The following is a 56,035-nucleotide window of genomic DNA, read 5'->3' on the forward strand; positions in this document are numbered from 1 at the left end:
GCTGCGGCTCGCGGGTGCGGGCGGGTCCGCCCGGGGGGGGGTCTTAGTGTCTGTGGGGGGGGCGGCGGCGGCCCCGCCCCCCCCCCCCACGCCACGGTGGACGATCACTCCGCCGGCTGTGCCTAGCCGAGACGCTCCCGCCCCTTGTCCGTCAACGACGCCAGGTGCACCCCCACGCCGAAGGTGGTGAAGCCCGACCTGGCCGCCTTCGTGAACTCCGCGACCACCACTTCCGACGGGAAGTCCTTGACCAGGACGTCATAGGCGGCGAATCCGTGATCCCGGACGGCGGCGAGAACCATGTCCGTGGTCAGCTCGGGGTGTTCCACGATCTCCTCCAGCAGGTCGCCCTGCCTTCACAGTCGCACCGTTGCCGCCACCTGTCATCAGCAACGGCTCTTTCGGCGCCCGCTCCCGGCGCCGGCCGGTCGTCCGCGCCTCTCGGAGATCATTGCGATGATGTCCGGCAACTGATCACGGGAGCGCTGACGTGAGAGACGCGTACAAGGAGTTCGACTGGCTGGCCACGTACGGCCCGTTCTATGACGTCTCGTGTGTGTCCTTCGCCCGTTCCCTCACCCCTCACGAAGCGCTGACCCGCCTCGGCGCAGGACCCGGCGACATCGAGGAGGTGACCTTCGACGGTCTCCAGGAACGAACGATGGAGTGCATCGACGCCGACAACCTGCGCAGTGACTACGTGGGCGCACTTGAGACGGCGGGCTGGACGGTGCTCGTCCAACTCTGGACAGGATCAGGCGCCTTCGACTGCCTGCTGCCGAGTCTGTCCCAAGGGACCGAGGTCGTGTCGATCAGCCGAAACCTCCACGCGGACGACTGCTTCACGTATGCGATCGACGGCGAACGGATCACCTGGTTCAACCAGCTCTCTCCTCAGACACGCACGGGCAGTGAGCCCGACCGATTGTTTCTGGAGATGTGGGACGTAGGGCTGGATCCCAACCACGAGTGGGAAGACCCGGGCCTCCATGCCCCCTTCCCGCGATCGTTCGCGCTGGCGAAGAAGCTCACCGGTGTCGCCTTCTCCCAGAGCCTGCTGGAAAGGCGATTCCTCGCCGCCAGGATCAGGCACGACTGATCACCACCCCGTCGGTACGGATGCCGACGCGTTCGCCCGGCGACCGCCTCTACGGGTTCGACCCGCGTAGGCGGGCGTGCAGGTTGTCGATGCGCCGGTACAGCACTCGGTGGTCGGGCGGCTGAGTGCTCTCCCACAACCGCACCTTCCTGTCGGCGCCCGCGGTGGCGAGCAGATGCCCGTGCGGGTGGAAGGCGACGGCCCGGACGGGACCGGTGTGGCCGTCGAGAGGCCGCCCCACCTGTTCTCCGGAATCGAGCTGCCACAACCGGACCAGCCCGTCGTCGCCGGCGCTGGCCACCAAGTCCGCTCCCGGGTGGAAGGCCACCGACCGGACCGGGCCGATGTGGCCGACGAAGGGGTCGGCCATGGCGCGTCCCGAAGCGGGATCCCACAACCGCACCGTTTCGTCGTCGCCGCCGCTGGCCAGGACGTGCCCGTCCGGGTGGAAGGCCACCGTCACGACCGCGCCGCTGTGACCTGCCAACGGCTCACTGACCGGCTGCCCGGACGTCGTGTTCCACAACCGGACCATGCCGTCGTCCCCGCCGTTGGCCAGCAGGGCGCCGTCGAGGTCGAAGGCGAGGGCCCAGCCGGCGCCGTCATGGTCGATCAGCGGTCCCTGCAACGGCCTTCCTGTAGCGGTGTCCCACAACCTCACGGTGCCGTCGATGCCGCCGCTGGCCAGGACGTGCCCGTTCGGGTGGAAGGCGACCGACCAGACAGTGCCGGCATGGCCGTGCAACGGTTCACGCACCGGTCGCAGCCCGTCGATCGTCCACAGGCGTACCGTCTTGTCGCTGCCACCGCTGGCCACCAGCTCCCCGTCGGGGTGGAAGGCGACCGCCACGACGGCGCCCGTGTGGCCCAGCAGAGGCTCCCGCCACGGCTTCCCCGTCACCGTGTCCCACAGCCGCACGGTCCCGTCGCCGCCGGCGCTGGCCAGGATGCGCCCGTCCGGATGGAAGGCCACCGACCAGACGGCGCCGGAGTGACCTTCCGCGTTCGCCCCGTCCACCGGCCGGTACAGCTCATGCAGGGGATCGGAGGCCGGCCCTGGGGTGTCCTCCGTCCGGACCGTGGACCCCGTCTCGGGATCCAGTGGGCGACCGCGCTGCGAACGCAGGTCGCGGGCGGCGATCCACAGGGCCTTGAACTCCGTGACGTCGCCCTGCAACGCCTCCACCACGAGCTCCAGGTTGCCCCATCGAGGCAGGTTGACGCAGCGGATCACCCCGTGCGCGGTGGAGTGGCTCATCGCGCCCGTCTGCCTGGCCAGAGCCCGGCTGCTGGGCTCGCCCGCGTGGAGATGCAGGTCCCGCAGGCGTTCCCGCAGAACGGCCAGGGGATCCTCCGGCAGGGGGGCTTGCGGAGACATGGTGATGTCAGGATTCCAGAATCCCGGAGCACCAAACCCACCTGTGACGGATCTGTGCACATCGCCGTCCGGGCCGGGGGCTGTCAGTTTCTGTCAGCCGATGTACGGGTTCATCGGATCGCGTAAGACCTTGGCACAGATCGTCAACGGCACTTCGGCGCGCCCCATCCTGATATCGCGCCCCTCGGCACCGGCCGAGGCGATGCCGAACCCTCGAAGGGAAGCCCCATGATGCTGCCCCACCTCGCCGCACTGGTCGTGACGAGCGCCGCGCTGGTGACGCTCCCCGCCATGATCTACATGTTCTCGGCCGACTCGGCCCGCCGCTCCCGGGCACTACGCCTGCTGCGCCTGCTGCTGCGCCGTTGACGCCGGTGGCGCGAGGCGAAGGAGGCAGCCGGCCCGAACCGGGCTCCTCCCCCGACGGGCCTGGGCTACCTGCCGCACAGGGCGGTGCCGAAGGCTTCGAAGATGTGCGCGTCGCTCTTCGGGGTGCCGGTCACGTAGAGGGTGACCGCGCGGCCCGAACGGTCGCGGCCGCTGAGGACGCGGGTGCCGGGCAGGCCGCCGTCGTGCATCCAGGCCGGGCCGCAGGCGAACGGGTAGGAGTAGGCGCCCAGGCCGTAGTCGGCCTTCGGCGGGTCGTCGGCGGGGACGGTCCGGGTGAGCATGGTCTTGAGCGTGGAGGCGGGCAGGGACTGCCAGAAGCGGTTCAGGTCGTCGGGGGTGGAGATCAGGCCGCCCGAGGCGCCGAAGAGGTAGCCGGGCTCCAGGGTCGTGTCGACCACCTTGCCCTGGCTCTTCGGGTCGAACGGGTTCACGCCGTAGGTGTGGGCGTGCCTGCCGCGGATGTCCAGCTCGTTCTGACGCGGCCAGTAGGTGTGCCGCAGGTTCTTCAGGACGCCCTGGCGGGTGACCGTCCGGAAGTCCTTGCCGGTGACCTTCTGGATGAGCATGCCGGCCACCAGGTAGTTCGTGTTGGCGTAGGCCCACTTCTCGCCGGGTTCGCCGGTGGGCTCGGCGTCCAGGGCCAGGCGCAGGAAGGAGGCGTCGGGGTCGGTGCCGAGGCGCGCCGGGTCGATCAGCGTCAGGTACTCGGGCAGGCCGCTGGTGTGCGTCAGCAGTTGCCGCACGGTGATCGGCCTGCCGTCGAGCAGGCCGGGCGCGTACCGCTCCGCCTGGGCGTCCAGATCGATCCTGCCCTGGTCCGCCAGGCGCACCACGGTGGCCGCGACAACCGACTTGGTCACGCTGGCGATGCGGAAATGCGCGTCCGCGCCGACCATCGGCCGGTCGGAGCCGCGCTCGGCGACGCCGGACGTCAACGTCCTGACCCGGCCGTCGGGCTCACGCACCGACACCAGGGCGCCCGCCAGGCCGTCCTGCTGGGTCAACCGGTCAAGCTGCTGCTGCAGGGTGGGCGACGACGGCTTGGCGGCGGCCAACGCCGGGGACGCGGCGCCCAGCAGGACGACGGCGGCTGCAGCTGCGGCAAGATACCTGCGCATGTTCTCGGCAACTCCCTTGGATGAGGTGATGTGCCCATCCTGCGGCTGCCGAGCGCCGGAATCGATCATGCCGCCCGGTGTCCGGATGGTGGGGCCTGCCCTACGGCGGCTCGGGCGGTCTGCGCCACCAGCGGCGAAGTTTCAGGTAGTTTGCCCGGTGGTGTGTTGTTCGATCAAGGAGGAAGACAGATGCCTGACAGGCTGACCCGACGCGATTTCGGCCGGACGATGGGCCTGGCCGGGCTCGGATTGGCCGGCGCCGGGCTCGTCGCCGGTCAGCCGGGCAGAGCGGACGCCGCCGCCGGGACGTGGAAGACGACCGGAACCCTGGGCGCCGGGCTGGGCGGCTTCGACAGCACGATGAAGGCTTTCATGCAGGCCCGCAACCTCTCCTGCGGATCGCTCGCCGTCGCCCGCAAGGGCAAGCTCGTCCTGGCCCGCGGCTACACCTGGACGACCAGCACCACCCTGAAGACCCAGCCGACCTCGCTGTTCCGGATCGCCAGCCTGAGCAAGCCCATCACCGGCGCGGCCGTACTCAAGCTGGTGCAGGACGGCAAGCTCAAGCTCACCGACCGGCTGCCCGACCTGCTCCCCCTGACGGCGCCGTCCGGCAAGACGGTGGATCCGCGGCTGAAGGACGTGACCGTCCTCAGGTTGCTGCAGCACCTGGGCGGCTGGGACTCGTCCGTCACCGCCGACCCCATGTTCAGCGACCTGGCGATCTCCAGGGCGCTCGGCACGGCGCTGCCCGTCCGCCAGGCCGACATCATGCGGTACGCCGGCGGCCTCACCCTGGACCACGACCCCGGCAGCACGTACGCCTACGCCAACTACGACTACCTGCTGCTCGGCCGGATCATCGAGAAGGTCAGCGGCATGCCGTACGGCACGTACGTGCAGCAGAAGATCCTCGGGCCGCGCGGAATCACCCGGATGAGGCTCGGGCGCACGCTCAAGGCCGGCGCCGTCACCGGCGAGGTGCCGTACGTCTCCAAGTACACGGGAAAGACGGTGTTCGACGCCTCCGGCACCTCCGTCCCGGCTCCGTACGGTTCGTTCAACCTGGAGAACATGGACGCGCACGGCGGCTGGCTCGGAACGGCGGTCGACCTGGTGCGCTTCGCCGGGATCTTCGACGCGGCCGGCTCCGTGCTCACCTCGACGTCGATCTCCCGCGCCTTCGCCCAGCCCGAGACCGGCGTCAACGGCGACGGCTGGTGGTACGGCTGCGGCTGGTCGGTCCGCAACGTCACCGGCGGCCGCAACACCTGGCACACCGGCAGCCTCCCCGGCACCTACACCCTCCTGGTGCGGCGGTACGACGGGCTGACCTGGGCCGCGCTCTTCAACCAGCGCGACGACGCCTCCGGCCTGAGCTACGCCGACATCGACCCGGCCCTCCACAAGGCCGCCAACGCGGTGACCACCTGGCCCACCACAGACCTGTACACCACCTACCTCTGACAAGCCCTCGCCGTTCACCGGCCTCCGGTGGCCACGGACGCGGGAACAGGAGCAGCCGCGCCTACGGCATGCCCAAGTGCCGGGTGTCCGAGCCCGTGGCGCGCGGCCCACGAACGGACCTCGCCTCACGGCCCCGGGCCCTCACCCCCGTGTCGCACAATCTGCGGGCATGGATTCCGCAAGACGCCCTGTCGCCACGGACGTCCTGACCAGGCCGACCTACGCTGCCCGCATGGCTTTTGTTATCCCAGAGATCAAGGTCGGCCTGGCCGAACTCGGCGGCGGGCCGGACGCCTGGTGCTCGAAGTGCGGCAAGCGTGCGACCCTGTACGCCGTGGACCCGGCGACCGGAAGGCCCACGTACGTCTGCACGGCCGACGCCGGTTCCGAGGTGGAGGCCATGCTGCTGCGCTCCCCCGACTAGGCAGATCACCACTCCCGTTCCTCGACGCCACAGCACCACGCTCGCGCCCGTCCCTGTGAGTGTTCGCCCCCGAGGAACGGACGCCGGACGCCGTCCCAGCGTCAATCTCGCCGGGTGACGGCGTTCGTCGCGGACAGGACTTCAGCCACTCCCCCCCGGCCGACGAGTTCTTGAGCCCCACAGGCCGGACGTTTACGCTCGCGACATGCCCATGATCGCGGTGTTCTCCGCGCTGCTGGTCGTTGTCGCGTTCGTCGCCAGGCGCCGGTTGGCGGTGGTGACCGTACGGGGGGAGAGCATGGTGCCGGCGTTGCGGCCCGGCGACCGGTTGCTGGTGCTGCGCGGGAAGGCGGTCCGGCGCGGGCAGATCGTGGTGCTCGAACCGATCGGGCCGGGAATGCGGTGGCGGGACGGGCCGCTGCCCGAGGTCACGGCCGCCGACTGGGTGGTCAAGCGGGTCGCGGCGCTGCCGGGCGAACCGGCGCCGCCGCAGTGCCCCGGGCTGCCCGCCACGGTGCCGCCCGGAAAGCTGGTGGTGCTGGGTGACGGGGAGGTCAGCGCGGACTCGCGGTTGTGGGGGCTCGTCCCGGCCGATCGGGTTCTGGGGGTCGTCCTCCGCACCCTTGTTAGTACGTCTTAACAGCCCCATACTCCAATATGTCCGGACATTTCCTGACAACGGGGCTGGGATATGCGTCTGGTCTTTTCCGCCGCAGGACTGGCCGCGACCACCTTCACCATCTCCCCGCTGCACCACACCCTGTTCGCCGCCCTGTGCCTGCATCATCCCGGCTTCGCCGTACCCGGATCGCCGTGGCGGGACCTGGCGCGCAGGACGCCCGCCAGAGCCATGCCGTTCGTCCGGCGTGTCCACCACGCGCCGCACAGCGTGTCCGGCTTCCTCTGGGCCGACCTGCCGCTGCCGCCCGGGGCGGGCACGCTCAACGACGAGCTCGACGTCCAGCCCGGTCTCGGTGACGTCGCCGACGCGCTGCGCGCCTTCTACGTCAGCTGCGTGGCCCCCGAGTGGGACGCAATACGCCGCCGCCTGAACGCCCACGTGAACCGCTACTCCGAGCTGATCTGCGTACGGGGATTCGACCGCACGCTGCCCAGGCTCACCCCCAGGCTGAACTGGTACGGCTGCGCCCTGCAGATCGACACCTCGGACCTGTGCCCGTCACCGGTGGAGCTCGGCGACGGGGGCGTGGCGTTCTCGCCGCTGATGTGCGCCAGCCGCTGCTTCCTCGCGCTGTCGCCGCCGCGCGGCGACAGCAGGGCGGTCATCGCCTATCCGGCCGGCGACGAGGGCGCCCGGCGTCCCGCGTCGGTGGACGCCCTGGCCCAGGTCGTCGGGCAGGCCCGTGCCAGGGTGCTGCGCTCGATCGGCGGCGGCTCGGCGACCGGCGAGCTGGCCAGGTCGCTGGCGGTGAGCGCCTCCACGGTGTCCGAGCACGTGACGGCGTTGCGGCTGGCGGGCCTCGTGAACACCTACCGCGAGGGCCGGGCGGTGCGGCACGTGCTCACCTCGCTGGGCCACGAACTCCTCGAACACAGCGCCTGATTTGTCGCATTTCGGTGGCGGTCCGAAAGGATTGCCCCTCCCCTGACCCGATGGTGATGATCAGGCGAATACAGCCCCTCTCACCCAGGAGGTCGGATGACTCGCACACTCAAGGCGTTGGGCGACCGGATGCTCGGCGCCCTGCTGCCCGCCAGCACCGCGGACGCCAGGGGGTGCCCCTACGAGTGCTGGTGCTACCACTGGCTCGACCACACCGCGTGGACCTGCGTGCGGCCGGACTGCACGACCTACGTGTCCTGCTACGAGTGCTGCTGACCCTCCACACCCCGCCCACGCCCCCTTCGCAGGGGGTCGTGGGCGGCACCACCCGTGAAGGAGCGCCATGCCGTACATAGAGCTGGGCTGCAGGGCCGTGCTCTGCCTGGTCTTCCTGGCCGCGCTGGCGGGCAAGGCCACCGGCTGGCGCGCTTTCGTGTCCTCCGTCCCCGGTCTGGCTCCCGGGCTGCCCGCCGCGCCGGTCGCGGTGGCCGTACTGGCCGGGGAGAGCGCCGCCGTGGCGCTGCTCGCCCTGGGCGAGCGCGCGGGGTTCGTGCTGGCCGCCGTGCTGCTCGCGGCCTTCGCCGCCGCGATCCTGCTGGCCCTGCGCCGCGGCTCCGCCGCCGCCTGCCGGTGCTTCGGCGTCACCGCCGCTCCGCTGAGCCGCGCCCAGATCGTGCGCAACCTGCTGCTGATCGCGGTCGCGGTCACCGGGTGGGTGACGCCGGGCGGGCACGTCGAACTCGCCGGGGTGGCGCTGGCGCTGGTCGCCGCCGCGGTGCTCGCCGCCGTGCTGGTGCTCTTCGACGACCTCGCCGACCTTCTCCTGGAGAGGAACCTCTGATGCCGTACGTCATCGCAGCCCTGGTCATCGTGGGCGTCATGAGCGCGCTCAACCTGGTGCTGACGTTCGCGGTGATCCGCCGGGTGCGCCACGCCGAGCAGCACGCCGCTCCCTCGGGGCCGCCGTTGCTGCCGGTGGGCTCGACCGTCCCGGACGTGCGCGGGATCGGGCGGCCCTCGGTGATCGGCTTCTTCGACACCGAGTGCCAGGCCTGCCCCGGCCAACTGCCGCCGTTCCTCCAGCTCGTCGCCAACGCGGGCTACTCCCCCTCGCAGGTGCTCGCCGTCGTGTCCGGCCCCGGCGGGGAGAGCTACGCGGACGCGCTGCGCGGCAGCGCCACCGTGATCGCCGAGCCCGCCAACGGGCCGGTCTGCCTGGCCTTCCCCAACTCCGCCTTCCCCGCCTTCTACCTGCTCGACGACTCCGGCCGGGTCAGGTCGCGCGCGGTCACCGTGGCCGGGCTCGGCGCTCCCGTCACCGCATGACCCACGACGTCTCGCCCGGTGTCTTCCGGCTGGCCGGGCGGGCCGTGACGGTGTGGGGGCTGGCCTGGCGGGCCGCCCCGGTCGCCGCCGTCTGCTCGGTGCTCGCCGTCCTGGCCGGCGGCACGACGCCGGTGGCCGCCGCCTGGTGCACCAAGCTGATCCTGGACGGCCTGGCGGGCGGCCGGGCCGTCCTGATGCCGACGATCATGCTCGGCGTGGTCGGCCTGGTCGCCGCGCTGCTGCCGCACCTCACCGAATACACCGACGGACGGCTGCGCCGCGGCCTGGGCCTGCTGACCCGCGAACGCCTGTTCACCTCGGTCAACGCGTTCGTCGGCCTCGGCCCGTTCGAGAACCCCCGCTTCCGCGACCGGCTCAGGCTGGCCGAGCAGGCCGGGACCGGCGCGGCCAACCAGATCCTGGCCCCCAGCCTGTCACTGGTGCGCGGGCTGGTCACGCTGGCCGGGTTCGTCGCCGCGCTCACGGCGCTGAGCCCGGTCATGACGGCGATCGTCCTGCTGTCGGCGCTGCCGTCGCTGGGCGTGCAGCTGTCGCTGAGCAGGCGCAAGGTGGGTCTCGAATGGCAGATCAGCCCGGCGATGCGCCGCCAGATCTTCTACGCCGACCTGCTCACCCAGGTCGAACCGGCCAAGGAGGTGCGGCTGTTCGGGCTGGGCGCGTACCTGCGCGACCGTCTCCTCGGCGAGATCCGCGCGGTCAACCGCCAGGAGCAGGACCTGGAACGGCGCGCGCTGGCGGGACACGGGCTGCTCGCCCTGCTCGGCGCCGCCATCGGCGGCGCCGGACTGATCTGGGCGATCGCCGGCGGCCGGCTCGGCGTGGGCGACGTGGCGGTCTTCGCCGCCGCCGTCGCCGGGGTGCAGGGCGCGCTGTCGGGCGGGGTCACCCAGCTCGCCCGGCTGCACCAGGCGCTGCTGGTCTTCGGACACTACCGCGCCGTCGTCTCCGCCGCCCCGGACCTTCCCGTACGCCGCCCGCCCCGCCCGCTGCCCGCCCTCCGCTCCGGGATCGAGCTGCGGGACGTCTGGTTCCGCTACGGCGAGGGGCGGCCGTGGGTGCTGCGCGGAGTGGATCTCACCATCCCGCACGGCGCCTGCGTCGCGCTCGTGGGGCTCAACGGCGCCGGCAAGTCGACGCTGGTCAAACTGCTGTGCCGGTTCTACGACCCGTCACGCGGCACGATCCGCTGGGACGGGACGGACCTGCGCGACGCCGACCCCGCCGAACTGCGCTCCCGGCTGACCGCGGTCTTCCAGGACTACGTGGCCTACGACTTCACGGCGGCGGAGAACATCTCGCTCGGCTCGCTCGGCGCCTCGCCCGAGCAGGTCAGGACGGCGGCCCGGCTGGCCGGGGTGGACACGGCGCTGGACGCCCTGCCGCACGGCTACGACACGTTGCTCAGCAACCGCTTCCTCGACGCGGCCGAGACCTCCGGCGTCGTGCTGTCCGGCGGCCAGTGGCAGCGGCTCGCCCTGGCCAGAGCGTTGATCAGGGGCGAACGCGACCTGCTCGTCCTGGACGAGCCGAGCGCCGGGCTCGACGCGGAGGCCGAGCACGCCATCCACCACAGGTTGCGCGAGCATCGGGCCGGCCGCACCAGCCTGCTGATCTCCCACCGGCTGAGCGCGGTCAAGGACGCCGACCTCATCGTGGTGCTGGCGGAGGGCAGAATCGCCGAACAGGGCACCCACACCACCCTCATGGCCGCGGGCGGCGAATACGCCCGCCTGTTCACCCTCCAGGCCAGCGGCTACACCGTCGAACACGCCTGAAGCCGCCACCCGATGGAACGCATCGGCAGCCCACCCTGCCGAGCCCGTCCGCCGTCGGCGAGGTCCCTGAGTGCCGCTGATCACGGGCAAAGGGCCGTTAGACTACACCAGTGTTCGCGCGCGTTCCCCTGGCCGTCCGCTCATGGCCGGCCTGGTGGAGAGCCCGGCAGTCCTCGGTCAAGGACGGCGCGCTCGCGGCGACGCTCACCGCGCTGGCGTTCGTACCGACCCTGTCCGTCATCGGAGCGCAGCTCGGCGACCTGCCGCGGCGACCTGCCGACGCCTTGGCGGTGGTGCTGACCGTGGCGCAGGCGGGGCCGCTGGCGCTCCGCAGCCGTCACCCGGCGGCGTGCCTGGCCGTCATCGGCACGGCCTTCGCCGTTCATCAGACGCTCTGCTATCCGCCGACGTTCGCCAGCATCGGCTTCTACCTGGCCCTGTACACGGCCGGAGCCCATCAGCCCCGGCACCGCCGCACGCTCGCGGCGGCGGTGAGCGCCGGCTACGCCGCGCTGGCGGTCGTTCTGAGCTGGTGGGGATCCGCCAACCGGATCTCGGACTTCCTCGCTTTCTATCTGGTGCTGGTGGTGATCTGGATGGCCGGTGCGGGGATGCGCCGGTGGCGGGCCGAGGAGGCCGAACGGCGGCGGCTCGGCGCGCTGGCGGCCGGCGCCGACGAACGCGCCCGCATCGCCCGTGAGCTGCACGACGTGGTCACCCATCACGTGACCGCCATCGTGGTGCAGGCCGACGCCGCACAGTTCCTGGTCGGCACCGCACCGGAACGGGCGGGGCAAGGGCTGGCCGCCATCAGCGACACCGGCCGGCGGGCGCTGACGGAGCTTCGGCATCTGCTCGGCGTGCTGGAGGCGACCGGCGACGACGCGCTCACGGCCCGTACGCCGGGCCTCGGCAGTATCGCCGACCTGGTCGAACAGGCCCGCGTCTCCGGCCAGCCCGTCGAACTGGCCGAGCACGGCGAGCGCCTGCCGCAGGCCGTCGACGTCGAGCTGGCCGCGTATCGGGTGGTTCAGGAAGCCCTCACGAACGCCATCAAGCACGCGACGGGCCGGCCCACCAGGGTCACGGTCCACCACCGCGCCGGCCACCTCGACATCGAGGTGACCACCGACGGGTCCGCATCGGTGGCAGGTTCCGCCGTGCCGTCCGGGGGACGAGGACTGGACGGGCTGCGCCGGCGCATCCAGCTGCTGAACGGTGAGCTGTCCGCCGGCGCCCGGCCCGGGGGCGGGTTCAGCGTCCGGGCTCTCATCCCCTTCAGGAGCACCGCATGACCAGTACGCCGATCCGGGTGCTCATCTGTGAGGACCACGAGCTGGTGCGCACCGGCTACACCACGATCTTCGCCGCCCAGCCCGACATGGAGGTCGTCGGGGACGCCGCGGACGGCCGCGCGGCGCTGGAGGCCGCCCGGCGGCTGCTGCCGGACGTCGTCGTGATGGACATCCGGATGCCCGTCCTGGACGGCATCGAGGTCACCAGGCGACTGGCCGGGCCGGGCGTCGCCGCTCCGGTGAAGGTCCTGGTGGTGACCACGTTCAACGTCGACGAGTACGCCTACGAAGCACTCAGGGCGGGCGCCAGCGGCTTCCTGCTCAAGGACGCGCGGCCGAAGGAACTGGTGGACGGCGTACGCACCGTCGCGCGCGGCGACTCCCTGCTCGCGCCCGCCGTCACCCGGGCCCTCATCGGCCACTTCGCCGAGCGCCTGCGTCCCACCGACTCCGCCCGGCCGGCCCTGCAGGAGGTCGTGCGGGCACTGACCCAGCGGGAGCTGGAAGTGCTCGAACAGCTCGCCGGGGGCCTGTCCAACGCGGAGATCGCCACACGGCTGTCCATCAGCGTCGAGACCGTCAAGACGTACGTGTCGCGGATCCTGATGAAACTCGACCTGCGCGACCGTGTGCAGGCGGTCGTGCTCGCCTACCGGGTGGGATTGGTGGCCGCCGATCAGGGGTGAGGCGGCGGTCAGGCGGAGGGCTTGGCGCGGTGCGGCCGAGGCCGGATCCGGCCGGCGCGGGCGGCCCGCCGCAGCAGGAGAATCGTGGGCACCAAGCAGACCAGCAGCGCGAAAAGGCTGGCCTCGGGGCCGAAGACGCCGCCGGTCAGCGCGGTCGGGCCGGACAGCGTGACGTTCAGCACGCCCTCGGGCGGCGCGGCCGATCCGGAGACCGTGACACCGAAGATTCCGGCCTGGGCGAAGTTCCAGGCGAAGTGCAGGCCGATGGGCAGCCACAGCGACCGGGTGGCGACGTAGGCGGCGGCCAGCATGGCTCCGCCCGTCAAGGCGATCGCGAACGCGCCCCACAGGGTGGCGTTGCCGTTGACCAGGTGCAGCGCGCCGAACAGCAGCATGGACACGACCAGGGCGATCACCGTGCCGGTACGTTCCTCCATGATGCGGAACACCACCCCGCGAAACAGCAGTTCCTCGGCCACGGCGACGCTCGCCATCATTCCCGCGGCGCCGAGGAAGCCGCCGAAGGACCCCCAGGACAGCTCCCGCCAGCCACCGAACACCGCGATCAGCGCCATCAACCCGGCGAACAGGCCCGACCCGAGCGAAATCCCGCGCCACAGCTGGGACCATCGCCGCGTCTTCCCGAGTTCGGGGACGTCCGGACGCAGCTCGACGACCCGGCACAACCAGCGGTAGCAGATGACGGCGAGGACGGCCAGGCCGACCCCCACCGGCAGGGCGAGGATCGGTACGGGCGCGACGAGTTGGTTGATCCCGGTCATCACCGACATCGCACCGAACAACGCGACCAGCAGGACGGGGAACCGGAACCTGCGCAACCGGTCACGGCCCGTGGCCGGACCGGGGTGCGAAAGGGTGGTTCTCGGATGCTCAGGGGACGCCACGATCGCGATCCTTTCGATCAGATGTCCGCGGTGTCTTTCCGCGGCTCAAGTGAGGCTAGGGATCGGAGCCGGGCCTGCCATCCCCCTGCAACGGACACAGCGGTAGCTCTCACGAGGGACCGGCAACCGCCCCGGTTTCTGTCCCTGCGCGTCGCCGGCCCTTCGCACCGGGAGCGATCGGATGACGGCCGCTGACTTCGTCCGGGCTGTCAGGCCTGCGGTTCGGCAAGCGTGCCGAAGTGGCCTCCGAGGTCGTGAAGGGCCCCGGCGGGCCCATGCTCGTGCTCCGCACCTCATCGGGAGCTCTTGGCCATTGGCCATGTGGCCGAACGAAGGTCGTCCGTCGGGACGATTCTTTCGCGCGGTGAGGTGAGAAAAAGAAAGGGTCCGCACGCTTCGACCGGATGGGAGTAGATGCTTCATGCGCACCTTACTCACGCGCACGGCCACCCTCGTCGCCTCGGCTGTGGCCGCGCTCGCTCTGGCAGCCCCTGCTCACGCGGCCTCCGACCCCGTCAAGGTGGCCCTCGACATGTCGGGCACTCCTTCCACAGCGCTGTCCCCCGCGCCGAACGCCTCCACCATGTCGTCGGGCGACCCCGGGATACCGGGCGAGCTTCCCGCCCTCGACTACACCTGCGAGGGCCGGTTCACAGACAGCGGTCACATGACGGGCTGGGCGATCTGCTCCACGATGTACGACTGGGAGGTGGGGGTCTTCTGCAACGACGGCAGCTACCGCAAGTTCTATCCCGAGGGGGGCGTCGCCCGCTTCGACTGTTACGGGGCAGGCGGCATCTCCCGCGTCTTCGCGACGATCTGGTACAGGTGACAGACCTGCGCCAGGACCAGGAGACCCCCGGTCATCTGGGGCGCCGACTCAGCGCCCGGAAGGCTCGCCCCCGGTCCGGGGCCGGGCACCGGGGGCGGGCTCCTGGAGCCGGACCGGGCCGGGGCCGTGGTCGCGCAGGGCGTCGTCGGGGTTGAGCAGCAGGCACGCCTTCATCGACAGGCAGCCGCAGCCGATGCAGCCGGTGAGCTCGTGTTCGAGCTGCTCGATGGCGCGGCGGCGTTCCTCGAGCTGCTTCTTCCACGTACGGGAGACCCGCTGCCAGTCATTGTGGGCAGGGGCGCGGTCGGTGGGGAGGGTGGCGAGGATCTCGGCGACGTCCGACAGCGGGATGTGCAGGCGCTTGGCCACGATGATGAGGGAGATCCGGCGGAGCATGTGCCGGGAGAAGACGCGTTGGTTGCCGCCGTCGCGTTCGCTGAAGATCAGCCCCTTGCGTTCGTAGAAGTGCAGGGCGGAGGCGGGCACGCCGGTCCGGCGGACGATGTCACCGATCGTGAGATGGTCCTCTGGGCTGGCGTGCACGGCGGCTCCTTGTGACGAAGACGGTGTCAGGCGGTGTGGCGGGACCTGGCGCGGCTGTGGATGAGGACGGCCACGACGACGGACAGCACGAGGCAGATCAGCCCGGTGCCGAGCTGGGTGAGCTGCCAGGACCAGGTGAAGGCGTCCAGTTCGGCGGACTCGGCGCCGGTGGTGAGGCGCCCGGCGCCGACCTCGGCGGCACGGGTCGTGTCGCCGAGCCTGGCCGCGAGGAGGCCGGTCAGGGAGGCGCTGAAGGCGGCGATCACCATGGCCTCGGCCGCTCCGCGCAGCGTGTTGAGGAATCCGGCCGCCATGCCGACCGCGTCGGCCGGGACCAGGGCCATGGCCTGCCCGTCGGTGATGCCGAAGGACGCTCCCATGCCGAGGCCGATCATCAGCAGCGGCGCCGCCGCCGCCGCGACCGGGTTGCCGGCGTTCAGTCCCATCAGCCACAGGTTCCCGGCAACCACCAGGGCCAGCGCGATCACCATCACCAGCCGGGCCGGAACCCCCTTGTTGACCAAGGTGACGGCGGCCATGGGCATGACCAGTACGGGAGCGGTGAGCAGCAGCATGGCCGCCCCCGCGGCGGCGGGCGAGAGTCCCGCGGCCGCCTGCAGGTAGGTCGGCAGGAAGACCAGAACGCCGAGGAATCCGATCGAGGTGGTCAGCGTCGCGAGGCTCCAGCCCAGGAAGGCGCGGTTGGCGACCAGGAAGGGAGCCAGGACCGGGGCGGCGCTGCGCCGCTGGGACAGGCCGAAGCACACCAGCGCGACCAGGCCGGCGACGGCGGTGACCAGGACGGCCGGATGGGTCCAGCCGAACGCGGGCGCCTCCAGCAGCGCGAACATCAGCAGGGTCAGCGCGGCGACGAACAGCATGCTGCCCGTCCAGTCGATCGGGCCCGTGCCGGTCGCCCGGGATTCTCGGGTGCGGGTCGCGCCCAGGGCGACCAGCAGGCCGATGACCGCGAAGACGGCGAAGCTCTCCCGCCACCCGGCGGCCGAGATCAGCAGGCCCGACAGGGTGGGGCCGACGGCGATGCCGACGCCGGCCATGGTGCCCATCAGGGCGAAGGCGCGGTTACGGGCGGCGCCGTCGTAGGTGGCGGCGAGGATGGCGCCGCCGGCCGCCATGATTCCGGCTCCACCGACGCCCGACAGGATACGGGCGACGTCGGTGATGATGATCGCCTGGCTCAGCGCCGTCGCGAGGAACCCGGCCACGAAGACCAGTGCCGCGGCGACGAACACCCGGCGGCGGCCGATCCGGTCGGCGGCCGAGCCCGCGACGAGCGTCATGGCCGCGAACGCCAGGTTGTACCCTGCGACGACCCAGTGCAGCAGGGACCCGGACGCGTCGAGGTCCCGGCTGATGCTCGGCAGCGCCACCGCGGTTCCCGAGATGGACATCGCCACCAGCACGACGCCGACCAGGACCACCGGGAGCGTCAACGGAGAGGGGCGATCCACTGCGGCGCGATGCTCGGACGGTGGTGTGGAGGTGTCCATGCTGTTCGCTTTCTCTCATCCGGAGGCCGACGGCGAACAGCCCATCAGCTCAACCTAAGTTGAGGTCAAATGCGCTGGTCACCACCGGCAGCGCCTCGGCCATGACGTACCTCAGCGCCTGAGTCTTTGCCGGGTGCGAGCCACTCAGGAACGGGATGGCGCTACACCACGTCGAACTCGTTTCCCTCCGGGTCCGCCATCGCCACCGCATAGTGATCGACCCCGGGCTGCGACAGCACCCGCACCACGGACGCCCCTGCCTGGACCAGCCGCTCCACCTCGGCGTCCACCCGCGCCCGCCGGGTCTCCAACGGCACGTCCGCCCGCTTGCCGCCCACCTTCACGTCCAGGTGGAACCGATTCTTGACCGTCTTGGCTTCGGGCACCTGCTGGAACCAGATCCTCGGGCCGTGCCCCTCGGGATCGATGATGCTGTCGCTGCAGTCGCCCTCGCCCAACTCGTCCTCGGGCACGCCGATGCTGAGCCAGTACTCCCGCCATGTGCCGAACTCATCCGGTGGCGGCTCCACCGTGTACCTCAGCGCGTTCGCCCAGAACCGGGCCATGAGGTCGGGCGAGGCGCAGTCGATGACCAACTGGTAGGAAACCATGGCGACCATCCTGCCCGGGTGCCATGGCCGCACAGGTCACCGGGTCAGGCGATTTTGAGCAGCAGTTCGGTGAGTTCGGCGGGCATGGTGATCATGCAGTCGTGGCCCGTCGGCAGCTTCCACACCTGTGCCGGGCTGCCGTTGGGCTGGGTCGCCGGGACGGGCCGCCGCGTGATGCCCTCCGGTACGCCCGCGACGCAGTGGATGTGCGTCCGCGGGATCGTGTGCGTGGCGGGGTTGTCCAGCCGGACCGGCTGCTGGAGGCAGAGCGCCGGCTGGTCCGACAACATCGCCCGCAGCCAGGCCACGTCCGCCGGGTCGGTGACCCCGAACAGGCCCAGGGGCGGCGGCAGCTCGGGCATCGGCGGGATCCGCCAGCCGGTCCCGGACTGCGCGGCGCGGTCGATGAGGGCCTGGGTGACGGGGTGCACGTCCACCGCGCTCTCGCCGTCCTCCGGGACCATCGCGTCGAGGTAGACCAGGTGGGCGATGCGGTCCGGGATGCGGTTGGCGGCGGAGGAGATGACCAGCCCGGCGTAGCTGTGGCCGACCAGGATCACGTCGGTGAGGTCGTTCGCGGTGATCAGCTCGACGATGTCGCCGGCGTGGGTGTCCAGTCCCACCTCGGGGCCCAGCAGATGGGCCTTGTCGCCGTAGCCGGTCAGCGACGGCGCGGCCGCCTGGTGCCCGGCCGAGGTCAGGAGCGGCACCACCCGCTCCCAGCATCGTCCGCTGTGCCAGGCCCCGTGTACCAGCACGTACGTTGACATGTGCGGCTCCTTGCTCATCAAAGGGGGTTCGTTCCCGAGTGAGGTTTCCGCTCGTCCGCCGGCGCAGCCAGAGCCCTCGCGATCCTGGGGGTGAGGGGGCCAGGCACGCGCCGAGGTGCGCCGTTACCGTGGGAAGCATGGGCGGATCCAACCTTCTGGGCGCATACGTACGCGCCCGCCGGGAGCTCGTCACTCCCGATCAGGCCGGCATCCCTTCCGTGGGCGTACGGCGGGTGCCGGGCCTGCGCCGGGAGGAGGTCGCGATGCTCGCCGGCATCAGCGCCGACTACTACCTGCGCCTGGAGCAGGGCCGCGACCGCAACCCGTCCGCGCAGGTGCTGGTGTCCCTCGCGCGCGTGCTGCGGCTCGACGACGACGCGACGGCCTATCTGCTGCGCCTCGGGACGGGCGATCCCCGGCGGCGACGGCGGCGGCCCCGCAAGGAGAGCGTTCCCGCGGGCATCGCCAAGCTCGTCGCCGCGCTCGCGCTGCCCGCGTACGTGGAGGGCCGCTCCTTCGACGTCCTGGCCGCCAACGCGCCGGCGACCGCCCTGTCGCCGCGGCTCGTGGCGGGGCGCAACCGCCTGCGGGACGTGTTCCTCGACCCCGCCGAGCAGGCTCTCTACCCGGACTGGGAGAACGCCGCGCAGGGCATGGTCGCCGGCTTCCGCGAGTCCGTCGGCGCCGACGTCGACGATCCCCGGTTCGTCGAACTCGTCGGCGAGCTCTCCCTCGCCAGCCCGCTGTTCAGCAGGCTCTGGGCCCGCCACGACGTGGACACGTGCGAAGGCGCGGCCAAGCGCCTCGACCATCCCCAGGTCGGTGAGCTGTGGCTGAACCGGGAGAGGCTGGGCGTGAGCGGCGCGGCGGGCCAGACGCTCATCGTCCTGCACCCGGACCCCGGCACCGGCAGCGCCGAGAAGCTGGCGCTCCTCGCCTCCCTCATGCCTTCCTCGTGAAATCACCCAGGGCGTGACTCAGGCGGAGGGGCGCAGGCGGCGCTCGGCCGGTGGGATCAGCAGCACCTCCAGCGCGCGGGCGCAGGCCCGCGCGTGCGCGGCGAACCAGTCGATCCGCGCGTCGCTGATGACCAGCGGCGTGGAGCGCACGGCCAGCGCGTAGCGGACGTGGTTGTGCCGGTCGAGCACCGGCACCGCGACGGTGCGGATGCCGTCGCCCGACTCGCCGTCGTTGAGCGCGTACCCGGACTCGCGCACGCGGACCAGTTCCTCGCGCAGTTCGGCGTGGTCCACGATGGTGCGGCCGGTCAGCGCCGGCAGCGGGCCGAGCGCCGCCAGGTCGGCGCTGCCCTCCGGGTCCCAGGCCAGCAGCACCTTGCCCAGCGCCGTGGAGTGCAGGGGGCGGCGCAGCCCGGCGCCGCTGTCGGGGTTGAGCGAGCCGCCGCTCAGGATGACCGCGTGCCGGTCGTTGCGGACGGCCAGGTCCACGGTGGCGGAGGTGATGCGGGCCAGCTCGGCCAGTTCGGGGGCGATGCGGTGCAGGCCGCGCCGGTGGAAGGAGAGCTGCCCCAGCTCCGTGATGGACGGCCCCAGCCGGTAGCGGCCGGTGCGCGCCTCCTGCTCCAGGAAGCCCGTGGCGGCCAGCGTCCTGGCCAGGCGGTGGGTGGTCGAGGTGGACAGCCCCATCCTGCGCGCCAGGTCGGACAGGCCGAGCGAGGCGTCACCGCCCCCGAAGCAGCCGAGCAGGCCGATCGCCCTGCGCACCGACTGGACGCTGTCGTCTGTTGCCATGCGGGAAACTCCGTCTTCCGAGTAGGGAGATCGGGGACCAGGTAGGAGCCGGTCCGGCCGGGAACGCTTCCCGCATCGCGGGACAATCTTTGCATTCCCTACCAATTTACTTGCAAACTCTGCCCATGACCACAGCCGCACTCGACGCCATCTGGTTCACCCGCTGTCCCGTCCCCACCGCCACAGGCATCGCGGCCGACCAGGGCTGGCTGGCGGAAGAGTTCGCCGGCGACGGGATCGAGGTCCGCTCGCTGCAGGACGCCGGCCCCGGCGTGCCCCGCGAGACCCACTACACCCACGCTCTGACCGGCCTGTTCCGCGAGGGCGGCAACGTGCCGGCGCTGTGGGCGCGCTCGCGCGGCGAGGCGACCAGGCTCATCGGGCTCACCTGGATCGAGGAGCGGCAGGTCGTGCTGGTGCGCGGCGGCACCGCCCTGGAGAGCCCCGAGCAGCTCAAGGGCCTGCGGCTGGCGGCGCCCCGGCATCGCATCGCCATCGACTTCTGGCGGGCCATGGCCCTGCGCGGCTTCCACGGCGCGCTCTCCCTGGCCGGGCTCGGCCTCGGTGACGCCGAACTGGTGGACGTCGAGGCCGAGCCGGGCGGCGGCCAGTGGGAGGCGGAGCTGGCCGCGCTGGCCGCCGGCCGGGTGGACGCGGTCTACGTCAAGGGCGCGCTCGCCGTCGAGGCCGCCCTGCGCCACGGCGCGGAGGTGGGCATCGACCTGGACGCCGTGCCGGACCGGCGCGCCCGGATCAACAACGGCACCCCCCGCCCGATCACCGTCCACCAGCGCCTGCTGGACGAGCATCCGCAGGTGGTCACCCGCTTCCTGGCCGTCCTGCTGCGCGCCGCGGACTGGGCCGCCGCGCACCCGTCCGAGGTGGCCAGGATCCTGGGCGCGGAGACCGGCGCCGGCGCGACCGGCGTGGCCGCGGCCTACCGCCCCGGCGCCTCGCTCCACCTCGACCTGTCCGCCGAACGCCTCGACCTGCTGGCCGAGCAGGAGCGCTTCCTGCGCGGCCACGGCTTCCTCGAATCACCCGTGGACGTCGCCGCCTGGGCCGACCACACCCCGCTCCAAGGAGTCACCCATGCGTAAGCTGCTGCTCGCCCTTCCGCTCGCCCTCCTGGCCACGGCCTGCGGCGGCCCGGACACCACCACCACCGCCGCCGGCCAGGAGCAGGTCGTCGTGCGCATCTCCGACCCCGGCAACAGCGGCTTCCTGGCCGTCGCGAAGAAGGACGGCAGCCTGGACGCGGCCCTGGCCAAGGTCAACGCCAAGGTCAAGTGGGCCGGTGACTTCTCCGTGTTCGCCCCGGCCGCCCAGGCCATCAACGCGGGCTCGCTCGACATCGCCACCGGCTCGATCACCTCCGGCGTCACCGCGCTGGCCGTCAAGCCCAGTTTCAAGATCTTCGCAACCGTCCCGCCCGACCTGGCCGGGGAGGGCATCGTGGTGAAGAAGGACTCGCCGATCAGGTCCGTGGCCGATCTGGCCGGGCGCAGCGTGGCCGTCGGGCACGGCGGGACCAGCGAGTACCTGCTGCTCAAGGCGTTGCAGACGTTCGACGTGCCGGTCGAGAAGGTCAAGCGGGTCTATCTGCCGCCGCCGCAGACCGCGCCGGTCTTCGGCTCGGGCGAGGTGGACGCCTGGTCCACCTTCTCCACCTTCCTCATCCCCGCCGTCACCCAGCTGGGCGCGCGGGTCCTGGCCGACGGCGAGGCGATCAAGTCGGACAACTACGTGATCTACGTGGCCGCCAACAAGCTGCTGCAGGAGCATCCCGAGGTGGTCAAGGCGCTGTTCGCGTTCATCGAGGAGGGCAGCGCCAAGGAGATCGCCGATCCGGCGGCGTACCTGAACGTCTTCACTCAGACCGGCCCGCAGGCGGTGCAGGGCGAGCAGAAGGAGCTCGTGGTCGGCATCCAGAAGAAGGGCAGGCCCGTCCAGGCGGTCACCGCCTCCGAAATCGCGAAATATCAGGACGTGGCGAGGTTCTTTCTCGACCAGAAGGTGCTCACCGCGCCGCTGGACGTCTCCCAGCACGTCGTGGACGTGAACACGCTCGGGAACGCGCGGTCATGAGCGTGACCACGCACACGGAGGCCAGCGTCGAAGGGCTCGTCGCGCCCCAGCCGCCGCGCTCGTCCGGCCGCCACCCGGCCGTCACGCTCGCGCTGCGCGCCACCGGCCCCGTCCTGCTGCTCGCCGCCTGGTACGCGGCCACCGCCACCGGCGCCCTCACCCAGGACGTGCTGGCCGGCCCTCAGGACGTCGTCAACACCTTCGGCGAGCTGTGGGCCGACGGCCAGCTCCCCGAGGCACTGCGCGTGTCGGTCACCAGGGCCGGGCTCGGCCTGCTGCTGGGCGCCTCCACGGGGCTGGCGCTGGGCGTCGTGTCCGGCTTCACCCGGCTCGGCGAGGAGCTCGTCGACTCCTCGATGCAGGCCCTGCGCGCCATCCCGTTCCTGGCGCTGACCTCGCTGTTCATCGTCTGGTTCGGGATCGAGGAGGCGTCCAAGATCCTGCTGATCGGGGTGGCCTGCACGTTCCCCATGTACATCAACGTCTCCAGCGGGGTGCGCAACGTGGACCGCAAGGTCGTCGAGGCGGCCCGCTCGTTCGGACTGGGCCGGCTGGCCGTCGCCCGCGAGGTCGTGCTGCCGGGCGCGCTGCCGTCGATCTTCGCCGGGCTGCGGCTGTCCACCACGCTCAGCGTGATCGCGCTCATCGCCGCCGAGGAGATCAACGTGACGGCCGGGCTCGGCTACCTCATGGCCCGGGCCACCGACTACCTGCGCACCGACATCCTCGCTCTGTGCGTGCTGCTGTACGCGGTGATCGGGCTCGCCGCCGACCTGGCCCTGCGGCTGGCCGAGCGGGTCACGATGCCCTGGCGCAGGGCGGTGACGATCCGATGAGCCTCGCCGTACGCACCCGGGGGCTGCGCAAGGTCTTCGGCGAGCGGGCCGTGCTCGACGGGGTGGACCTGGACGTGCGGCGCGGCGAGTTCCTGGCGCTGCTCGGCGCGAGCGGCACCGGCAAGACCACGCTCCTGCGCATCCTGGCCGGGCTGGACGCGGCCGGCGGCGGGAGCGTGCTGGTGCCGCCGGTGCGCACCGTCGTCTTCCAGGAGCCGCGGCTCGTCCCGTCCAAGCGCGCCCTCGCCAACGTGATCATCGGGCAGGGCCGCGCCGCCCGCGCCAAGGGCCTGGCGGCCCTGGCCGAGGTGGGGCTGAGCAGCCATGCCGACGCCTGGCCCGCGACGCTGTCCGGCGGCGAGGCCCAGCGGGTCGCGCTGGCCAGGGCCCTGGTACGCGAGCCGGAGCTGCTGCTGCTCGACGAGCCGTTCGCCGCGCTGGACGCCCTGACCCGGCTGCACATGCAGGACCTGATCGCCGAGCTGTGCGCCCGGCACCGCCCGGCCGTGGTGCTGGTCACGCACGACGTGGAGGAGGCGATCCTGCTCGCCGACCGGATCGCGGTGCTGCGCGCGGGCACGTTCGTCACCGACGTGCGGGTCGAGCTCGACCGGCCGCGCGACCGCACCGACCCCGACTTCGTCGAGCTGCGCCGCCGGCTCCTCGCCGACCTCGGCGTGGACGCCCACGCGGGAGCGGCGTCATGACGGCGCCCGGGAGCGGTGCCGTGAGCAGGGCCATGACGGCGGCGGGCTGGATCGCCGGGAACGCCGCCGCGCTGACCGGGCTCGCCGACCGGATCTGGGCCTACGCCGAGCCGTCGCTGCGCGAATGGCGCTCGGCCCTGGCCACCGCCGCGCTCCTGCGCGCGCACGGCTTCACGATCGCGTGGGGCACGGCCGGCCTGCCTGCCGCGTTCGTCGCCACCCACGGCGACCGCGGGCCGGTGCTGGGCTTCAACGTCGAGTACGACGCCCTGCCCGGCCTGTCCCAGCGGGCCGGCGCGGCCCGGCACGAGCCGGTCGCGTTCGAGGGCGACGAGTACGCCCCCGCCTACGGCCCCGGCCACGGCTGCGGCCACAACGCCCTGGCGGCGGCGTCGGCAGGCGCGGCCATCGCCGCCGCCACGGCACTGGGGAGCCGGGCCACGATCAAGGTGTTCGCGTCCACCGGCGAGGAGCACCTGGTCGGGAAGGCGTACGCGGTGCGCGACGGCGCCTACGACGGGCTGGACGCCTTCCTCGACTGGCACCCCGCCCCCGTCACCGGCACCGGCTGGGACGTCACCAGCGCCCTGTACTCGGCCACGTTCTCCTTCCTCGGCTCGCCCGGCCACGGCTCGAACCCGCTGGGCACCCGCAGCGGCCTGGACGGCGCGCTGCTGCTGACCGAGATGGTCGAGCGCCTGCGCGCCGGCCACGTCTCCCCCTCCGGCCGCGTCAGCTACACGATCAGCGGCGGCGGCGCCCCCAACGTCACCCCCGACCTGCAGACGGTCTGGGTCTACGTCCGCGAGTCCACGGCCGCCGCCGCCAGGACCCTCTACGACCAGGTCGTGACCTGCGCCCACGCCGCCGCCGCCGGCAGCGGGACCCGGCTGGAGCACCGCCTGGTCACCGCCATCAGGCAGGGGCTCGGCAACCGGGCGGGCGCCGAGCTGCTGCACCGCACGATGAGCGAGCTGGGACCGCCGGCGTTCACCGACGCCGACCACGCGTTCGCGCGGCGGCTGCAGGCGGCGATCGGCCGCCCGCCCGCCGGCCTGGCCGGCGAGGTGCTGCCGCTGCGCCCGCCCGCCGGTCCCGACCTCGGCGGCCCGTCCAGCGACACCTCCGAGGTGAGCTGGACGGCGCCGCACCTCAGCCTGGTCTCGGCCGTGGTGCCGCTCGGGGTGCCCCTGCACTCGTGGGCGGCCACCGCGGCGACCGGCACCCCGATCGCACACGCCGGGCTGCTGGCCGCCGCCCGCTACCTGGCCACGGCGGCGGTCACGCTGGTCGAGCAGCCCGAGACGCTGGCGGCGGTCAGGGCGGAGTTCGACTCCCGCGAACGGGAACCCGCGCTCCTGCCGGCCGGCGCCGAGCCGCCGTACCACCTGCCGCCGCCCGGCTTCCTCGACGAGACGGGCCAGTCGCCGCGGCCGACCCGGACGCCGCCCGTTTCCGCTGAACCCCTAGGAAAGATCTGACATGTCCGTCCTGCTCATCTCCGGCAGCCCATCGGCCGCCTCGCGCACCGTACGTCTGCTCGACCACCTGGCCGGACGGCTGGGCCGGCCCGCCACCGTACTGCGCCTTCGTGACCTGCCCGCCGAGGCCCTGCTGCGCGGCGACACCGCCCATCCCGAGCTGGCCCACGCCACCGCGCAGGTGGCCGCGGCCGACACGCTCGTCGTCGCCACCCCGATCTACAAGGCGTCCTACACCGGCCTGCTGAAGGCGTTCCTGGACGTCCTGCCGCAGGGCGCGTTCGCCGGCAAGACGGTCGTGCCGATCGCCACCGGCGGCACCCCGGCCCACCTGCTGGCCGTGGACTACGCCCTGCGCCCGGTGCTGAGCGTGCTCGGCGCGCGGCACGTCACGCGCGGCCTGTTCGTGCTCGACACCCAGATCGAGCCGCTGGCCGGGGAGCTGCTCCCGCGCATCGACGCCCTGCTGGAAGAGGTCCCGCTGGGGGCGGCGGCATGACGGCGCACCGCACCGGCCGCTTCCACCTGGCCCTGCCCACCCGGAGCCCCGACCCCGCCCCGTTGCCGGCCTTCGTCACCGACGTGCGGCCGGCGCTCACCGACCCCGCCGGGCGGGCCGCCGTGGCCGCGGACCTGTCCGGGTGGGCGGGCGCGCTCTCGCCCTTCGACCCCGCCGGCCAGGAATCTCTCACCGTCGCCGCCAACGCCCTGCGCCGCACCCGCCACCTGCGGGTCGTCGCCGAGTTCCACCCGGCCGTGGCCACCCCGGTCTACGCGGCCAAGCTCTCGGCGTCCCTGCAGCGTTTCTCGGCCGGACGGCTCGGCTGGCGGCTCGCGGTGGATCTGGATCCGGCCGTGGCCAGGGCGCAGGGCGACTTCCTGACCGGCGCCGCCCGGTTCGCCCGCGCCGGCGAGTTCCTCACGGTGGCGAAGGGCGTCTGGGGCGGCGGCCCGTTCGACTTCGCCGGGGACTTCTACGAGGTGGTCAAGGGCGGCTTCGGCGCGCCGCTGTCGTCCCCGCCCTTCCCCGAGGTGCACCTGTCAGGCGTCTCGCCCGAGGCCCTGGAGCTGTCGCGCCGCCACGCCGACGTGCACGTCTTCGCCGCCGGTGACGACCTGGCGGCCCTCATCCCCGAGCTGCCCGGCCTGCGCTACGGCGTGCACCTGCCCTCGATCGAGGCCGCCGGCGAGTACGCCGCGCTCGGCGTCACCGAGTTCTTCCTCCAGACCGAGGACGTCTACCGCCTCGGCGAGCACGTGAAGGAGCGGTCTGTTGACCGTTGACATCTACTGGCGCATTCACATGGAGGGCGACCAGCCCTCGCTGCGCCGCCGCGTCCGCAGCCGAGGCGGTTTCGCCCCCGGCGGCACCGCCCCCGGCACCAGGGACGGCCGGGACGACGGCTACAGCCACGCCGACTACATGGCCGAAGTCGCCAGGGCCGCCGAGGACAGCGGCTTCACCGGCGGGCTGCTGCCGAACTTCCCGCACACCGACGACCCGTGGGCCGCCGCCGCGACGCTGGCCCGCGAGACCACGTCGTACCGCTTCATGGTGGCCTTCCAGCCCGGCTTCCTGCACCCCGTCCAGGCCGCCCGGATGACGGCCACGCTGCAACGGGCCACCGGCGGCCGGATCGTCTACAACGTCATCTCCGGCGGCGGCGGCCCGGCGCAGCTGTGGTGGGGCGACAAGGTGGACCACGACGACCGCTACGCCCGCACCTCGGAGTTCCTGGACGTGCTCAAGGGCGTCTGGCAGGGCGGCCACACCCACCGGGGCCGCTTCTACCAGGTGGAGAACGCCGGGCTGCCGGAGGAGCTGGCCGGGCAGCCGTTCCCCGAGATCTTCTTCTCCGGCTCCTCCCCCGCCGCCATCGACGCCGCCGGCCGGCACGCCGACTACTACCTGTCCTGGCTGGAGCCGTTCGAGGCGCTGGAGGAGAAGTTCGACGCCGTGCGCGCGCACAGTGCCACGCCGCCCCGGTTCGCCGTGCGGGTGGACCTGCTGGCCCGGGAGAGCGAGGAGGAGGCGTGGGCGGAGATCGAGGCCGGCTGGCGGGCCCGGCCGCGCGAGAGCGACGCCGGCGAGGGCGACTCCGTCGGCGTGCGCCGCAGCCGCGCCTTCCTCGCCGGAGCCGGTGACGACCCCCGCGCCCTGGAGGTCGCCCCGCACGTGTGGGGCGGCTTCAGCCAGCTGCGCGACGGCCCGGCCTTCGGCCTGGTCGGCGACTACCACCAGGTCGCCGACCGCCTCGACCGGCTGCTGGACCTCGGGGTGGACGCCCTCATCCTGGCCGGGATCCCCCATCTCGAAGAGGCCCGCCGCGTGGGCCGCCACGTTTTGCCGCTACTGAAAGGACGCTCCTGATGACCACCAAGGTCGGCTTCTTCCCGCAGAACAACACGCTCTGGGTGGCCCGCCACCGGGACCTGCTGCCCGGCGTCGAATGGGTGGACCTGAACGCCCTCGGCCGGGACGGACGCGTCGATCCCACCCGGGCCCTGCCGTCCGCCCACGGCGACCACCTGTTCGACGGCGGATACGACTTCATCGGCACCGGCTCCACGCCCCCGGTCACCGCCCAGGCCAAGGGCCACGACATCGTGTACGTGGCGATCTCGGGGCCGCGGGTCGAGAACGGCCGCCTGGTGGTGCGGGACGACTCCCCGATCGGCTCGGTGGCGGAGCTGAAGGGCAGGCGGGTGGCGCTCGGGCACGGCTCCTGGCAGACCACCCTGCTGCTGCTGGCGCTGGAGCGGGCCGGGCTCGGGTGGGGCGACATCGTCCCGGTGGACGCCTACGGCAACGCCGCCGAGCTGCTGGTGAACGGCGACGTGGACGCCTGGGTGGGCTCCTACCCGTACCTGACGCCGGTCGAGTCGCGCACCCGGACGCTGGTGGAGACCGAGGGCCTGTTCAGCCACCGCTCGCTCTGGTTCACCCGCCGCGACTTCGCCCGGGAACGGCCGGAGGAGCTGGCCAGGATCGTCACCGCGCTCCAGCGGGCGGACCGCTGGACGGAGGAGCACCCGCGCGAGGCCGCGGCCCTGTTCGACGGCGACCTCGACGCGTGGGAGCACGCGCTGCGCACCCGCCCGTGGGGGCTGCACCCGGTCAGCGCGGAGTTCGTCGCCGAGCAGCAGCACGCCGCCGACCTGTTCCACGCCAACGAGCTCATCCAGCGGAAGATCACGGTCGCGGACGCCGTCCTCCCCGAGATCGGCGAGCTGGTGACGCGAACCCGGTGACCCCTGTCCTCTCCGCCGCCCACGCGGCAGCGGAGAGGTTTCCTGGATCAGCCGCGTGCTTCGGGCGGCACGTAGGCGAAGGTGGGACCGGCGCCGCCGGGCAGCGCCATCAGGGCCCGCGCCTGGGCCCTGAGCGCGAACATGGTGCGGGTGGCGTCCGTGAGCCGGTCCGGGTCGCCGTTGAATGCCTGTTCCAGCAGGTTCAGCAGGGTGCTGTAGGTGGTGTCGAACAGAGCCTGCGCCGCCCGCACGGCACTGCCCGGCTCGGCGGGCCGCGGGTTGGGGGTCATCGGCAGCACGCCGTCCGGGTCGACGCCGACCTTCTCGCCGGTCGGGCCGGTTCTCGGGGTGTCGCCCCGCTGGTAACGGCGGCCGAGCTTGAGCTCCATGAAACGGTAGTAGTGGGCGACCTCTTTCCGCTCGGGGTGCAGGACGTCACGGTCGCCGTCCCAGACCTCGCCGCGGGCGTTGCCCTCCCCCTGCTCGACGATCTCCTTCAGCGCGCCGAGCGCGGACTCCAGATCCTCGACGGCGAACAGCGATCCGGCAGTGTGGCGGAAGTGGGCGCCGCTCACCTGCCGGGCCGGGTCGCCGCAGAACACCTCCTTCTCACCGAGCGTCTCGCACAGGTGGCGCAACCCCTGCTCGATCGCGGCGTAGAACTGCCCGATGGTCTCGTAGCCGTCGTCCTCCGGCGGCGCGCCGGGCGGCGCGGGCCGTTCCAGGCGCAGGAACATCTCCAGCGCCTGCGCGCCGAACGGCACCAGCGACACCTCCAGATCGCTGTGCGGCAGCCTGCGCGGATGCGGCGGCAGCATCTGCGGCATGTCCAGACGCGGCCTGCCGCCGACGGCGTTCAGCAGGTTCGCCGCCAGCGCCAGATGCAGCATCTCCTCCACGAAGACGCCGCTCACCACCTCCACAGCCACCGGATTACGCTCCGGATCAAGCGAGTACAACGCCGTCAAGTACGGCGGCAGCGTCGCGTGCTCCAGCTCGATCGCCCACTGCAGGTGCTCACGCAGACTGCCGAGCGTGCCGATCCGGACCGGTCGTTCGTGGTTCATTCGTGTCATACCTCGGGTTGTCGGCAGGGCGGATCGGACCGCCGGCCAGTGGGCCGGCGGCCTGGTTAGATCCTGGGATCAGGCAGCGACGACGGCAGCCGGTGCCGTCACGCTGCGGATACTTCGCCGAGGGTTCAGGACAGGCGTGGCGCGCGGCGGTCCTTGCGCTGGGCCAGCTCGGCCTCTTCCACCAGCGTGAACATCGGCTTGCCCGGCTCGCACAGCATGGTGACCGTGAACCGTACCGGGACATCGTCGCGATTGTTGCCGTCCTGGTAGTGGATGACGTCGCCACCCGGCTCCCAGAACGCCTCGCCGGCGCGGATCACCCGCTCCGGCTCTCCTTCCAGCTCCATCAGCATCTCGCCCTCCAGGACGACGCCGAAGGCGGGACCCGGGTGGCGATGCGGCGGCGCGCCGGGGTCTCCGGGCGGGTACTCGATGACCACGGTCATCACGTGCGCGCCCTCGGGGATGAACGGAGGCTGCGCCTCCTGCAGCACGGTCAACGCCGTCTGCCACGCGGTCGATCGCGGCTTGTCCATCGCCCCGCCTACTTCGCGCCGGACCGGTCGAGCCAGTCCTTGTAGGTGATGGTGCCGAGCTGCGCGCCGTCAGCGGGCACCAGCGACCGCTCGCCGAGCACGCTGCCGAAGTAGCGCGCCTGCGGGTCGACGACGACCTCGCGGGTGTCGCCCCAGGCGGCCAACGCCTTGCGGAAGAACTCGTCCATCTTGTACTGGGTCGGTCCGGCGATCTCGATCCGGCCGTTCAGCGGCGTCCCCACCGCGGTCCTGCCGACCGCCTGGGCCACGTCGTCGCCCGCGATCGGCTGGAACAGCACCGGCGCGATGTGCACCTTGCCGTCGACGGTACCCTCGTCGGCGATGCCGCGAGCGAACTCGAAGAACTGGGTGGAGTGCACCAGCGAGAACGGGATGCCCGACTTCTCGATCAGCTGCTCCTGGGCGATCTTCGCCGCGAAGTAGCCGTTCTCCGGCATCCGCTCGGTCCCCACGATCGACACCGCCACGTGATGGCCCACGCCCGCGGCCGCCTCCGCCGCCAGCAGGTTGCCGGTGGAGGTCTGGAAGAACTTCATGACGGCCTCGCGCTCGAACGAGGGCGAGTTCGACACGTCGATCACGACCTGTGCGCCCTTCAGCACCTCGGCCAGGCCCTCCCCGGTCAGCGTGTCGACGCCGGTGTTCGGCGACGCGGCCACGGCCTCGTGGCCGTGCTCGCCCAGCTTCTTCACCAGCTTCGACCCGATGAGCCCGGTCCCGCCGATCACCACGATTTTCATTGTTGACGCCCTTCTGGCTCTCTGGGCGCTGTGGTGCGCCCCTGTCGTCAGCTAAGACAAGGCAGCCCCCTCGGTTGTGACAGGGCTGCCGCCGGGGCGGCCTGAAACCCGTTGCAGTTGGGTCAGTGGAGAGGATCTGGTCGTGCACCGGCATGCCCTTCAGTGCCAACGCTGGAGTTTGTCGGGGTTCAGGATGATCCACACCGCCGTGACCTCGGCTCCGGCCACGCTCACGCTGACCACCGCCACGGCCTTGCCCGCCCGCCGCAGCACGAGCCCCGTCCTGCCGTTCACCGATCCGATGGCCGGCTCGGTTCCCGGCTGGTCGATCAGCAACGCCGTGACGACCCGCGCGACCGCGTCCGCACCGTGAGTCGGCCGTACGGCGACGCGCATCTTGCCGCCGCCATCGCTGACGACGATCGCGTCGGCGGCCAGGACTTCCCGCAGCGCCTCGGTGTCGCCCGCCTGGCAGGCCGCGGCGAACCGGCGGGCTACCCGCTCGTGCCTGGCGAGCATCTCCGGGCCGTACCCGGCCTGGTGCGAGACCGGGTACGGCACAGGCTGGGCCCGCGTCACCCGGCCGCCGGGCACGTGGTCGGGGTCGGGGTCGGCGACGAGCTCCAGGCAGATGCTGCCCGCTGTCCGCGTCAGCCAGGCGCGCGGCACCGCGATGGCGGCGCGCTCCTCCTCGTCGAGGGCGTACCAGCGGCGATAGGTCTCCTGGACGACGTGGTCGGCCGTGGTGTCCGAGCCGGACATGCACAGAGCGATCCCGAGCAGGTGCTGCCGTTCGTCGAGCATCTCCGCCAGCGACTCGGCGCCCGCCTCGGTCATGGTCTGCCGCCTCCTTCATTGTTGGCAGATAAGACCGGACAGCCCGTTACGTTGTGACAATGCGGCTGCGAGACCGCTCGAAGGCCTCGATCTTGGCCGGATTGAGGATCCACAACAGGTGGTGGATCCCCTCCCTGGATGCCTCCATGGCGAGCAGGGCGACGCCGCTGCCGTCCCGGGTGACGAGCACACCTGGCAGCCCGTTCATCTCGACCCACGTGATGGCGGTGCCCGGCCAGAACCGCGGTGAGAACGCGGCCACGAACCTGGCCACCCGCTCGTTGCCCAGCACGGGGAACTTGGCCGATCCCCTGATGCCGTCGCCGTCGGAGGAGCTGACGACGTCAGCGGCGAAGAGCTTCTCCAGGGCGCCGACATTTCCCGTCTGGGCGGCGTTGAGGAACGTCTCCAGGAGGCGCCGGTGCTGGAGCCTGTCGATGGGCTCGTGGCGGACGGCGGTCACGCGCCTGCGGGCGCGGCTCACGATCTGCCTGACATTGACCGGGGTGAGCCGCAGGATCTCCGCTATCTGCGGATAGGGGTAGTCGAAGGCCTCGCGCAGGACGTAAGCGGCGCGCTCGGTGGGATTGAGCCTCTCCAGCAGGAGCAGAAAGGCCAGCTCCAGCGCTTCGCCGCGTTCGGCGCCGACAGTGGGGTCAAGACTTGTGTCCACGGGTTCCGGCAGCCAGGGGCCGATGTAGGACTCCCGCCGCACGCGCGCCGACTGCGCCAGGTTGATGGCCAGCCGGGTGGTGACCAGCGCCAGGAAGGCCGGCGGGTTCGCGATGGTCTCGCGGTCGGTGTCCTGCCAGCGCAGCCACACCTCCTGGACGATGTCCTCGGCCTCGGCCGCGCTGCCCAGCATCCGGTAGGCGATGCCGAACAGCCGCGGGCGCAGCTCGATGAAGGCGGACGCCGCCCGATCGAGAGCGTCCGCCTGTTCCAGAGATTCCGTGTTCATGTGCCCCACATCGATTCGCCCGTCGGCCTGGACAGGGGTTCGTCAGCCTCGCACGTGGTCCGCGGCGTCGAGGATAGTGGCTGTCACGGCGTCGGGCTGGGAGGCCGCGAGCGCGTGAGAGGCGCCGGCGACCTCGCGGGTGCCGCGCGAGTCCGCGCGCTCGGCCATGAAGCGCACTGCGGCGGCCGGAATGTTGAGGTCCTCGTCGCCGTGGACGAACCAGGACGGGACGGTGCGCCAGGGCGCCTCGTCGACGGCGAGCCCGTCGGACAGGGCGCGCTCGGTCACCGGCCGCTGGGTCGCGGCCATCAGCGCGGCCTCCTCGGTGTCGAGGTCGGCGCAGAACTGGTGGTGGAACTTGGCGGGGTCGATGCGGAACTCGTTGCCGCCGGAAGCCACCGGGTAGGCCTGCAGCGCCTGGCCGAGCGTACTGCCCTCGAACTTGCTCGACAGCAGCAGCGCGCTCTCGCCGGGCTCGGGGGCGAAGGCGGCGACGTAGACCAGAGCACGCACGGCCGGGTTGCCCGCCGCCGCCTGGCTGATCACCATGCCGCCGTAGGAATGGCCGACCAGGACGACAGGGCGGCCGATGCCGTCGATCACATCACGCAGATAGGTGGCGTCGCCCTCCACGCTGCGCAGTGGGTTGGCGACGGCGACCGTGGTGAGCTGGTGGCCGCGCAGGCGCTGGATGACGCGGTTCCAGCTGGCCGACTCGGCGAAGGCGCCGTGGACAAGGAGAACGACTGGCTGGTTCATGGGATTGCCTCTCTGGTTGTTCACTCGTGAAAGCCGATCTCGCGATGGGTGCCGTCGCAGAGCGGTTTGTTGCCGGAGTGGCCGCAACGGCACAGGGTCATCCGGTTCCTGGTCTCCAGCGGTAGGCCGTCGGATCGGGTGACGGGGATTCCACCGGTCACCCACAGCGCGCCGGCCAGCCCGTCCTCCTCCTCCAGCACCGAGACCGCGCGCGGGAGGTCGGCCTCGATCGTCTCGCCGCCGCGTTCGAGGGCATAGCTGTACGAGCCGGAGGGGCAGTGGTCGATGCGGCCCATGACGTCGGAGCGCACGTCGCTGTCGGCGGTGTCGTCGAGCATCCTGGCGATGGGCCTGGTCCGGCCGATGCAGAAGGCGGCGTGCACGCACAGCTCGCCCACCCGCCGCGCGGAGATGCCGACGCCGTCGTGCACGTGCTGCAACTCCTGGTAGGGCCGCATCGGCGCGGCCTCCGTGCCGTCGAAACCGATCAGGGCGTGCGTCCCGTCGCAGAACGGCTTGGCGCCCGAACGACCGCAGCGGCACAGCGCATAGGTTTCCTCGGTCTCCAGCGGCTCGCCGGTCTTCCAGGTGAGCGCGTTCCTCTGCCCGGCGGAGACGATCTTCCGCTTGCGCCGCAGGGGGACGCGACCGTACACGACGTACGGCCCGTCCCGGAGCACGACGATCCGCTGGTGGTCGCCCACGCTCCAGCGGCGCAGCTCAGGCGGGACATACTCGAAGGTGAGGCCGCCCCGCCGCATCAGCTCCTGCGCCTGGGCCTTGAGCGCGTACATCTCCCCGGTGGCGACGGCGAGCATCCTCGGGCTGCCGTTGAAGGCCAGCTCCAGCAGATGGAGGATGGCGCAGTAGGTGTGGTCGAACTCCTCCTGCGCGGCGCGGTCCGCAGGGTTGGGCGTCATGGGGAACACCCCGGTGAGATCCACCGAGAGCCTTTCACCGGTGGGACCGGACTCAGGGGTGTCCCCGCGCCGGTAGCGGCGGCCGAGCTTCAGCTCCATGAAGCGGTAGTAATGGGCGACCTCGTCCTGGTCACCGTCCCAGACCTCGCCGCGGGCGGTACCCTCCCCCTGCTCGACGATCTCCTCAAGCGCTTCCAGCGCGGAGGCGAGGTCGGTGACGGCGACGAGCCTGCCGCCGGTGTGGCGGAAGTGGGCGCCGCTCACCTGACGGGCCGGGTCGCCGCAGAACACCTCCTTCTCACCGAGCGTCTCGCACAGGTGGCGCAACCCCTGCTCGATCGCGGCGTAGAACTGCCCGATGGTCTCGTAGCCGTCGTCCTCCGGCGGCGCGCCGGGCGGCGCGGGCCGTTCCAGGCGCAGGAACATCTCCAGCGCCTGCGCGCCGAACGGCACCAGCGACACCTCCAGATCGCCGTGCGGCAGCCTGCGCGGATGCGGCGGCAGCATCTGCGGCATGTCCAGACGCGGCGTGCCACCGACGGCGTTCAGCAGGTTCGCCGCCAGCGCCAGATGCAGCATCTCCTCCACGAAGACGCCGCTCACCACCTCCACAGCCGCCGGATTACGCTCCGGATCCAGCGAGTACAACGCCGTCAAGTACGGCGGCAGCGTCGCGTGCTCCAGCTCGATCGCCCACTGCAGGTGCTCACGCAGGCTGCCGAGCGTGCCGATCCGCGGCTCAGGCAACGTCGTCACCCGGCCGCGGGCCGGCCTCCAGCACCTCGACCGCGTCGCGCAGCCCCCGCAGAGCGATCTTCTCGCGCTCGACGTCCGTCGGGTCGTACAGCCACTCGGTGACCGGCTGCCCCACCTCCTCCTCCGGGTGGCTGGCCTCGGCGATGATCAGCTCCTCCTCGATCTCGACGTGGAGCTCGTACAGGAACTCGTTCTCACTGTTCGGGGTGCTCATGTCTCCTCCAAGGGATGTACAGTCGGCCGGCATCGACTCGATCAGGATTGGCCGGCCCCCGAACCGCTCAGCCCGCCGGCCCGCCGCGCCCCTGTGGTCCGATCGCCAGCTAAGACAGGGCAGCCTCGGCGTTTGTGACAAGATCCGGCTATTCGACGAGCTTTCCCGCGGTTGAGACCTCGCGCATGAGGGCCGCGATCTCGGCGGGAATCGGCGGGATGCCCTCCCGCTCCACCGATCCGGGGCCGGACCACACGAGGTTGACCTGCAGTGCGGGGTCGAGTTCCGGGTAGTCGGAGCGGTTGTGGCAGCCGCGGGTCTCGCGGCGCTCGATCGCGGTTTCGATGGTCGCGCGCGCGGCGAGCGCCGCGGACTTCAGGTCGAAGGCGTGGGCCAGGTCCTGGAAGCCTGCGATGTCCGGGTGCACGCCCAGCCCGCCGATGCGCGCCTCGACCGCGGCCAGCTCGGCGAGGCCCTTTCGCAGGCCGCCCTCGTCGCGTACCACTCCGGCGTGCTCCGTCATGATGTCGCGGAGCGCTCGCTGCAGCGACCGCACGTTCTCCGGGCCGTCGGCGGACAGGAGCTCGTCCACTTCCTCCCGCGCCGCGGCGAGCGCCTCGGCGGAGCGGCGCTGCGCGCCGAGACCCGCGGAATACTCCGCCGCCGCCCGGCCGACGATGCGGCCGAAGACGAGGAGCTCGATGAGGGAGTTGCCGCCCAGGCGGTTGGCGCCGTGCAGGCCGCTGGCCGCCTCCCCGATCGCGTACAGGCCGTCGACGTCCGTGCCGTGGTCCTCGGGACGTACCCAGACGCCGCCCATCGAGTAGTGCGCGGTCGGCGCGACCTCGATCGGCTCCTTGGTGATGTCGAGCATCTGCAGCTCCAGGAGCGTCTGGTAGACGCGAGGCAGCCGCGTCATGATCGTCTCGCGCGGCAGGTGCGACACGTCCAGCCACACGCCGCCGTCCGGGGTGCCGCGACCTTCCTTGATCTCTGTGTACGCGGCCAGCGCGACCCGATCGCGCGTGGACAACTCCATCCGCTCCGGGTCATACCGGGACATGAACCGCTCGCCGAGCCGGTTGCGCAGGACCCCGCCCTCGCCCCGTGCCGCCTCGGAGACGAGCGTGCCCGCCGCGTTCTCCGGCGCGATGAGACCAGAGGGGTGGAACTGCACCAGCTCGGGGTCGCGGATGCGGCAGCCGGCCAGGACGGCCAGGCGGAAGGAGTCGCCGGTGTTCTCGTCGCGCCGGGACGAGGTGCGCCGCCAGATCCGGGTGTGGCCGCCCGCGGCCAGGATCACCGCATCGGCATGGATGACGTAGCGGCTGCCGTCGGTCAGGTCGAACCCGTACGCGCCGAAGACCGCGTTGTCGCGCACGAGAATCCGGGTGATGTACACCGTGTCGAGGACGCGGACGTCGAGCTGGTCCGCCCGGTTGATCAGCGTGCGCTGGATCTCCAGTCCGGTGTAGTCCCCCGCGTACGAGGTGCGCCGGAAGGTGTGGGCGCCGAAGAAGCGCTGGGAGATCCGCCCGTCCTGCTCGCGGGCGAACGGCATGCCGTACCGCACGAGGTCCTCGATGCCACGCGCGGCCCCCTCGGTGACGATGCGCACCGTCTCGGGGTCGGCCAGCAGGTAACTCTCCTTGAGAGTGTCGGCCGCGTGCTGCTGCCAGGTGTCCTCGGGGTCCATCGTGGCGAGGGCCGCGTTGATGCCGCCTGCCGCGAGCGCGGTGTGTGCGTCCGCCTTCGGACGTTTGCCGACCGCGAGGACGTCCACCCCGCGCTCGGCGAGTTCGACGGCCGCTCGCAGCCCGGCCCCTCCCGTCCCGATGACCAGGACGGACGTGGCGACTCTGTTCTCTGACGCGTACATGATGCTCCTTCAGCTACGTGCCGCCCAGATGGCGACGGCGACCAGCGCGACGCAGGCGGCCGCGATCAGCGCGACCACGGCGGCCACCCCGATCCACGGCGCCGCGAGCGGCGACGACACGACGGCGCCGACGCACCCCGCCACGGCAGCGCGGGGGACGGCGGAGTCCGCGTCGACCAGCGCATGCACCGTCCGGAGCAGGATGAGATACACCCCGACCGGGACGGCGACCGCGTAGCCGATCGCCGTCGGCGATGCCGCCACCTGGCGCCCGCTCTGCTCCACCGCCACCTCCAGCCCGGCGCCGAGAGCCGCCAGCGCGGCGAAGACGCCGAAGTGGCCGTACCCCCACCAGTACGACCGGTGACGCCGCTCGCTGAGCCCCTCCCCCGCCTCGACCAGGAAGTACAGCCACCACAGAGCGAACAGCAGGACGAGACCGGATCCGGCGATGACGACGAGGGGAGCCGCTTCGAGCGCCCCTTCAACCCCTCTGCTCGCGGCCAGGACGCTCTCGCCCAGCAGAATGATCGTGAACAGGCCGTAGCGCTCGGCGATGTGCCGCGGGTGCCAGGTGGTCGCCCTGGCCCGCTCCGCCCACCACGGCACCGCCAGCTCCAGGACGACCAGGCAGGCGAAGAACAGCAGCTGGAGTGAGGCCGGCAGGAGGCCGGCGTCCAGGAGAGCGAGCCGGAGCAACCAGCCCAGCTCGACCAGACCGATGCCCGCGGCGTAGCGGAGCCCCGTACGGCGGCTCGCTGGATCTTCGAACGCGGCCCTCAGCCATTGGGCGACGAGCCCGATCCTCATGATGAGGTAGCCCAGGGTGATGATCCCGTAATCGGAGTGGCCGGCCGCGGCGGGCACGCCGACGGCGAGGACCAGCACCCCCGCCATCTGCACCATGGTCAGCAGCCGGTAGGGAATGTCGTCGGTGTCGTACGACGAGGCGAACCAGGTGAAGTTCATCCACGCCCACCAGATGGCGAAGAACACCTGGAGGAACGGGACCAGCCCGGTCAGGCCATGACCTTCGGCGATGACGTGCGCGAACTGCGCCGTGACGGCCGCGACCGCGACCACGAAGGTGAGATCGAAGAGGAGTTCGAGCTGGCTCGACGCGCGATGCGGCTCGTCGACGGGCCGTGAGCTCATCCTGACCCGGATCCGGATGGTGGTCATGGTCGGGGGCACGCTCACGCTCCTGTCGCTCTTTCGGCGTCCGATTCACCCCGAAAGACCGGACGGCGTCTGGATCTGTGACAGATCGCCGCAACAGCGATCGAACTCAGCGGACGATGTCGGCGGCGAGCACTTCTTCCAGCTCGGCGAGGTCGCCGGACTGGGCGGCGGCGACGAACGTCCGCACGAGGCGCCGGTGCGCGGTGGTGCTCACCTGGTGGCGTCGCCCGGTGGCGAGGTGGTTGCGGGCGCGTCGCAGGAGTTGCCGCGCATGGTCTTCGCCGAGATGGAGGAGCTCGGAGAGCTGGCGGTAGGGGTAGTCGAAGGCCGTGCGCAGGAGATAGACGGCCCGTTCGGCGGGTGTCAGCCTCTCCAGCAGCAGCCGGATCGCAGTGTCGACCGCCTCTCGTCGTTCGGCCGCCGTCTCGGGCCCGGCGGAGAGGTCCGCCGTCTCGGGGAGCCAGGTGCCGGCGGAGGTCTCTCGGCGCCTGCGGGCGGACTGGGCGACATTGATGGCGAGCCTTGTGGTGGTCAGCGCGAGGAACGCCGGCGGGCTGATGACGACCGACCGATCGGCACGGGCCCAACGCAACCACGTCTCCTGCACCACGTCCTCGGCTTCGCCCACGTCCTGCAGGACGCGCAGACCGATCGTGAGGAGCCGGGGCGCGGCGCTGACGAACGCCGAATCGTCCCCGTCCCCCTGTGTGATCGACCGGTCGTGGGTCTGCTCCGCGTGGTCTTCGTACGACTCCAACAGGCTCATGGTCACGATGGCGGCTCCGTTCGACAGCTGGCATCCGGTGATGCCACTGCGATCACGGTCGCTGCCCGTGCCGCTCCATCGCGCCCTGGGAACACCGTGGTCGGTACCCTGGCCCGCACCGTGGGGGGCGTCGGGTCAGCGGAGACGCCTCGGACAGGGGGATGCTCCGCGACCGCCCGGCTCACCCCCGGCGGCCGGTGTCACCAGCAGATTGCTGGGCTTAATGGCAGAACGGTAGGTTACGTCTCCATCTAAGATGTAGCGCCGGTTTCTCCCCATGTTCAGCGGTCGTGGGGCAACGAACAGATGATCGTCGGGGGCAGTGCCATGGCAAGCAGAGGTCCCGGGTCGCGACTTCGCGGGCGGCAGCTGGAGTGCGAGACGCTGGATCAGCTCGTGGCGACGGTGCAGGACGGCCACAGCTCGGTCCTGGTTCTGCGCGGCGAGGCCGGCATCGGCAAGACGGCGCTGCTGGAGTACGCGCGCGACAGCGCGTCCGGCTGCCGGATCAGCAGAGCGACCGGCGTGGAATCCGAGATGGAGCTGGCCTTCGGCGGGCTGCATCAGCTGTGCTCCCCGTTCCTGGAGCATCTGGGTCGCCTGCCGGGCCCGCAACGCGACGCGCTCGGGACGGCGTTCGGCCTGAGCACGGGAACTCCTCCGGACCGCTTCCTGGTCGGGCTCGCGGTGCTCAGCCTGCTCGCCGACGTAGCCGAGAAAGGGCCGCTGGTCTGCCTCGTCGATGACGCCCAGTGGCTCGACCAGGTCTCCGCGCAGACCCTCGCCTTCGTCGCGCGGCGCCTGCTCGCGGAGCCGATCGGGCTGGTCTTCGCGGTGCGCGAGCACCACCTCGGACCGGAGCTGAAGGGGCTGCCCCAGCTCGACGTGGGACGGTTGAGCGACAGCGACGCCCGCGCCCTGCTGGACTCCGTGACTCCTGGACGACTCGACGAGCAGGTCCGGGACCGGATCGTCGTCGAGACGCAGGGCAACCCGCTGGCCCTGCTCGAACTGCCCCGGGGGCTGGCGCCGGCCGAGCTGGCGGGTGGATTCGGGCGGCCCGACGCGCGACCGCTGGCCAGTCAGATCGAGCAGGGCTTCCTGCGGCGGGTCCGGGCGTTGCCGGCCGAGACACAGCGGCTGCTGCTCGTCGCGGCGGCCGAGCCGGTCGGGGATGTGACCCTGCTGACTCGCGCGGCGGAGTTGCTGGGCATCGAGGTGTCCGCCGCGTCACCGGCCGAGGCGGCGGGGCTGATCGCCATCGGTACGCGGGTGCGTTTCCGTCATCCCCTCATGCGCTCGGCGGCCTACCGCGTCGCGTCCCCGCAGGACCGGCAGGACGTCCACCGGGCGCTGGCCGACGCGACCGATCCCCGAGCGGACCCCGATCGCCGGGCGTGGCACCTCGCCAACGCGACGGCCGGCCCCGACGAGACGGTGGCCGCCGAGTTGGAGCGCTCGGCCGACCGGGCGCAGGCGCGCGGCGGAGTCGCCGCGGCGGCGGCGTTCCACGAGCGGGCAGCCGAGCTGACCCCCGATCCCGCGCGCCGCGGCGCCAGGGCCTTGGCGGCGGCACGGGCCAAATACCAGGCCGGCGGGTACGACGCCGCGCTCGAACTGCTGGACGCAGCCGAACTCAGCACCCTGGACGAACGCGAACTCGCCCAGGCCGACCTGCTGCGCGGCCAGATCGCGTTCGCCTCCAGGAGCGCCGGTTCGGCCTTCCCGCTGCTGCTCAGAGCCGGTGAGCGCCTGGCGCCGCTGGACGCCGGGCTGGCCCGCGAGACCTACCGCGACACGTTGAACGCGGCCATGAACGCGGGCCGGCTGCCGAGCGGCGCCCAGGTGGCGGACATCGCCGAGGCGCTGCTCGCCGCACCGCCGGGGCCGCCGCCGGAGCACAACGACCTGCTGCTGAACGGCGTGGGCGTGGCGCTCACCGAGGGTTCCGCCGCGGGCGTGCCGATGGTGCTGCGGGCCCTGGAGTCCTTCCGCGCCGAAGGGGTCTCCAGGGAACAGGGCCTTGGCTGGCTGCCGTTCGCGTCCCGGATGGCCCATAACGTCTGGGACTTCGACAGTTGGTCGGTGCTCTCCGCGAGACTGGTCGAGCTGGCACGGGAGGCGGGCGCACTGTCGGTGCTGCCCTCAGCCCTCCACATGCTCGTGTCGAACAGGGTCCTCGCCGGTGAGTTCGCCCTGGCCGACGCGCTGGTCGCCGAGGCGGTGACGATCGGCGAGGTGACGGGCAGCCGCTACCTGGCCCAGTACGCGGCCCTGATCCTCGAACCGTGGAGAGGACGAGAGGCCGCGACCCGTCAGGTGAGCGCAGCGATCGCGCGGGACCCGGCCATTCAGGGGGAAGGCAAGGTGGTGACCGCCACCCAATGGGCGAGCGCGGTGCTCTGCAACGGCCTCGGCCGGTACGAGGAGGCGTACGTCGCCGCCGAGCGAGCCTTCGAGCACCCGCAGGAGCTCGGCGGGACGGCCATCAGGTCCACGGTCGAACTCGTCGAGGCCGCCGTCCGGAGCGGCCGGCCCGCCCGCGCGGCCGAGGTCGCCTGGCGACTCGACGAGATGGCCCGAGCCAGCGGCACCGACTGGGCCCTCGGGACCTCGGCGTGCGTACGGGCCCAGGTGAGCGACGGAGCGGACGCCGACGTTCTCTACCGCGAGGCGATCGAGCGGCTCGGCCGCACCGAGGTCCGCACGACGCTCGCCCGCACCCGGCTGCTCTACGGCGAGTGGCTGCGCCGGGAGAACCGCCGTCTCGACGCACGCGAGCAGCTGGGCATCGCGTACGAGCTGCTCGGCGACATGGGGGCCGAGGCGTTCGCGGAACGCGCCCGGCGCGAGCTCCAGGCCACCGGTGAGACGGTACGCAGGCGCACCGTCGAGGCCCGCGCCACTCTCACCGCTCAGGAGGCGCAGATAGCGCGCCTGGCCGGCGACGGGCTGACGAACCCCGAGATCGGCGCTCAGCTCTTCATCAGCCCGCACACCGTCGAATGGCACCTGCGCAAGGTCTTCGCGAAGCTCGGCATCTCGTCACGCAAGCAGATCCGCACCACGCTGCTCGAAGGCGCGGCGCTCACGGCCTGAGGATCCGCGGCCCGCCGCCTGATGTGACGAGTGTCATGTCACGAGCGGCCAGCCGCACCTTGTCTCTGTAACGACGGTCCATGAGTCACCGCCGGGCCAACGGCGCGACGGCCGTCGATTCGAGAGACGACGCGGGAGAAGAGATGTTCGTCAAGAAGAGGTTGTTCATCGCGGCCGTGGCGCTGATCGCCTCCGCCGGTGGAATGACGGCGCCGGCCTCGGCCGACGACGGCGGCGCCTCGATCAGCTCCTGGGGCTTCCCCGGTGAGGGGTCCGACTGGCAGCCGGTGACCTACGCCGGCGGGCAGATCACCAGCAGGTCCACGCCGGGAGAGGCGCGCGACGACCGCGGCAACGTCCTGCACGCCTGGCGCGGCGCGGACAACGACTCCATCTGGATCTCGTTGAACAACGGGCCCGCGTACTCGCTGCCCAACGCGCAGACCTGGACGCCTCCGCGGGTGATCTGGACCGACGACGGGGGCCGCGGCAACTTCCGGATCTTCCACACCGGCACCGAGGGCCACGTCTACCAGCACCGCGTCCAGCTCACCCCGAGCTACCAGCTGCCCGCCACCCTGCCCAGCTGGACCAGGATCCCCAACGACACGCGCACCACCGACACCGAGCCCGTGGCGGCTGCCGCGCTCCCCGGCAACTCCTTCATGCTCGCCTGGAACAGCCAGTCCACCGACGACATCTGGACGATGTACTACAACGGCGACACCGGCACCTACAGCTCACCCGGCGTCGTGCCGGGCGCGCGGAGCAAGGACGCGCCGGGGCTGGCTGCCCAGGTTGGCGCCAACGGCGACCCCGCTCCCTGGAACCAGGTCGTGCTCGCCTTCACGGGCACCGACAACTACGTGTACATGTCGCGGCAGCGGTACGGGACCGGCACCTGGACGAATCCGTTCCGGGTCTACGCGACAGGCACCCCGGGCTACACGAGGAACGGCCCGTCCGTCGCGCTCTCCCGGAGCGGCTACGGCGTCATCACCATCACCGAGGACCGTGACAACACCATCGGCAGCTACATGATCTCGCGCGACGGCGGGTGGAGCGGCTACTACGAGGAGAACAGCTTCGCGCTCTCCCCCGGCAGAACCCCGCTGGCCGTGGTGGCCGGCACCGATCTCTACTACGTCATCAACGGTACGGCCGGCGGCAAGAGCGGCGTGCTGTGGAAGAAGGTCTACGACTTCGCGGCGATGCCCACGCCGTCGGCCCCGCAGTGGTGAAGCCGGCGAACGCCCAGCCGCACGACGTCATCGTCACCGGCGCCGGATCCCGGCGTCCGCGTCCTTCTCGGAGAGATCACGTGAGAATGGTCCGACCAGCGGCGGCCATGGTGGGCGTCCTGCTGCTCTCGTTGTCGTCACCGGGCAACACCCCGGCGGCGTGGGGGGCGTCCGCCTCCCCGGCGTCCGTGACCGCACCTGCCACGGCGGAGGATCCGCCGGGGGCCGGGCCTGGAGCGTCCGGCCCTGACCTGAGTCACGACAACCGCACGGCCCCGCCGGCCGGACTGCCGGACTGGTCCCGCGCCGGGTACCGGGGCGGCCAGGAGCTGCCTGAGGGCGATGCGGATCTGACCGACGACGCCTCCTGCCGTATCTCGCCGGAGAAGCTCGCCTCCTCCTACGGGGTGACGGCGGACGACGGGACCGACGACACCGCCGGACTGCAGAAGGCGATCGACCACGTCAAGAGCGACTGCTCACCGAACGCCAACTTCGACCGGCTCTCGCTCATCGAGTTACCGGCAGGCCGCATCGACATCACCCGGCAGATCTACGTAGACGCCGGATTTCTGATCGTACGGGGCAAGGGCTCCGGCGACGGCGGCACCCGGCTGGTGTTCAGGCCCGGCCTCCAGACCCGCTACGACCAGGTGATCAACGGCCGGTGGGACCAGGAGAGCATGATCGCCGGCACCGCTCCCGACATCGGCAACGGCGGCTGGATCTGGCCCGGGCGTGGCATGTTCCGCGTCCAGACCCGGGAGGTGGCGACCCGGTACAAGGACGACTGGGAGCTGGCCTCCAGCCTGCCCATGCGCAAGGACCTCTACGAGGGCAGCGTCAACCAGCACTGGGCCGCCGGCTTCAAGGTGGCCGCCGCGGCCGATGACCCGGGCTTCTCGGCACGAGCGGGAGGCACGGTCGTGCGCCTGGACGCGAAGGCCGACATGACCAGGTTCAGGCCGGGCGGCTATGTCTGGGTGGGCGCGGCCAACAGCAGGAAGTTCTACGCGCAGCAGGGCATCACCGAGCAGAGCATGATCGAGTCGCTCCACATGCGGCAGGAGATGTTCCGGCTCAGCCGCATGGACGCCACGGCCAAGACGATCACGCTGGACCGGCCGCTGAGGTGGGACCTGCCGGTGAACTCCGAATCGGACGGCTCCGAACCGCTGAACGGCAACGGCACCCCGTACGCCAGCAAGGTCACGCCGCTGAAGGTGGTCGAGGGCGTCGGGTTCGAGGACTTCTCCTTCACCCAGGACATGAACGGCCTGCCGAAGATCGGCGGACAGGAGACGTACTCGCTCACTCCCGAGCAGGCCGTGCACAACTACGGCAACCTGGCGCCCGAGTACGCCATGCACGGCATCGTCTTCAAGTGGGCGGCCAACAGCTGGGCGCGCGGGCTCAGGGCCACGATGACCGGCTCACACCCGATCGTCACCGAGGTGGCGCGCAACCTGCAGATCGAGCGCAACAGCTTCGACGGCGCCTGGAACAAGGGCAAGGGCGGCAACGGCTACCTGCGCGGCAGCCGCGTGTGGGACTCGTTGTGGGCGCACAACCTCAGCCGCAACCTGCGCCACTTCACCTTCCAGTGGTCGGCGGGCGGCAACGTCGCCTTCCGCAACGACCTCGACTCCGACCTGAACCTGCACGGCGGCTGGGAGCACGACAACCTGTTCGAGCAGAACACGGTGCGAGTCCCCTACGAGCACCGCTCGGCCAGTTGCTCCGCCAACTGCGGTGGCGAGGGCGGCGAGATGGACGCGGGCACCTGGTACCCGATCTGGTGGGCGGCCGGGCCCAAGGCGGGCAAGTGGGCCGGCTCCTCCGGGCCGCAGAACGTCTTCTACGACAACACGCTGAGCAAGCAGACCACCGCCGGCGGCCCGTTCGAGCCGTACAGGCCGTACGGCGCCCAGGCCGGCACCGCTTTCCAGTTCGGATCGGACGGCTCCGACCCACGCGCGTTCCTGCCCCTGAGCCAGAACGGGCAGGCGATCACGGACTGGACCGGACGGGAGACCCTGAACTACCAGGGCAACGGAGTGGCCGCCCTCGACGTGGGACACCGGCAGTCGCTGTTCCTCCGCGACACCGGCGGCGAGCTTCCCCCACGTGACCCGAGGCTCGTCGAGATCAAGGCGGCCACCTGGAACATGGCCGGCGCGTCCTCGCCGCAACAGGGCGACAGGTACGCGACCGCGCTGCCCGCCTTGCACACCCAGGAGAGTCCTCCCAGGGAGAACGACATCCTGGCCCTGCAGGAGACCGGCTATCCCGCCGACCGGCACTCTTGGGGCAAGGACACGATCGCGCAGGCCGACTACGTCAAGAGGATGCGCGACGGCAGCACGAACGCGCCTCCCGTCGAGGAGATCTGGCTCAGCCGAACCAGTGGAGGCCGCGGCGGAGGTTTCCTCTACTGGCTGAACACGAACGTCGACACCGGTTCCGGCAACCCGGAGAAGATCAATCTGGCCGTCTGGACGCGGCGAAGTGTCCGGAGGGACGAGATATTCGTCGTCCCCGGAGCGACCCGGAACGGCGTTCACGAGGGCAAGTCCCGTCCCGCGCTCGGCGTCAACTATTGCGGGGTCGTCTACTTCACCTGGCACGGGGCCGCGGCAGGCGGCACGGACAACGTCACGATGCTGAGGAACATCAAGAGTCGTATGGAGAACGCCGGCCCGAACGGGCAACCGCTGCGCTGGGTGGTCCTCGGCGACTACAACATGGAGGTCTACGGGCAGGCGGGACTGCTGAACGCCCTCGGCGGCGACGCCCCTCAGTTCGACGCACTGCCCTCCAGCGGGCCCACCCGGCCCGTCTCGGGACGCACCATCGACTACGCCGTCACCCAGAACGGCGTCACCCCGGCGCTCTACAGGGGGTACGGGTTCGGAACGCCGATGACCGACTTCGAAATGTCGGACCACCTTCCCGTCGAATACGACTTCTCCTATCTCACCGAGGACCCGCGGTGCACAACGTCCCAACCGGCGCGGCAGGCGAAGGCCGTTCCGCGAACAACGCAGAACCTCAGAAGCGCCTCCAGCACCCGCTCCCCCTACCCTTCGGGCGCGGGGACGCGGCCCGGCAGCAGTCGCCTCAAGACCAGGACGTTCGTCCGGTCCGAGCAGAGCGCGCACAATTTCCGGTTCCTGGCCGCCGGTGACGACCCGGGACACTATCGCGTCCTGCACAGCTTCACACGTACCTATCTGGGCCAGGAATCCGGACTCGCCGACGCGCCGGCGATTCTCCAGGGCACCGACGACGGCGACTCCCAGCTGTGGCGATTGCTCGACATGGGAGACGGCACCTGGATATTGCTGAACAAGGCCACCGGCCAGGCGTTGACCGCCCTGGACCGCGCGGACGGCGAAGAACTGGTGGGTCGTGACCTCGCCGACGAATTCGATCCCGACCAGCGCTGGTTCCTCCAAGACGCCGAGAACGAGGCGCTGGACGTCGATGAGATCGTCACCGGCGCGGGATCGGCCATGACCGTACAGGACTCCGATCCGGAACCGGGCACGCCGGTGGCGCTCGAACCCGACAGCGACGATTCCGCAGAAGAATTCATGCCCATATACGCCGACAAGACCGAGGATTATTACTGCTATTACCTGGTCCACAAGGGACTGTATGTCAATTCGACGGCCACCAACCCCGCGGTCGGCGACGGCAACCTGCTCACGCTGAACGAATTCCGTCCCAATGACGGCGGCTACATGTTCTGCACTCCGCCGGCCGACAGGCACGCCTCACAACTGACGACGGTGGGCCAGTACGACGCGCAAGGCCGCTTCCTCAACCTCGGCGCCGTCGGCCCGGGTCTGCTGGCGCTGAGCGCGTCCTACGGGCTCACCTGGAACTGGAAGGCCATCGCGAGCTGACCGCCGGCGCTCCACCGGCGGCATCGCGCCCGCCGATCACCACACCGGATCACGACCCATGACGAACGCCTTCGCCGGGCCGCGGAAACGGCCCCGCCAGTGCCGTACGCGCCCCGGCGAATTCTCCCGCCACGCCCTGGCTCCGGAGCGTGATCACAACGAGCAGTCCCGCTCCCGGTGCTCGTCGAGCGCGCGGAGCACGTCGGCGCACGCCTGCGCGAAACCGGCCATCCGCTCGGGACCCAGCACGTCGATGAACAGGGCGTGCACCAGCTCGGTGTGCTCGGGGACGGCCTTGTCGATCGCCGCGCGGCCCTTGTCGGTGAGCCGCACGTCGGGATAGCGGCGGTCGTCGGCGTCCACCCGCTCGACCAGCCCGCGCTGCGCCATCCGGGTGAGCTGGTGGGACAGGCGGCTCTTCTCCCACTGGGTCGCGGCGGCCACCTCCGCGACGGGCATCTCCCGCCGCTCCGACTCGGTGAGCCGGACCAGGACCTCGAAGTCGGCCGCGGACAGGTCGCACTCACGCTGCAGGTGCTGCTGCAGGTGTGAGCCGAGGTGCTTGGCCATTTCGATGTACGTGCGCCACATCCGGTCGGCCTCGCCGATGTCCTGCTCCCATCCCATGGCGCCCACCCTACCGGCTGCTTGACGTATCAACCTGGCGCTGTATGGTGGCCGGGTTGACACATCAACCTGAACACACGAGGAGACCGGTTCCGTGAGCGAGCAGCAGATCATCGCCGTGGTGGGCGCGACCGGAGCGCAAGGAGGCGGGCTGGTCCGCGCGATCCTCGACGACCGCGGCGGACGGTTCGCCGCGCGAGCCCTGACCCGGGACCCGGGTTCGGCGCGGGCCAGGGAGCTGGCCGCGCTGGGGGCCGAGGTCGTCCGGGCCGATCTCGACGACGCGGGCAGCCTGCGCAGGGCGTTCGACGGCGCGCACGGCGCCTTCGTGGTGACCGACTTCTGGGAGCAGCGCACACCCGAGGAGGAGCGGGCACGGCCCGCGACCACCAAGGAGCGGGAGCAGGCCGGCAACGCCGCGCGGGCGGGCCGGGAGGCCGGTGTCCGGCATTTCGTCTGGTCCACGCTGTCCGACACCCGCGGCTACTTCCGTCCGGACGACGGGACGCCGAGCTTCGAGGGCACGTACAAGGTGCCGCACGCCGACGGCAAGGCCGAGGCCGACCGGTTCTTCCTGGAGTCGGGCGTGCCGACCACCTTCCTGCAGGCGAACGTCTACTACGAGGCGTTCCGGGACATGTTCGCGCCCCGGCGTGACGAGACGGGCGCGCTGGTGCTGCCGCTCGGGTTCGGCGCGGCGAGGGTGGCCGCGCAGGCCGCGGAGGACGTCGGCAGGACCGCACTGGGGATCTTCCGCCAGGGGATCGGGATGGCCGGCAGGCGGGTGAGCGTCGCCGGGGCCGTGCTCACCGGCGCGCAGTACGCCGCCGCGCTGAGCCTGGCGCTCGGGGAGCCCGTCACGTACCAGGCGGTCAGCCCCGACATGCTCCGGGCCGCGGGGTTCCCGGGCGCGGGCGAGGTCGGCAACATGCTCCAGTACCTGATCGCGGCCGCGCCCGACATCGCCGAGCTCATCGACTTCGAGCTGCTGCGTGAACTCAACCCGCGGCTGCAGACGTTCGACGCGTGGCTGGCCACTCACCGGGACACCATCCCGCACTGACCGGCACCCGCCCCTCCCCACCAAGGCGTCGGCCATGGCCTGCGGACGGAGCTCTGGATGGAGAGTAGTCGAACGGTTACCATCGGTGAGAAAATTCACTGTGCCCGAAGGGGGCTCACATGCCGGCATTCCGCCGAACCCTCACCCTTTCCCTGGCGGCGGTTTCAGCGGGCACGCTTCTCACGGCCGCCTCACCCGCAGGCGCCATGGCGACCAGTTCCCCGTGCGGCACCGGACCCTGGCCCGAGTGGCACGATCCCACCATCAACGAGATGACCGACATCAGGGAGGTGGTGAACCAGACAACGCACGACGTACAGATCAACGACGGAGAGAACCAGGACATCCGTTTCACCGTCCCAGCCGGCCGTCAATGGACCGGTTCCATGTGGGTTCCCTGGGTCGGCCGTCAGGACGAGATGTGGAAGAGCATCACCGTCAAGTGGGGGAACCGGAATCGCTACTGGGTGTTCCAGAGATACGGCGGCTCCGACCACGGCGACATCAAGTGCAGCGCGGTGGGCGACTTCGACAACAGTGGCCGCGTGTCATCCAACGGCATCGAAGGCGGCAGGAAGAGGCTCGTCATCCGCAACAACGACACCCTCTTCCTCGAGTGGATCAGCTACCCCTGAACCCGCCCCTGAACGATCAGCCACAAGCCTGCGAACCGGCTTCGTCCCAGCCCACGCGCGATCGCTCTGGCCTGGATCGTCCTCCAGCGACTACGGCGAGCACCTGTGTCACCCTCGAACGGCTGCCTGGCGCTCACCGCCCTGCCGTCGAACAGCGCGCCGCCCTCGTCAGTAGGCGAACTTGCCCATGCGCTCGCCGGCGACGCGCGCCTGGCCCCGGTCGATCTCCTTGGTCATCCGGTCGACCAGGTCGGCGACGTACAGGTCGATCGTGGCCTCGGCCAGGTCGGCGAGCGCCCGAGTGGCGGTCCTGCCGCGCGCCCATCCGATCACGGCCAGAGCCGCGCCGACGCCGAGCGCGGGCCACCACCACGCGCCCACGGGAAGCAGCATCAGCCCCCACGCCTGGCAGCGGGCCGCGCCGTCGAGCCGGGCGTAGGCGGCGGTCAGCAGGACCCGTACCTCGGCGGGCAGGCTCAGCAGCAGTCTGGGCCAGGCCGCCTCCGGTTCGAGTCCGTAGGCGTTGCGTGTGCGGGTGGCCACGGCGGCGATCTGGGTGCCCATCCAGGTGGGACGTTCCGGCGCGGCCAGCGCCTGACGGTTGCGCCTGGCGACGGCGCGGACCAGATCAGGCCCCACGGCCTTCTCCGTGGCCTGGTCTGCGGCGGCCCAGCGCTTCGACCTGCGCTCGGTGCGGGCCCGCGCCATTCCGGACGGCCACGGCGGCCCGGCGCCGAGCCAGACCGGCAGCAGCCCCTTGGCCAGCACGCCGGCGATCGCGCCGAATCCCGCCGCCGCCAGCAGCCCCGCCGCGATCCGTACGGCGGCCATGGGCGCGTCGCCGGACCAGACGAACACGAGCCGGGCGAGCAGGAGGCCGAGATCGGCCCAGCGGGCGTGTCCGAGCAGGTGCGCGGCGGCCAGCGCGAGGAGAAAGCCGAGGCCGGGCAGGGTGATCGCGCTGAGCCAGCGGTCGGTAAGCTTGCCCGCCATCCCCTGGAGCAGGTTGATCAACGTGCGCTCCCCAGCCGGCGTAACGGGGCCTGACTCATCGCGCAATACGGCGTGCGCTCCCCGGGGCGCGGCCGCACCCGGCTGCCGCACCTGTCTTCAGGGCAGACGAAAACAGCGGGATCGGCCCCACTAATGCCAGCAAAAAGAGTATTTAACGACGTTCTAGTGGACGAAGGATCACCTATACCCATAAATCGATATAAGTTGCTGATACGTTCGGCGACCAGTTCGCCATCGACGATGGCCTTCCTGATCGCCTCCACTTCTGCCAGCCGTCCGGACTGCGCCGCCAGGGATTCCAGCCCGCTGTAGCTCCGGCAGAAATCCTCGCGAAACGAGAGCTCTTCCGCGTTCATGAACGAGTTAATACCACGGCTCACCGTTGCCACGGGCCTTCGGCCAGGCCATATATCCCTTTTCGGGTCCCATTCGCTGGAAGGCGCGAACCCAGAGGGATCATCTCGTCGTCACATGGGCATTCGATCGCCGAGGAGGGTCACATGGCCGAGCCGGGATACGACGAGTTCGCCGCCGGTCAGGAGCGCCTGGCCGCGGCGCTCCGTACGGACGACGTGGACGGCATGCGGGCGGCGATCGAGCTCTTCGAGCAGGCCCTGCGGCTGATGCCCGAGGGGCACCACGCCCGGCCCAAGGCCCTGACCAGCATGGCGAGCACGCTCAACAGCCTGGCCACCCTCCTGCACGACCCGGCGCTGCGCGACAGGGCCGCAGAGACCATCGAACAGGCCGTGAACGAGTCCGGAGGCGAGCCGTCCGAGCTGACCACGGCCACCGCCGACCTGATAGCCATGCGCCGCGCGGGCAGGTTCGACTTCTCCGTCATGAGGCGAGCCATGAAGTCGGCCCAGAACGAAGCCGGTGGTGCGGTGGCGCATCTTGTGGAGGCCACCCGGCGCACCGAGCGGTTCCTGGCCAGGCCACGCAGCGTCTGGCGCTACAGGAAAGCGGTAGCCGCCGCGGAGGCTGTCATCGCCCACGGATCTCCACAGGACGGCACGGACGCGCTGGAACGCCTGCTGATCATCCATCTGACCCGATACCGGGCCACCGGGCACGACGCCGCGATCGAGGCCGCCGAGGCGACCGCCGCCCGGCGGACCGGCCCCGACACCGAAGCCAGCCCGGTCCTGGCCACGATCGACTGGGCCAGGTACGAGAGGACGGGCGACCAGCGGTACCTGGACGCGACGATAACGGCCGCCAGGCGGCACCCGAAAGGCGCGGCGCTGCTCTCCGAGGCCCTGCGGCGGAGATTCGAGCTGCTCGGCGACAGCGCCGCGCGGGCCGAGCTCATGGACCTGGAAGCCGACGACCCCGGTGCCGCGCTGATGCGGGCCGTGACCTCGCTGGACGACGCTCCCGCCAGGACCGATATCGACGACGTCGCGCCCGTGCTGCGCGCCGTCATGGAGACGACGGAAGGCACGCCGTTCGAGGCGGCACTCCGCCGGCTGCTGCACGCCCTGGACGCGAACGAGGACGCGCGTCCGCTGATCAACGCTCTGGAGCACGAGCTGTCGGCCTATCCGGGCCTGAGCGAGATGATGGCCGCCCCGCTGGGCATGATGCGGGCCTTGACGGCCGCACGTCACGGCGATCAGGCCGCGGAGTTGTTGTTCGCCTCCGTCGCCGACCTGCCCGGCGCCACCTCGCGGAACCGGGCCGACGCGCTGGCCGGGGCCACGGCGGCCGCGCTCGACCGGGTCGTGCTCGGCGGCGGGGGTGAGAAGGCGCTGCAGGCGGCGGCGGCGAGAACCGACGCGCTCCTCGCCTTCCCGGGTTCGTCGCCCGCACAGCGCGTCAAGGCAGCCAGGCTCCTGGCTGACGCCGCCGCCGGGTCGCGGAAGTGGGCGCTGGCCGCGCGCATGTACGAAGGCGCCGTCCAGGTGCTGCCCGAACTGGCCGGGCGGCGCCTGGGAAGGACCGACCAGGAACGCCGCCTGCGTGACCACACCCACGGCCTGGCCGTCTCCGCCTGTGCGGCCGCACTGATGGCAGGCGATCCGGACCGGGCGCTCGGTTTGCTGGAATCCGCCCGCGGCATCCTGCTGGGTCAGGCGATGGAGACCAGGTTCGATCCGGCGGACCTGCCCGGGGAGCTCGCCAGCGAACTCGAGTCGGCCAGGCGGGACCTGGCCGCCGCCGATCTGACCGGAGCCGACAGGCATGCTCCCGCGGCGCGATGGGAACGCGCGGTGTCGGCCGTGCGTGCGGTCGAGGGATTCGAGCGGTTCGGCCTGCCGCCTGCCGCCGCCACCCTCATCGAGGCCGCCGCCGGCGGCCCGGTGGTGGCGCTCGCCGCCTCGCCCTGGCGGGCCGACGCGCTGATCTTACGCAAGGATGGGATCCAGGTCGTGCCGCTTCCCTCGCTGGACCACGACGAGGCCCGGGATCGGCAGCACGGGCTGATGACCGCGTTACGCGCGCTGCCCGCTCATCCCTCCGCGGTCGACCGCCACAGCGTCAACCAGCGGCTCGAAGAGGTGCTCGACTGGCTCTGGGACGCTGTCGTCGGTCCCGTGCTCGGCGAGCTCACTCCGGGTGAGCGGGTGTGGTGGGTGCCGTCGGGCGTACTGACCGGACTGCCGCTGCACGCGGCGGGTGCCGCGCCGGAGACGGTGATCTCCTCCTACTCGCCCACGATCTCGGCCCTCCTGCACGCCAGGTCGAGGGCGGCCTCGCAGTCGGAGGGGATGCTGCTCGTCGGCGCGGACGAGCCGGGTTTCCGCGAAGAGCTGACCGGCCTGGCGGGCAAGGGCGAACTGCTCGTCGGGGACGCCGAGACCGTCCTGGCACGCCTGCCCGAGTACGGTTCGGTGCACTTCGCCTGCCACGGCAGGCTCGACGACGATCATCCGTCGGCCGGCTACCTGGAGCTGGCCGGTGGCAGCCGGCTGACCGTGGCGGCGGTCGAGCGGGCGCGCGTTCGGGCCGGCGCCACCGCGTACCTGTCGGCCTGCGACACCGCCGCGGCCGGGGGCGGGCTGCTCGACGAGGGCCTGCACCTGGCTTCGGCGTTCCAGCTCGCCGGATACTCGCACGTCGTCGGCACGCTGTGGCCGATCTCCCACCTGGCCGGGCAGCGCATGACCAAGGCGTTCTACGCCGCCCGGCCGGGCGACCGGGCGCGAGCGCTGCACGAGGCCAGGCTGGAGGTACGGGCCGCCGCGCCCACGCCGTTCGACTGGGCGGCGCACATCCATCTGGGGCCGTGACTTCGTTGGGGGGCGCGTTCGTGCGGGCCCGCCGGGGAGACCGTTCACACAGGTGAGGCCACAGGAGGACGATGACCATGTCGGTGTTGCAGAGCTTCGTGGACACCTCGGTCTACCCCCAGATGGCCACGGCCGCGGCCGAGAAGACCGCCACCCTGCTGTTCGGCAAGGAAGATCGGGGCTGAGCCATGCCCGATCAGCGCTCTGAGGTCCGCTACCGCCCCGCGCCAAGAGGCGTGGTGATGTGGCCGCGCGGAAAGACTCTGCTCATTCCCGGAACTCGTCCGCCGACATTGAACACGACACTCCCGTTAAACAGGGAAACTGTCGGTATGGCATTCCCGTCTCAGGAGCATCAGCCCTTCGCTCACCTGAGCACGCCCAACTCGGCCTTCTACCGGGGGATCCTTCGAGCGTTCGCGCGCGCGAAGGAACGATTCATCGTGCATCTCCGGCCCGAGGACGTGGCGGCGGAGCTGCGGCGGGACAATGACGACGCGCTCGCGCAGGCACTGGACAAGCTGCGGGAATGGGGCAACCTGCGGGCCGACGCCGACACCGGCAGGGTCACGAGCGTGGAGGACTTCCACCGTAAGCGGTACCTGTTCCAGCTCACGCATGCCGGGCAGGCTGCCGAGCAGGCGATCTCGTTCTACGAAGACGCCATCGGGAAACGCGGGGCGCTGCAGTCCGTGGCGTTGGGAGACATCGCCGAGCAGTTGCAGTCGCTGGTCATTCTTGCTCGCGAGGCGGATCCCGACCCTGCGCGCGCGCACCTGCTGCTGCTGTCCCTGTCCGATCGGTTCTCGTCGCTGGCCGACAACGCGCAGGCGTTCATGGCCTCGTTGCGGCGCGCGATCGACTTCTCCGACGGTGACGTGGCGGGGTTCATCGCGTACAAGGAGCGGCTGATCGACTACATCAACCGTTTCATCGCCGACCTCGCCAACTCCGGCGCGCGGATCGCCACGCTCCTGGGTGAGCTGGACAAATTAGACCATGATCGGCTGCTCCGGCTGGCTGCGCGACGCGAGGCCGCTGACGCGGTGCCCGACGAGGAGGAGACGGCGGAGGCGTACGTCAGAGCCGAGGAAGCGGCGTTCGCCTCCTGGTCGAATCGCTGGCGTGGGCTGCGGGACTGGTTCGTCTCCACGGGCGCCGGTCGGCCGTCGCAGGCGCGACTGCTGCGCCAGGCGGCGATCACGGCGATCAAGCAGCTCATCGACACGGTGGGGCTGCTCAATGAGCGGCGTTCTGGGCGTTCCGATCGCAGTGCGGACTTCCGGGCGCTGGCGCGCTGGTTCGCCGAGGCTCCCGACGAAACGGCGGCGCATCGGTTGTGGCGGGCGGCGTTCGGGCTGACTCCATCCCGCCATCTGACAGTGACGGCCGTGACCCTGGAGGAATGGCACGAGGTCGACGCAGGAGTCCCCTGGCGTGAGGCGCCACCCATCAGGATCTCGCCGCAACTTCGCCGCACCGGCTCCTATGAGCGGCGCGGTAAGCCGAACAAGGTGGCTGACCGCTCCCAGGCCCGCAGGTTGCTGGTGGAGCAGGCCGAGCTGGAGGCGAGCGAGACGGCCGCGGCTCGGGCCGCGCTGCGGACCGACGGTCCGGTCCTGCTGTCAGAGCTGGACGGTCTCGATCCACGGGCCTTCCGGTTGTTCCTGGGACTGCTGGGCGACGCGCTCGCGACCCGTCGCCCAGGCGACACGGAGGTGAAGACGGTGAGTGCCGACGGATCGATGGAGATACGCTTGATGCTCGTTGCCGATGGCGGCGAGGTGCAGATCCGTACCGAGGACGGTGTGCTCACCGGGCCCGAGCACGTGATCGAGATCACCGACCTGACGGCCGGCCCGTGATCGGGGATGAGGAGCGGGCCCAGCGGCGTGCCGCGCTACGCGCGCTGCTGGCCAGGCCGCTGCTCACCGCCGAGCGTGATCCCGAGGCGCTCCTGCTGGTGCGCCGCCATGTGACCGAGCTGCGCGACTGGCTCGCACGCGAGACCGGCTGGCGGCTGATGGCGGACTCGGGCACGGCGCGACTGTTCAAGACCGCCCCCGACGCGCAAGACGCGACTCACCCGGCGCGGGGAAAGGCGGGAGAGCCGTACGGCCGGCGCCGTTACGTACTGTTCTGCCTGGCTCTGGCCACGCTCGAACGGGCGGACGCGCAGACCACGCTCGGCCGGCTGGCGGAAGAGGTGCTGTCGGCCGCGGCAGAGCCGGAACTGGACTTCGTCTTCACCCTCGACAGCCGTGCCGAGCGGGCCGATCTGGTAGCGGCGGTGCGAATGTTGCTGGACTGGGGCGTGCTGTGCAGGGTCGCCGGCGATGAGGAGGCGTACCTGTCGGAGACCGGTGATGTGCTGTACGACGTGCGCAGGCCAGTACTGGCCACGCTGCTCACCGGCGCGCGGGGCCCGTCCACGATCTCCGCGTCCTCGTTCGAGGAGCGGCTCACCGAGCTGATGGCCGAGCCGGTCGCAGACACCGACGACCTGCGCAACCAGGCGCTGCGTCGCCGGCTGACCCGCAAGCTCCTGGAGGATCCGGTGATCTATTTCGCCGACCTCGACGAAGCCGAGCGCGCGTACCTGGCCTCCCAGCGGCATGCCATCGTCCGTCGGCTGGAAGAGGCCACCGGGCTGGTGGCCGAAGTTCGAGCTGAGGGCATCGCGATGGTCGATCCCGAGGACCAGCTGACCGATGTACGCATGCCGGAGCAGT

Annotated in this window: 54 protein-coding genes (1 of these 54 cut by a window edge); 31 read left to right on the plus strand and 23 right to left on the minus strand. The window is 71.3% G+C overall.

Translation table 11 applies throughout. The features are described 5' to 3' along the window. Positions 1-122 precede the first annotated feature (122 nt). Positions 123-329, minus strand: a complete 207-nt coding sequence (locus ABT158_RS22320; protein WP_352356164.1) for a hypothetical protein — start codon at positions 327-329, stop codon at positions 123-125. Between the two features lie 161 nt (positions 330-490). Here ABT158_RS22320 and ABT158_RS22325 point away from each other — a divergent pair, with 161 nt between their 5' ends. Beyond that, entirely contained in the window at positions 491-1,099 is a 609-nt protein-coding gene (locus ABT158_RS22325; RefSeq protein ID WP_352356166.1) for a DUF6461 domain-containing protein, read from the plus strand. A 49-nt stretch (positions 1,100-1,148) separates the two neighbouring features. Here the strand turns inward: ABT158_RS22325 and ABT158_RS22330 are convergent, their stop codons facing one another. After that, on the minus strand, positions 1,149-2,477 hold the full coding sequence (locus ABT158_RS22330) for a WD40 repeat domain-containing protein (RefSeq protein WP_352356168.1): 1,329 nt from the start codon (positions 2,475-2,477) through the stop codon (positions 1,149-1,151). 228 nt (positions 2,478-2,705) lie between these two features. Here ABT158_RS22330 and ABT158_RS22335 point away from each other — a divergent pair, with 228 nt between their 5' ends. Further along, positions 2,706-2,846 carry a hypothetical protein gene (locus ABT158_RS22335; RefSeq protein WP_352356170.1) on the plus strand — a complete coding sequence of 47 codons (141 nt, stop codon included), beginning with the start codon at positions 2,706-2,708 and terminating at the stop codon, positions 2,844-2,846. Positions 2,847-2,911: 65 nt separating this feature from the next. On the opposite strand, the gene ABT158_RS22340 is transcribed toward ABT158_RS22335, so the two are convergent. Then, on the minus strand, positions 2,912-3,985 hold the full coding sequence (locus tag ABT158_RS22340; RefSeq protein ID WP_352356172.1) for a serine hydrolase domain-containing protein: 1,074 nt from the start codon (positions 3,983-3,985) through the stop codon (positions 2,912-2,914). Between the two features lie 189 nt (positions 3,986-4,174). On the opposite strand from ABT158_RS22340, the gene ABT158_RS22345 reads away from it, so the two are divergent. The 10 genes from ABT158_RS22345 (at position 4,175) to ABT158_RS22390 (ending at position 12,543) form a co-directional block, all read left to right on the plus strand. After that, on the plus strand, positions 4,175-5,452 hold the full coding sequence (locus tag ABT158_RS22345) for a serine hydrolase domain-containing protein (protein ID WP_352356174.1): 1,278 nt from the start codon (positions 4,175-4,177) through the stop codon (positions 5,450-5,452). Between the two features lie 232 nt (positions 5,453-5,684). Further along, positions 5,685-5,876, plus strand: a complete 192-nt coding sequence (locus tag ABT158_RS22350; RefSeq protein WP_352356176.1) for a hypothetical protein — start codon at positions 5,685-5,687, stop codon at positions 5,874-5,876. Between the two features lie 205 nt (positions 5,877-6,081). Then, entirely contained in the window at positions 6,082-6,516 is a 435-nt protein-coding gene (locus tag ABT158_RS22355; protein ID WP_352356178.1) for a S26 family signal peptidase, read from the plus strand. A 51-nt stretch (positions 6,517-6,567) separates the two neighbouring features. Beyond that, positions 6,568-7,440 carry an ArsR/SmtB family transcription factor gene (locus ABT158_RS22360; RefSeq protein WP_352356180.1) on the plus strand — a complete coding sequence of 291 codons (873 nt, stop codon included), beginning with the start codon at positions 6,568-6,570 and terminating at the stop codon, positions 7,438-7,440. Positions 7,441-7,536: 96 nt separating this feature from the next. Beyond that, entirely contained in the window at positions 7,537-7,716 is a 180-nt protein-coding gene (locus ABT158_RS22365) for a hypothetical protein (RefSeq protein WP_125645566.1), read from the plus strand. A gap of 67 nt (positions 7,717-7,783) precedes the next feature. Beyond that, positions 7,784-8,281: a MauE/DoxX family redox-associated membrane protein gene (locus ABT158_RS22370; protein WP_352356183.1), complete on the plus strand. Its 498-nt coding sequence runs from the start codon at positions 7,784-7,786 to the stop codon at positions 8,279-8,281. Then, positions 8,281-8,766: a TlpA family protein disulfide reductase gene (locus ABT158_RS22375; protein WP_352356185.1), complete on the plus strand. Its 486-nt coding sequence runs from the start codon at positions 8,281-8,283 to the stop codon at positions 8,764-8,766. The genes ABT158_RS22370 and ABT158_RS22375 overlap by 1 nt, the downstream gene beginning before the upstream one ends. Then, complete coding sequence (locus ABT158_RS22380) at positions 8,763-10,562, plus strand: ABC transporter ATP-binding protein (protein WP_352356187.1); 1,800 nt, start codon at positions 8,763-8,765, stop codon at positions 10,560-10,562. Before ABT158_RS22375 ends, ABT158_RS22380 begins: the two co-directional genes overlap by 4 nt. A 110-nt stretch (positions 10,563-10,672) precedes the next feature. Next, the gene (locus ABT158_RS22385) at positions 10,673-11,857 is read left to right on the plus strand and encodes a sensor histidine kinase (protein ID WP_352356188.1); all 1,185 of its coding nucleotides are present in this window, start codon (positions 10,673-10,675) and stop codon (positions 11,855-11,857) included. Further along, a complete protein-coding gene (locus ABT158_RS22390; RefSeq protein WP_352356189.1) occupies positions 11,854-12,543 on the plus strand; it encodes a response regulator in 690 nt (229 codons plus the stop codon). Before ABT158_RS22385 ends, ABT158_RS22390 begins: the two co-directional genes overlap by 4 nt. A gap of 8 nt (positions 12,544-12,551) precedes the next feature. On the opposite strand, the gene ABT158_RS22395 is transcribed toward ABT158_RS22390, so the two are convergent. Beyond that, a complete protein-coding gene (locus ABT158_RS22395; protein ID WP_352356191.1) occupies positions 12,552-13,448 on the minus strand; it encodes a CPBP family intramembrane glutamic endopeptidase in 897 nt (298 codons plus the stop codon). A 421-nt stretch (positions 13,449-13,869) separates the two neighbouring features. Between ABT158_RS22395 and ABT158_RS22400 the strand changes: the two genes are divergently transcribed. Then, on the plus strand, positions 13,870-14,280 hold the full coding sequence (locus ABT158_RS22400) for a hypothetical protein (RefSeq protein WP_352356193.1): 411 nt from the start codon (positions 13,870-13,872) through the stop codon (positions 14,278-14,280). A gap of 48 nt (positions 14,281-14,328) precedes the next feature. Here the strand turns inward: ABT158_RS22400 and soxR are convergent, their stop codons facing one another. The 4 genes from soxR to ABT158_RS22420 form a co-directional block, all read right to left on the minus strand. Further along, entirely contained in the window at positions 14,329-14,823 is a 495-nt protein-coding gene (gene soxR / locus ABT158_RS22405; RefSeq protein WP_352356195.1) for a redox-sensitive transcriptional activator SoxR, read from the minus strand. Positions 14,824-14,849: 26 nt separating this feature from the next. After that, complete coding sequence (locus ABT158_RS22410) at positions 14,850-16,277, minus strand: MFS transporter (RefSeq protein ID WP_352356197.1); 1,428 nt, start codon at positions 16,275-16,277, stop codon at positions 14,850-14,852. A gap of 218 nt (positions 16,278-16,495) precedes the next feature. Beyond that, positions 16,496-16,945 carry a VOC family protein gene (locus tag ABT158_RS22415; RefSeq protein ID WP_352356199.1) on the minus strand — a complete coding sequence of 150 codons (450 nt, stop codon included), beginning with the start codon at positions 16,943-16,945 and terminating at the stop codon, positions 16,496-16,498. Positions 16,946-16,989: 44 nt separating this feature from the next. Next, positions 16,990-17,715 (minus strand): alpha/beta fold hydrolase, encoded by a 726-nt coding sequence (locus ABT158_RS22420; RefSeq protein ID WP_352356201.1) that lies wholly within the window; start codon positions 17,713-17,715, stop codon positions 16,990-16,992. A gap of 137 nt (positions 17,716-17,852) precedes the next feature. Between ABT158_RS22420 and ABT158_RS22425 the strand changes: the two genes are divergently transcribed. Then, positions 17,853-18,674, plus strand: coding sequence for a helix-turn-helix domain-containing protein (locus ABT158_RS22425; RefSeq protein ID WP_352356203.1), 822 nt, complete (start codon positions 17,853-17,855; stop codon positions 18,672-18,674). A gap of 18 nt (positions 18,675-18,692) precedes the next feature. On the opposite strand, the gene ABT158_RS22430 is transcribed toward ABT158_RS22425, so the two are convergent. Next, complete coding sequence (locus ABT158_RS22430) at positions 18,693-19,466, minus strand: IclR family transcriptional regulator (RefSeq protein ID WP_352356205.1); 774 nt, start codon at positions 19,464-19,466, stop codon at positions 18,693-18,695. 125 nt (positions 19,467-19,591) lie between these two features. Here ABT158_RS22430 and ABT158_RS22435 point away from each other — a divergent pair, with 125 nt between their 5' ends. From ABT158_RS22435 to ABT158_RS22475, 9 genes are read left to right on the plus strand one after another with little or no spacing between them, the layout of a single operon-like run. Then, positions 19,592-20,566 carry an ABC transporter substrate-binding protein gene (locus ABT158_RS22435; RefSeq protein ID WP_352356207.1) on the plus strand — a complete coding sequence of 325 codons (975 nt, stop codon included), beginning with the start codon at positions 19,592-19,594 and terminating at the stop codon, positions 20,564-20,566. After that, positions 20,559-21,554, plus strand: a complete 996-nt coding sequence (locus ABT158_RS22440) for an ABC transporter substrate-binding protein (RefSeq protein ID WP_352356209.1) — start codon at positions 20,559-20,561, stop codon at positions 21,552-21,554. The genes ABT158_RS22435 and ABT158_RS22440 overlap by 8 nt, the downstream gene beginning before the upstream one ends. A 2-nt stretch (positions 21,555-21,556) precedes the next feature. Then, the gene (locus ABT158_RS22445) at positions 21,557-22,390 is read left to right on the plus strand and encodes an ABC transporter permease (RefSeq protein ID WP_352356211.1); all 834 of its coding nucleotides are present in this window, start codon (positions 21,557-21,559) and stop codon (positions 22,388-22,390) included. Beyond that, entirely contained in the window at positions 22,387-23,097 is a 711-nt protein-coding gene (locus ABT158_RS22450; protein ID WP_352356213.1) for an ABC transporter ATP-binding protein, read from the plus strand. Before ABT158_RS22445 ends, ABT158_RS22450 begins: the two co-directional genes overlap by 4 nt. A 20-nt stretch (positions 23,098-23,117) precedes the next feature. Then, positions 23,118-24,578 (plus strand): zinc-binding metallopeptidase family protein, encoded by a 1,461-nt coding sequence (locus tag ABT158_RS22455; protein WP_352356215.1) that lies wholly within the window; start codon positions 23,118-23,120, stop codon positions 24,576-24,578. Position 24,579: 1 nt separating this feature from the next. After that, the gene (gene ssuE, locus ABT158_RS22460) at positions 24,580-25,077 is read left to right on the plus strand and encodes an NADPH-dependent FMN reductase (RefSeq protein ID WP_352356217.1); all 498 of its coding nucleotides are present in this window, start codon (positions 24,580-24,582) and stop codon (positions 25,075-25,077) included. Beyond that, positions 25,074-25,862: an LLM class flavin-dependent oxidoreductase gene (locus ABT158_RS22465; protein WP_352356219.1), complete on the plus strand. Its 789-nt coding sequence runs from the start codon at positions 25,074-25,076 to the stop codon at positions 25,860-25,862. Before ssuE ends, ABT158_RS22465 begins: the two co-directional genes overlap by 4 nt. Further along, positions 25,852-26,949: an LLM class flavin-dependent oxidoreductase gene (locus ABT158_RS22470; protein WP_352356221.1), complete on the plus strand. Its 1,098-nt coding sequence runs from the start codon at positions 25,852-25,854 to the stop codon at positions 26,947-26,949. Before ABT158_RS22465 ends, ABT158_RS22470 begins: the two co-directional genes overlap by 11 nt. Beyond that, positions 26,949-27,830, plus strand: coding sequence for an ABC transporter substrate-binding protein (locus tag ABT158_RS22475; protein WP_352356223.1), 882 nt, complete (start codon positions 26,949-26,951; stop codon positions 27,828-27,830). The genes ABT158_RS22470 and ABT158_RS22475 overlap by 1 nt, the downstream gene beginning before the upstream one ends. 47 nt (positions 27,831-27,877) lie before the next feature. Here the strand turns inward: ABT158_RS22475 and ABT158_RS22480 are convergent, their stop codons facing one another. The 11 genes from ABT158_RS22480 to ABT158_RS22530 all read right to left on the minus strand — a co-directional run bounded on the left by ABT158_RS22480 (position 27,878) and on the right by ABT158_RS22530 (position 38,477). Continuing rightward, positions 27,878-28,897, minus strand: coding sequence for a ferritin-like domain-containing protein (locus tag ABT158_RS22480; RefSeq protein WP_352356225.1), 1,020 nt, complete (start codon positions 28,895-28,897; stop codon positions 27,878-27,880). Positions 28,898-29,031: 134 nt separating this feature from the next. Then, positions 29,032-29,442 carry a cupin domain-containing protein gene (locus tag ABT158_RS22485; protein WP_352356227.1) on the minus strand — a complete coding sequence of 137 codons (411 nt, stop codon included), beginning with the start codon at positions 29,440-29,442 and terminating at the stop codon, positions 29,032-29,034. A gap of 8 nt (positions 29,443-29,450) precedes the next feature. Continuing rightward, positions 29,451-30,203, minus strand: coding sequence for an SDR family oxidoreductase (locus ABT158_RS22490; protein WP_352356229.1), 753 nt, complete (start codon positions 30,201-30,203; stop codon positions 29,451-29,453). 159 nt (positions 30,204-30,362) lie between these two features. Continuing rightward, positions 30,363-31,040 (minus strand): sigma-70 family RNA polymerase sigma factor family protein, encoded by a 678-nt coding sequence (locus ABT158_RS22495; RefSeq protein WP_352356231.1) that lies wholly within the window; start codon positions 31,038-31,040, stop codon positions 30,363-30,365. 46 nt (positions 31,041-31,086) lie between these two features. Further along, the gene (locus ABT158_RS22500; RefSeq protein ID WP_352356233.1) at positions 31,087-32,001 is read right to left on the minus strand and encodes an RNA polymerase sigma-70 factor; all 915 of its coding nucleotides are present in this window, start codon (positions 31,999-32,001) and stop codon (positions 31,087-31,089) included. Positions 32,002-32,043: 42 nt separating this feature from the next. Continuing rightward, entirely contained in the window at positions 32,044-32,760 is a 717-nt protein-coding gene (locus tag ABT158_RS22505) for an alpha/beta fold hydrolase (protein ID WP_352356235.1), read from the minus strand. A gap of 20 nt (positions 32,761-32,780) precedes the next feature. Further along, positions 32,781-34,427: a ferritin-like domain-containing protein gene (locus tag ABT158_RS22510; protein WP_352356237.1), complete on the minus strand. Its 1,647-nt coding sequence runs from the start codon at positions 34,425-34,427 to the stop codon at positions 32,781-32,783. After that, on the minus strand, positions 34,420-34,650 hold the full coding sequence (locus ABT158_RS22515; RefSeq protein WP_352356239.1) for a hypothetical protein: 231 nt from the start codon (positions 34,648-34,650) through the stop codon (positions 34,420-34,422). The genes ABT158_RS22510 and ABT158_RS22515 overlap by 8 nt, the downstream gene beginning before the upstream one ends. Before the next feature lie 148 nt (positions 34,651-34,798). After that, positions 34,799-36,529, minus strand: a complete 1,731-nt coding sequence (locus tag ABT158_RS22520) for an L-aspartate oxidase (protein ID WP_352356241.1) — start codon at positions 36,527-36,529, stop codon at positions 34,799-34,801. 9 nt (positions 36,530-36,538) lie between these two features. Next, entirely contained in the window at positions 36,539-37,723 is a 1,185-nt protein-coding gene (locus tag ABT158_RS22525; RefSeq protein ID WP_352356243.1) for a low temperature requirement protein A, read from the minus strand. A gap of 94 nt (positions 37,724-37,817) precedes the next feature. Then, a complete protein-coding gene (locus ABT158_RS22530) occupies positions 37,818-38,477 on the minus strand; it encodes a sigma-70 family RNA polymerase sigma factor (protein WP_352356287.1) in 660 nt (219 codons plus the stop codon). Between the two features lie 327 nt (positions 38,478-38,804). On the opposite strand from ABT158_RS22530, the gene ABT158_RS22535 reads away from it, so the two are divergent. The 3 genes from ABT158_RS22535 to ABT158_RS22545 all read left to right on the plus strand — a co-directional run bounded on the left by ABT158_RS22535 (position 38,805) and on the right by ABT158_RS22545 (position 46,728). Beyond that, positions 38,805-41,576 carry an ATP-binding protein gene (locus tag ABT158_RS22535; protein WP_352356245.1) on the plus strand — a complete coding sequence of 924 codons (2,772 nt, stop codon included), beginning with the start codon at positions 38,805-38,807 and terminating at the stop codon, positions 41,574-41,576. 143 nt (positions 41,577-41,719) lie between these two features. Further along, on the plus strand, positions 41,720-42,817 hold the full coding sequence (locus ABT158_RS22540) for a hypothetical protein (protein ID WP_352356247.1): 1,098 nt from the start codon (positions 41,720-41,722) through the stop codon (positions 42,815-42,817). An 86-nt stretch (positions 42,818-42,903) separates the two neighbouring features. Further along, positions 42,904-46,728: an RICIN domain-containing protein gene (locus ABT158_RS22545; RefSeq protein WP_352356249.1), complete on the plus strand. Its 3,825-nt coding sequence runs from the start codon at positions 42,904-42,906 to the stop codon at positions 46,726-46,728. A 153-nt stretch (positions 46,729-46,881) separates the two neighbouring features. On the opposite strand, the gene ABT158_RS22550 is transcribed toward ABT158_RS22545, so the two are convergent. Then, the gene (locus ABT158_RS22550) at positions 46,882-47,355 is read right to left on the minus strand and encodes a MarR family winged helix-turn-helix transcriptional regulator (protein ID WP_352356251.1); all 474 of its coding nucleotides are present in this window, start codon (positions 47,353-47,355) and stop codon (positions 46,882-46,884) included. 94 nt (positions 47,356-47,449) lie between these two features. Between ABT158_RS22550 and ABT158_RS22555 the strand changes: the two genes are divergently transcribed. Both ABT158_RS22555 and ABT158_RS22560 read left to right on the plus strand, forming a co-directional pair. Then, on the plus strand, positions 47,450-48,418 hold the full coding sequence (locus tag ABT158_RS22555; protein WP_352356253.1) for an NmrA/HSCARG family protein: 969 nt from the start codon (positions 47,450-47,452) through the stop codon (positions 48,416-48,418). Positions 48,419-48,537: 119 nt separating this feature from the next. Then, the gene (locus tag ABT158_RS22560; protein WP_352356255.1) at positions 48,538-49,053 is read left to right on the plus strand and encodes a hypothetical protein; all 516 of its coding nucleotides are present in this window, start codon (positions 48,538-48,540) and stop codon (positions 49,051-49,053) included. A gap of 168 nt (positions 49,054-49,221) precedes the next feature. Here ABT158_RS22560 and ABT158_RS22565 read toward each other — a convergent pair whose 3' ends face one another. Continuing rightward, complete coding sequence (locus tag ABT158_RS22565) at positions 49,222-50,067, minus strand: hypothetical protein (protein WP_352356257.1); 846 nt, start codon at positions 50,065-50,067, stop codon at positions 49,222-49,224. Then, on the minus strand, positions 50,064-50,423 hold the full coding sequence (locus ABT158_RS22570; RefSeq protein ID WP_352356259.1) for a hypothetical protein: 360 nt from the start codon (positions 50,421-50,423) through the stop codon (positions 50,064-50,066). Before ABT158_RS22570 ends, ABT158_RS22565 begins: the two co-directional genes overlap by 4 nt. A gap of 144 nt (positions 50,424-50,567) precedes the next feature. Here ABT158_RS22570 and ABT158_RS22575 point away from each other — a divergent pair, with 144 nt between their 5' ends. The 3 genes from ABT158_RS22575 to ABT158_RS22585 all read left to right on the plus strand — a co-directional run. Continuing rightward, on the plus strand, positions 50,568-53,303 hold the full coding sequence (locus tag ABT158_RS22575; RefSeq protein ID WP_352356261.1) for a CHAT domain-containing protein: 2,736 nt from the start codon (positions 50,568-50,570) through the stop codon (positions 53,301-53,303). A 332-nt stretch (positions 53,304-53,635) separates the two neighbouring features. Continuing rightward, entirely contained in the window at positions 53,636-55,168 is a 1,533-nt protein-coding gene (locus ABT158_RS22580) for a TIGR02677 family protein (protein WP_352356263.1), read from the plus strand. After that, on the plus strand, positions 55,165-56,035 hold the 5' portion of the coding sequence (locus ABT158_RS22585) for a TIGR02678 family protein (RefSeq protein WP_352356265.1). 281 nt of this gene lie beyond the right edge of the window; only the first 871 of its 1,152 coding nucleotides appear in the window; it begins with the start codon at positions 55,165-55,167; its stop codon lies beyond the right edge, outside the window. Before ABT158_RS22580 ends, ABT158_RS22585 begins: the two co-directional genes overlap by 4 nt.

Source organism: Nonomuraea sp. NPDC001636 (assembly GCF_040298265.1).
GTDB lineage: Bacteria > Actinomycetota > Actinomycetes > Streptosporangiales > Streptosporangiaceae > Nonomuraea.

Excerpts from the sequence above, each read along its gene's own strand:
- ABT158_RS22330 (WP_352356168.1), bottom strand. The coding sequence starts at position 2,477 with ATGTCTCCGCAAGCCCCCCTGCCGGAGGATCCCCTGGCCGTTCTGCGG.
- ABT158_RS22480 (WP_352356225.1), bottom strand. The coding sequence starts at position 28,897 with ATGAACCACGAACGACCGGTCCGGATCGGCACGCTCGGCAGTCTGCGT.
- ABT158_RS22560 (WP_352356255.1), top strand. The coding sequence starts at position 48,538 with ATGCCGGCATTCCGCCGAACCCTCACCCTTTCCCTGGCGGCGGTTTCA.
- ABT158_RS22365 (WP_125645566.1), top strand. The coding sequence starts at position 7,537 with ATGACTCGCACACTCAAGGCGTTGGGCGACCGGATGCTCGGCGCCCTG.
- ABT158_RS22420 (WP_352356201.1), bottom strand. The coding sequence starts at position 17,715 with ATGTCAACGTACGTGCTGGTACACGGGGCCTGGCACAGCGGACGATGC.
- ABT158_RS22375 (WP_352356185.1), top strand. The coding sequence starts at position 8,281 with ATGCCGTACGTCATCGCAGCCCTGGTCATCGTGGGCGTCATGAGCGCG.
- ABT158_RS22430 (WP_352356205.1), bottom strand. The coding sequence starts at position 19,466 with ATGGCAACAGACGACAGCGTCCAGTCGGTGCGCAGGGCGATCGGCCTG.
- ABT158_RS22575 (WP_352356261.1), top strand. The coding sequence starts at position 50,568 with ATGGCCGAGCCGGGATACGACGAGTTCGCCGCCGGTCAGGAGCGCCTG.
- ABT158_RS22335 (WP_352356170.1), top strand. The coding sequence starts at position 2,706 with ATGATGCTGCCCCACCTCGCCGCACTGGTCGTGACGAGCGCCGCGCTG.
- ssuE (WP_352356217.1), top strand. The coding sequence starts at position 24,580 with ATGTCCGTCCTGCTCATCTCCGGCAGCCCATCGGCCGCCTCGCGCACC.
- ABT158_RS22355 (WP_352356178.1), top strand. The coding sequence starts at position 6,082 with ATGCCCATGATCGCGGTGTTCTCCGCGCTGCTGGTCGTTGTCGCGTTC.
- ABT158_RS22580 (WP_352356263.1), top strand. The coding sequence starts at position 53,636 with ATGGCATTCCCGTCTCAGGAGCATCAGCCCTTCGCTCACCTGAGCACG.
- ABT158_RS22515 (WP_352356239.1), bottom strand. The coding sequence starts at position 34,650 with ATGAGCACCCCGAACAGTGAGAACGAGTTCCTGTACGAGCTCCACGTC.
- ABT158_RS22570 (WP_352356259.1), bottom strand. The coding sequence starts at position 50,423 with ATGAACGCGGAAGAGCTCTCGTTTCGCGAGGATTTCTGCCGGAGCTAC.
- ABT158_RS22425 (WP_352356203.1), top strand. The coding sequence starts at position 17,853 with ATGGGCGGATCCAACCTTCTGGGCGCATACGTACGCGCCCGCCGGGAG.
- ABT158_RS22550 (WP_352356251.1), bottom strand. The coding sequence starts at position 47,355 with ATGGGATGGGAGCAGGACATCGGCGAGGCCGACCGGATGTGGCGCACG.
- ABT158_RS22345 (WP_352356174.1), top strand. The coding sequence starts at position 4,175 with ATGCCTGACAGGCTGACCCGACGCGATTTCGGCCGGACGATGGGCCTG.
- ABT158_RS22350 (WP_352356176.1), top strand. The coding sequence starts at position 5,685 with ATGGCTTTTGTTATCCCAGAGATCAAGGTCGGCCTGGCCGAACTCGGC.
- ABT158_RS22500 (WP_352356233.1), bottom strand. The coding sequence starts at position 32,001 with ATGAACACGGAATCTCTGGAACAGGCGGACGCTCTCGATCGGGCGGCG.
- ABT158_RS22370 (WP_352356183.1), top strand. The coding sequence starts at position 7,784 with ATGCCGTACATAGAGCTGGGCTGCAGGGCCGTGCTCTGCCTGGTCTTC.
- ABT158_RS22545 (WP_352356249.1), top strand. The coding sequence starts at position 42,904 with ATGGTCCGACCAGCGGCGGCCATGGTGGGCGTCCTGCTGCTCTCGTTG.
- ABT158_RS22340 (WP_352356172.1), bottom strand. The coding sequence starts at position 3,985 with ATGCGCAGGTATCTTGCCGCAGCTGCAGCCGCCGTCGTCCTGCTGGGC.
- ABT158_RS22390 (WP_352356189.1), top strand. The coding sequence starts at position 11,854 with ATGACCAGTACGCCGATCCGGGTGCTCATCTGTGAGGACCACGAGCTG.
- ABT158_RS22400 (WP_352356193.1), top strand. The coding sequence starts at position 13,870 with ATGCGCACCTTACTCACGCGCACGGCCACCCTCGTCGCCTCGGCTGTG.
- ABT158_RS22415 (WP_352356199.1), bottom strand. The coding sequence starts at position 16,945 with ATGGTTTCCTACCAGTTGGTCATCGACTGCGCCTCGCCCGACCTCATG.
- ABT158_RS22535 (WP_352356245.1), top strand. The coding sequence starts at position 38,805 with ATGGCAAGCAGAGGTCCCGGGTCGCGACTTCGCGGGCGGCAGCTGGAG.
- ABT158_RS22520 (WP_352356241.1), bottom strand. The coding sequence starts at position 36,529 with ATGTACGCGTCAGAGAACAGAGTCGCCACGTCCGTCCTGGTCATCGGG.
- ABT158_RS22475 (WP_352356223.1), top strand. The coding sequence starts at position 26,949 with ATGACCACCAAGGTCGGCTTCTTCCCGCAGAACAACACGCTCTGGGTG.
- ABT158_RS22495 (WP_352356231.1), bottom strand. The coding sequence starts at position 31,040 with ATGACCGAGGCGGGCGCCGAGTCGCTGGCGGAGATGCTCGACGAACGG.
- ABT158_RS22530 (WP_352356287.1), bottom strand. The coding sequence starts at position 38,477 with ATGAGCCTGTTGGAGTCGTACGAAGACCACGCGGAGCAGACCCACGAC.
- ABT158_RS22435 (WP_352356207.1), top strand. The coding sequence starts at position 19,592 with ATGACCACAGCCGCACTCGACGCCATCTGGTTCACCCGCTGTCCCGTC.
- ABT158_RS22505 (WP_352356235.1), bottom strand. The coding sequence starts at position 32,760 with ATGAACCAGCCAGTCGTTCTCCTTGTCCACGGCGCCTTCGCCGAGTCG.
- ABT158_RS22450 (WP_352356213.1), top strand. The coding sequence starts at position 22,387 with ATGAGCCTCGCCGTACGCACCCGGGGGCTGCGCAAGGTCTTCGGCGAG.
- ABT158_RS22485 (WP_352356227.1), bottom strand. The coding sequence starts at position 29,442 with ATGGACAAGCCGCGATCGACCGCGTGGCAGACGGCGTTGACCGTGCTG.
- ABT158_RS22380 (WP_352356187.1), top strand. The coding sequence starts at position 8,763 with ATGACCCACGACGTCTCGCCCGGTGTCTTCCGGCTGGCCGGGCGGGCC.
- ABT158_RS22440 (WP_352356209.1), top strand. The coding sequence starts at position 20,559 with ATGCGTAAGCTGCTGCTCGCCCTTCCGCTCGCCCTCCTGGCCACGGCC.
- ABT158_RS22540 (WP_352356247.1), top strand. The coding sequence starts at position 41,720 with ATGTTCGTCAAGAAGAGGTTGTTCATCGCGGCCGTGGCGCTGATCGCC.
- ABT158_RS22360 (WP_352356180.1), top strand. The coding sequence starts at position 6,568 with ATGCGTCTGGTCTTTTCCGCCGCAGGACTGGCCGCGACCACCTTCACC.
- ABT158_RS22465 (WP_352356219.1), top strand. The coding sequence starts at position 25,074 with ATGACGGCGCACCGCACCGGCCGCTTCCACCTGGCCCTGCCCACCCGG.
- ABT158_RS22490 (WP_352356229.1), bottom strand. The coding sequence starts at position 30,203 with ATGAAAATCGTGGTGATCGGCGGGACCGGGCTCATCGGGTCGAAGCTG.